The sequence below is a fragment of the Aestuariivivens sediminis genome (assembly GCF_022662105.1).
Lineage (GTDB): Bacteria > Bacteroidota > Bacteroidia > Flavobacteriales > Flavobacteriaceae > Aestuariivivens > Aestuariivivens sediminis.
Genome location: NZ_JAKMCP010000004.1, coordinates 1 through 57,671, shown reverse-complemented (window position 1 = coordinate 57,671; position 57,671 = coordinate 1). Strand labels below are relative to the sequence as shown.

General features: G+C 37.5%; 36 protein-coding genes (1 of these 36 running past the window's edge). 9 read left to right on the top strand and 27 right to left on the bottom strand.

Annotation, left to right across the window (positions count from 1 at the left end):
* From MR054_RS11835 to MR054_RS11790, 10 genes are all read right to left on the bottom strand, one after another.
* Positions 1-1,857, bottom strand: partial view of a hypothetical protein gene (locus tag MR054_RS11835; protein ID WP_242158034.1) — the 5' portion only. Its footprint begins 93 nt before the window's first position; only the first 1,857 of its 1,950 coding nucleotides appear in the window; its start codon is at positions 1,855-1,857; the stop codon falls past the left edge of the window.
* 33 nt (positions 1,858-1,890) lie between these two features.
* Positions 1,891-3,423 (bottom strand): FG-GAP repeat domain-containing protein, encoded by a 1,533-nt coding sequence (locus MR054_RS11830; protein WP_242158032.1) that lies wholly within the window; start codon positions 3,421-3,423, stop codon positions 1,891-1,893.
* Positions 3,424-3,485: 62 nt separating this feature from the next.
* Entirely contained in the window at positions 3,486-4,907 is a 1,422-nt protein-coding gene (locus MR054_RS11825; protein ID WP_242158031.1) for an ADP-ribosylglycohydrolase family protein, read from the bottom strand.
* Positions 4,908-5,134: 227 nt separating this feature from the next.
* Positions 5,135-8,449 carry a DUF5107 domain-containing protein gene (locus tag MR054_RS11820; protein WP_242158030.1) on the bottom strand — a complete coding sequence of 1,105 codons (3,315 nt, stop codon included), beginning with the start codon at positions 8,447-8,449 and terminating at the stop codon, positions 5,135-5,137.
* Between the two features lie 160 nt (positions 8,450-8,609).
* Positions 8,610-11,903, bottom strand: a complete 3,294-nt coding sequence (locus MR054_RS11815; RefSeq protein WP_242158029.1) for a VCBS repeat-containing protein — start codon at positions 11,901-11,903, stop codon at positions 8,610-8,612.
* A 91-nt stretch (positions 11,904-11,994) separates the two neighbouring features.
* On the bottom strand, positions 11,995-13,419 hold the full coding sequence (locus tag MR054_RS11810; protein ID WP_242158028.1) for a RagB/SusD family nutrient uptake outer membrane protein: 1,425 nt from the start codon (positions 13,417-13,419) through the stop codon (positions 11,995-11,997).
* 10 nt (positions 13,420-13,429) lie between these two features.
* Positions 13,430-16,411 (bottom strand): SusC/RagA family TonB-linked outer membrane protein, encoded by a 2,982-nt coding sequence (locus MR054_RS11805; protein ID WP_242158027.1) that lies wholly within the window; start codon positions 16,409-16,411, stop codon positions 13,430-13,432.
* 271 nt (positions 16,412-16,682) lie between these two features.
* Positions 16,683-19,487, bottom strand: a complete 2,805-nt coding sequence (locus MR054_RS11800) for a triple tyrosine motif-containing protein (RefSeq protein WP_242158026.1) — start codon at positions 19,485-19,487, stop codon at positions 16,683-16,685.
* 132 nt (positions 19,488-19,619) lie between these two features.
* The gene (locus MR054_RS11795) at positions 19,620-20,294 is read right to left on the bottom strand and encodes a head GIN domain-containing protein (protein ID WP_242158024.1); all 675 of its coding nucleotides are present in this window, start codon (positions 20,292-20,294) and stop codon (positions 19,620-19,622) included.
* Between the two features lie 78 nt (positions 20,295-20,372).
* Positions 20,373-22,604, bottom strand: a complete 2,232-nt coding sequence (locus tag MR054_RS11790) for a ribonuclease R family protein (protein ID WP_242158022.1) — start codon at positions 22,602-22,604, stop codon at positions 20,373-20,375.
* A gap of 729 nt (positions 22,605-23,333) precedes the next feature.
* Between MR054_RS11790 and rpiB the strand changes: the two genes are divergently transcribed.
* Genes rpiB through MR054_RS11775 form a run of 3 tightly spaced genes read left to right on the top strand, consistent with a single transcriptional unit; the run spans position 23,334 to position 25,164 of the window.
* Positions 23,334-23,768, top strand: coding sequence for a ribose 5-phosphate isomerase B (rpiB, locus tag MR054_RS11785; RefSeq protein ID WP_242083582.1), 435 nt, complete (start codon positions 23,334-23,336; stop codon positions 23,766-23,768).
* Positions 23,769-24,686, top strand: coding sequence for a cation diffusion facilitator family transporter (locus MR054_RS11780; protein WP_242083580.1), 918 nt, complete (start codon positions 23,769-23,771; stop codon positions 24,684-24,686).
* A gap of 31 nt (positions 24,687-24,717) precedes the next feature.
* Positions 24,718-25,164, top strand: coding sequence for a GNAT family N-acetyltransferase (locus MR054_RS11775; protein WP_242083578.1), 447 nt, complete (start codon positions 24,718-24,720; stop codon positions 25,162-25,164).
* On the opposite strand, the gene MR054_RS11770 is transcribed toward MR054_RS11775, so the two are convergent.
* The 3 genes from MR054_RS11770 to rnpA form a co-directional block, all read right to left on the bottom strand.
* The gene (locus MR054_RS11770; RefSeq protein ID WP_242083577.1) at positions 25,151-26,002 is read right to left on the bottom strand and encodes an OmpA family protein; all 852 of its coding nucleotides are present in this window, start codon (positions 26,000-26,002) and stop codon (positions 25,151-25,153) included. The genes MR054_RS11775 and MR054_RS11770 overlap by 14 nt on opposite strands.
* A 66-nt stretch (positions 26,003-26,068) precedes the next feature.
* Positions 26,069-27,706 (bottom strand): S41 family peptidase, encoded by a 1,638-nt coding sequence (locus MR054_RS11765; protein WP_242158021.1) that lies wholly within the window; start codon positions 27,704-27,706, stop codon positions 26,069-26,071.
* On the bottom strand, positions 27,703-28,200 hold the full coding sequence (gene rnpA, locus MR054_RS11760) for a ribonuclease P protein component (protein ID WP_338081521.1): 498 nt from the start codon (positions 28,198-28,200) through the stop codon (positions 27,703-27,705). Before rnpA ends, MR054_RS11765 begins: the two co-directional genes overlap by 4 nt.
* Before the next feature lie 55 nt (positions 28,201-28,255).
* Between rnpA and MR054_RS11755 the strand changes: the two genes are divergently transcribed.
* Positions 28,256-30,106, top strand: a complete 1,851-nt coding sequence (locus MR054_RS11755) for a glutamate-cysteine ligase family protein (RefSeq protein WP_242158020.1) — start codon at positions 28,256-28,258, stop codon at positions 30,104-30,106.
* Between the two features lie 6 nt (positions 30,107-30,112).
* Positions 30,113-31,273: a succinylglutamate desuccinylase/aspartoacylase domain-containing protein gene (locus MR054_RS11750; RefSeq protein ID WP_242158019.1), complete on the top strand. Its 1,161-nt coding sequence runs from the start codon at positions 30,113-30,115 to the stop codon at positions 31,271-31,273.
* 30 nt (positions 31,274-31,303) lie between these two features.
* Here the strand turns inward: MR054_RS11750 and MR054_RS11745 are convergent, their stop codons facing one another.
* The 5 genes from MR054_RS11745 to MR054_RS11725 all read right to left on the bottom strand — a co-directional run bounded on the left by MR054_RS11745 (position 31,304) and on the right by MR054_RS11725 (position 38,768).
* The gene (locus tag MR054_RS11745) at positions 31,304-33,118 is read right to left on the bottom strand and encodes a M1 family metallopeptidase (protein WP_242158018.1); all 1,815 of its coding nucleotides are present in this window, start codon (positions 33,116-33,118) and stop codon (positions 31,304-31,306) included.
* Positions 33,115-34,731, bottom strand: a complete 1,617-nt coding sequence (locus MR054_RS11740; protein ID WP_242158016.1) for a S8 family peptidase — start codon at positions 34,729-34,731, stop codon at positions 33,115-33,117. The genes MR054_RS11745 and MR054_RS11740 overlap by 4 nt, the downstream gene beginning before the upstream one ends.
* A gap of 14 nt (positions 34,732-34,745) precedes the next feature.
* Positions 34,746-35,606, bottom strand: coding sequence for an MBL fold metallo-hydrolase (locus tag MR054_RS11735; protein WP_242158015.1), 861 nt, complete (start codon positions 35,604-35,606; stop codon positions 34,746-34,748).
* Between the two features lie 112 nt (positions 35,607-35,718).
* Positions 35,719-37,923 carry a SulP family inorganic anion transporter gene (locus MR054_RS11730; protein ID WP_242158013.1) on the bottom strand — a complete coding sequence of 735 codons (2,205 nt, stop codon included), beginning with the start codon at positions 37,921-37,923 and terminating at the stop codon, positions 35,719-35,721.
* Positions 37,920-38,768 carry a universal stress protein gene (locus MR054_RS11725; protein WP_242083565.1) on the bottom strand — a complete coding sequence of 283 codons (849 nt, stop codon included), beginning with the start codon at positions 38,766-38,768 and terminating at the stop codon, positions 37,920-37,922. The genes MR054_RS11730 and MR054_RS11725 overlap by 4 nt, the downstream gene beginning before the upstream one ends.
* 104 nt (positions 38,769-38,872) lie before the next feature.
* On the opposite strand from MR054_RS11725, the gene MR054_RS11720 reads away from it, so the two are divergent.
* A complete protein-coding gene (locus MR054_RS11720) occupies positions 38,873-40,720 on the top strand; it encodes a cation:proton antiporter (RefSeq protein WP_242158012.1) in 1,848 nt (615 codons plus the stop codon).
* Positions 40,721-41,093: 373 nt separating this feature from the next.
* On the opposite strand, the gene MR054_RS11715 is transcribed toward MR054_RS11720, so the two are convergent.
* From MR054_RS11715 to lepA, 7 genes are all read right to left on the bottom strand, one after another.
* Positions 41,094-43,496 carry a glycoside hydrolase family 31 protein gene (locus MR054_RS11715; RefSeq protein WP_242158011.1) on the bottom strand — a complete coding sequence of 801 codons (2,403 nt, stop codon included), beginning with the start codon at positions 43,494-43,496 and terminating at the stop codon, positions 41,094-41,096.
* A 133-nt stretch (positions 43,497-43,629) separates the two neighbouring features.
* Positions 43,630-45,540, bottom strand: coding sequence for a 1,4-alpha-glucan branching protein GlgB (glgB, locus tag MR054_RS11710; RefSeq protein WP_242158010.1), 1,911 nt, complete (start codon positions 45,538-45,540; stop codon positions 43,630-43,632).
* Positions 45,541-45,543: 3 nt separating this feature from the next.
* Positions 45,544-47,172: a trehalose synthase gene (locus tag MR054_RS11705; protein WP_242158009.1), complete on the bottom strand. Its 1,629-nt coding sequence runs from the start codon at positions 47,170-47,172 to the stop codon at positions 45,544-45,546.
* 1 nt (position 47,173) lies between these two features.
* On the bottom strand, positions 47,174-49,114 hold the full coding sequence (locus MR054_RS11700; RefSeq protein ID WP_242158008.1) for an alpha-1,4-glucan--maltose-1-phosphate maltosyltransferase: 1,941 nt from the start codon (positions 49,112-49,114) through the stop codon (positions 47,174-47,176).
* Positions 49,115-49,155: 41 nt separating this feature from the next.
* Positions 49,156-50,421, bottom strand: a complete 1,266-nt coding sequence (locus tag MR054_RS11695) for a glucose-1-phosphate adenylyltransferase (RefSeq protein ID WP_242083552.1) — start codon at positions 50,419-50,421, stop codon at positions 49,156-49,158.
* 35 nt (positions 50,422-50,456) lie between these two features.
* A complete protein-coding gene (glgA, locus tag MR054_RS11690; protein WP_242158007.1) occupies positions 50,457-51,659 on the bottom strand; it encodes a glycogen synthase in 1,203 nt (400 codons plus the stop codon).
* Positions 51,660-52,120: 461 nt separating this feature from the next.
* Positions 52,121-53,917: a translation elongation factor 4 gene (gene lepA, locus MR054_RS11685; protein WP_242083548.1), complete on the bottom strand. Its 1,797-nt coding sequence runs from the start codon at positions 53,915-53,917 to the stop codon at positions 52,121-52,123.
* Between the two features lie 123 nt (positions 53,918-54,040).
* Here lepA and dusB point away from each other — a divergent pair, with 123 nt between their 5' ends.
* On the top strand, positions 54,041-55,036 hold the full coding sequence (dusB, locus tag MR054_RS11680) for a tRNA dihydrouridine synthase DusB (RefSeq protein WP_242083547.1): 996 nt from the start codon (positions 54,041-54,043) through the stop codon (positions 55,034-55,036).
* A gap of 114 nt (positions 55,037-55,150) precedes the next feature.
* Here the strand turns inward: dusB and MR054_RS11675 are convergent, their stop codons facing one another.
* On the bottom strand, positions 55,151-56,368 hold the full coding sequence (locus MR054_RS11675; RefSeq protein ID WP_242158006.1) for an ABC transporter permease: 1,218 nt from the start codon (positions 56,366-56,368) through the stop codon (positions 55,151-55,153).
* Positions 56,369-56,764, bottom strand: coding sequence for a 30S ribosome-binding factor RbfA (gene rbfA, locus MR054_RS11670; protein WP_242083545.1), 396 nt, complete (start codon positions 56,762-56,764; stop codon positions 56,369-56,371).
* Positions 56,765-56,841: 77 nt separating this feature from the next.
* Here rbfA and mce point away from each other — a divergent pair, with 77 nt between their 5' ends.
* Together mce and MR054_RS11660 are read left to right on the top strand one after the other, a co-directional pair.
* A complete protein-coding gene (gene mce, locus MR054_RS11665; RefSeq protein WP_242083544.1) occupies positions 56,842-57,246 on the top strand; it encodes a methylmalonyl-CoA epimerase in 405 nt (134 codons plus the stop codon).
* Positions 57,247-57,386: 140 nt separating this feature from the next.
* Positions 57,387-57,662, top strand: coding sequence for a GIY-YIG nuclease family protein (locus MR054_RS11660; protein ID WP_242158005.1), 276 nt, complete (start codon positions 57,387-57,389; stop codon positions 57,660-57,662).
* The last annotated feature ends 9 nt before the right edge of the window (positions 57,663-57,671 follow it).

The window sequence follows — 57,671 nt, the reverse complement described above, 5'->3', positions numbered from 1 at the left end:
GAGTTTCTTGGCCGTCTTTTTTATTGCATTAACCATATGTTTATAGGGCCGGTCTGTGACATCTACTAATCCACAATTGTAATTTTCGCCATCATAGGACCTACCAGTTAAATCTTGATCTGCCCATTGGAAATATCCTACACCTATCAATCCAGGGTGACTAAATGCATGTTCGGTATAATAGCGATATGCGACACCTCGTTCCTTTTGGTTTTCAACTTGCACCAAAGCTTGAGCCATTCCTCTATTTACCGTTCCTGCGTGATATTCCCCTATAATCATGGGCACATCCATAATATTTGAAACTCTATCCATATCCCTTGTTGGAGGTTTTAAGTCATAGCAATTAAAGCTAAACACATCGAAAACTTTCTTACAAATTTCTAACATGTCATTGTCCGGTATTTTACCAAAACGAATTCCTAAAGTAAGATGATTAGGGTCGTATTTATTAATGGCCGTATCGACAGATTCCAGAAATATTTTAAACGTTTCATAAATAAAAGATTTACGTCTTTCGGCTGAGTCTTCAACAACAAGATACGCTTTTAGAGCCTTCTTTATAGGTAATTCTGCTTCCGAGGCCAAAATTAAATCACATAAGCGTGATTCTTGGCCTAACCACGAGGGTTCATTTCCAGTAAAATACCCAATTAACCAGGGATTGTCCCTATATTCGGATACGGTTTTCTCCACAATAGTCTCTATTCTGGATACAAAATCTGGAGCGTAAACATCAGCAAGCCCCATAATACCACCATCTATTCCCAGGCCATGAAGTTGCAACATAAAAGGTTTTTCATTCATAGCGATTACCTCCTTACTGCTCCAATTAGCAATAGTGTTTATTCCCCAGTTGGACATTCTATTAATAATCATTTTCTTTGATTTCTGGCCATAATCCTCACCAAATCGTCTAAATAAATTCCATTTCCCAAAAGAAACGCTATTAGGATTATTAGGGTTTAATCCAATGTCTTTAGGGGGCATTTCCTTTATAAAGTTTGAGCGTTTATCCAGTCTGTTGACATTTCCTCCTCGGCCAGAACCAATGCAATCGACCCCAAGGGATAAGAACTGATGGCCATCAGGATCTACAAACCACCATTTATTATCGATTTTTTCTGTGCGGAAAAATCCGGTTGCCTCGAATTGAGTGTTCACATAACCTCCAAATTTTGAATAGTTGTAGTCTTCTTCCATATTTAGATCATCATCTTCCGCTTTCCAGTCCGCTTTTAATTGATCTAAAGACTTTATCTTATTTTCAAAATCTATAAGATTAGACTGACCATACTCATCAACGATTGGCTTTTGACCCAAATATTCGTCTCCCGGGTCTTCGACATGTAAGCTTATAGATCGAATTTCAATTGAAGGGTTATCTATAGGAACATGCATTCTAAATCCAATGGAATCAACACCTGTAAGAGGCCCTCTTTTTCCTCCTAAATTAAACCAGCCCGTGTACCTCGGCTTATTCATTGTACCTGCAATATCGTTAGCCGCATCAGGTAATTGGGTGTAAAACCGCAATGGAATGGCAAGTTCATTCCATTCTCCCGGTGCATAACTCATTACCCTAATCTCATTGTAGCCCCAGTCTGTATTAAAGCCTACTTGAAACCTTTGAGGTGTAGTAATTCTTATTTCTAATTTAACGAAATTATAATCGCTCCAATCTGACTCAATTTCAGAATTGATATCTTTAATCGCAAATTTTTTCCCTGAAACTTTCTTATTGCTGTCAAACTGTACGCTAAAGTGTTTTGTGTTATCCGTATTACACGATAATAGTACACAACACATTGCTACTATATTAAAAATAACTATTGGATCTTTGATTTTGAATTTCATTTTATATTCATTGTTTTGGTTTGTTACATTTTCTCATTTTCTATCGTTGAAGAGGTTATTCTGAAGAAATAGAAGATCGTTCTCTTTCTTACTCTTGAACTTATTTGATGCAAGCATACTAAAATTGCCTAACATTAAATCGATATCGCCATCATTGTCGAAATCTCCCTTTTCCATTACCAGCCAATTTCCATTACTTGCAGCTATTGTGGTATGCGCTGTAAAGGAATACTGAGTTGCGTTATTATTTTCTAAGTATACAAAGCCTTCCTCCAATCCATTATCAAAATCTGGGAAAAATGACAATACAGCAAAATCCATGTCGCCATCCTGATCAAAATCATCATTCAATACGCGTGTTGCGCCATTAATAGGGTAAAACCATTCTTCTTTAAATGCATTCTTCTTGTTATTAATAAAAAGCCTAACGCCATGGTAAGGTTTAAGAAACCTAGAATAATCTGCATTATCTCCATTGGCAAGGAGGATGTCTAAGTGGCCATCATTGTTATAATCCAATAATGAAAACCAACTTGAACCATATTCCGGGCCCATAAGTATTACCGGATCTATCTCAAATTCGAAATTTTCCTTCTGATAAAAAATATAAATTCCCTCACGTCCCTGGGCGAACAAGGCTATGATATCTTTTTTTCCATCATTATTCATGTCAACGACTTCAACTTTTATGCTTCCAGGAAGCGCCAAAAGTGTTCGTTTCATGTAGACCCCCTCTTCTTTTTCAAGAAGTGAGAGCTCCCCGGTAATATGTCCGAACTCACATATTATAATTTCAGAATTACCATCATTATTAAGATCATTGCATTCGGTATAAACAGGCCTGTGAAGTTCCTTTTGAAGGGAAATTATTGTATCAGAATGTACTAGGTGTAGCTCACCTTTTGGGATCTCACTCGGGCTCATTATACCAATTTCTGTTGCTATAAGCGAATTACCTGTTGAAACACTAGAAATAATTGGCGATTCTAAATTTAGTATTGGATTTGCTCTACCATTCCAATTAAAAAGCTGGCCGAATACATCACCAATAAGTAAGCTGTTATTGCGACTATCAAATTTCAGATTTACTATACCGCCTTGTGGTTTTTTCGTGTTTATACTGATAAAAGACGTGTCAAATTGTTTCAGGGCGCTGTTCCTGTGTGTTCTATCAGGTAAATTTGACAAACTCTCTGGGGCCATACTCAATATATAATTGCACAACCTAAGCCATTCTAAACTATCGATCATTTGCTTTTTCGGATACGCATTATTTTTTTCGATGTAATACTGTTCTTCTGAAGAATAACTTCCACGGCCATCCATGTAATTCTTTAGCCCCATCCTTTTTGCCATTTCCGGCAACACCCTAGTTTCCCATAAAGGTTTAGGAATATTATTTATGGCTGGTACTAAATGACAACTACCGCAACGCAATTCATATAGATTTTCCGTGTATCGTCTTTTCTCTCTTTTAGATAAATATGAAACCACAAACAGAGCAACTACCACTATAATTAGAATTGAGGTGATTAAAATTATTTTCTTTGGTTTAGTTTCTATCATTGATTTTCAAAAAATATTGGTTAAGAGCGTGTCCCCTACCAAGAAGTAAATTAGTTGCTTTTTTAATTTTCACCCATATCCCCTTTGGCGGTTTCAATATTTGCATTGTGCCGAGGTATGCACCATATATTTCTTTTTAAATCGACCACACCGTCCATCTGCTCTTGAACTACCATATCAATAACTTTTATTCCCTTTTCTGCCATATTCTTAAAATCATCAATACCGTTATTAGGAAAACCTATTCTGGTTCTATGTATATTATATTTACTTGCAAACTTTCTGTCGAAAGCTTCTTCAACACCCTCCTTTCCCAAGAGAAACCCTAATAAGCCGCCCCAAGTGGCGGTAGGATTATCAGAATCCCAGCCTGCCAATGACCCTATCTTAATGGTTTCTTTTAAATCCCCTTCACCATATAGCAAGCTGATTATGCTGGAAGCAAAATTAATTCCAGAAGCAAAACATCCATTACAATATAGGTTTTTAGAAGTTATGTCATAGCCGTCCTCCTGGTTTAATTGATATTTTTCATAGACTTCATCTCTTACCTGTTCCCATGGAATGTCTTTAATATATCTGCTCATTACATAATCAAACATTTTAGCCGAATAAGATTCATGTGGAAGTCTTTTCCTAGCCTCCTGAGCCATATGAAAAATAGTCTCCTTTAAGGAGGTATCGGATTCCACATTAGAAGCTATAGAATGCATAACCACATAAAACTCTGAGGCCCATTCAGCGTTATACCTTGCTGTTGTTTGAATTGGCAAGTGAGCCATTTTTAATGCGATATCCGGGCGAGTAGGAGCAAACAGACCAAAAATTTCCGTAGTCAATTGCGCATCAATCATTTCATAATAAGGATTATTGGTCGGGTTACCCGTCTCCGGCGGTATGATGCCGTTTTGCATTAATTTAAACGCCCTCTCGTTAGAAACCCACAAATAGTTTTCCTCTTCCTTCTTTATATGCCTAAGCCAACCTGCCGCTATTTGATGGCCAGTGAGCATTACTGTCTTATTGGCCAGTACTATTTCCTGATAAATATACTCTATGTCCGTATCGTCGTCAGACCCCCAAACCGAACCCTCATCCCTGAAGACAAAATCAATTGTAGCGGATAAATCGCTTGGAACACCTTGATCCCAAATACTCGGCTCATCAGGTTTTCCCCAATCATCTCTTGTATAGAAAGGTCCTGTTTTAAATTCACCAATATTTCCTACTTTATCCATTTCAGTTACGAGCCCTGTCCAATTCGCTATACATTGTCCCAACCAAAACCCATATAGCTTGTTATAATATTCTTCTCTGGAAATAACAATATGCGTTTGGTTTGAATCATAATTTAAACATGGCGTTTCCAACTTACTTTCAACCTCTGTTTTCACTAACCTGTTACAAGAAGAACACAGCGTAAATGTTGTAGCCAAGATAATAAGATTGGTATTCTTTGTTTTCCAGTCAATAAACCAATTCATAAATAACCTTTTTTGAACCTTGATAATTATCTATTTTAAAAAAATAGGGACCTTTTCGGGTGCCTTTACCATATATATTGGGAGAGACAATATTTCCTCTGCCAAATTAACTTGACAAAAGATATTCGGTGATATTGGGATTAAAATCCATTCCACCTTAAGTTTATGAATTAAATGGTTTATAGTCAAGGTTATCGAAATTTTAAATTAATTTAAGTCTTTACTTTTTAATTTAATTGATTTAAATGAATTCTGCTCCAAATATGAGAGGGCAGATAGGATAGGGCCTTATTGAAGTTAGCTTTAGCTTCGGCTGTATTTTCAAGACCTTGATGAGCTAAACCTGTAATATAATGATTAGTAGCAACTCGAAAATCTTCCGATTGGCCTCCTTCAAACTGTGTAAAAAATGTGCTATTATCCTTCTCCTGAATATACTCGAGAAGTTTTTTAAATAATTCGTCCGCTGCTTTTTTCTTTCCCAACTTTTTTAATGATAGCCCACGATAATAAATATATTCTGAATCGGCACCTCTAAATGGAATATTCATCGCTTCAGCTTTCTTGAAGTAACTCATGGCCAAATCCTGTTTACCCATTTTTTCATAAGTTAGGCCTAATAAGTAATTAAATTGTGCCCATCTAGCCCTTCCAAACCTACCTACTGGATAATCAATAATTTTCTTAAAATCTGCCTCTGCCTTGTCTAGCGCATTAGTGTTGAGGTAATCCATTCCCCTAAGCGTATAAGCGCTCAGGTAAGTATCTTGCATCTCGCGTCCTCCTTCCAGTTGTGGGAATGTGTTGCTTTCAATAATTTCTATAGCCTCCTGGTACTTACCCGCTTCCAATGAACGAGTGGCAAAACGCAGTAAGGTTTCTGTACGCAGGCTAGCAGTCTCCTGGTTCTCTTTGAGAATCTGGTATTTTCTTTCTGGTGATATTCTATTTTTTTCATAAATTTCATCTAATTCAAAAAGTAATCTCGGATCTTTAGAATTTAAGGCTACTGCTTTCTCATAACGTTTCATAGCTTCGTGATTATCCTCTTTCGCCTCCTCATAGGCCAACCCAATATTGCGATGTGCAATATAGAAGGTATCGTCCCTTTCAATAGATTTTTCCCACATCTCTATGGCACGATTTGGTTGTGCTTCATAAAACAGATTCCCTAAGTAGTAAGGGGCTTTGGCATCGTTATGGTTTGTGAGCATGGCATGCTCAAGCACATATATGGATTCCGCTCTAAAAGGATAGCAATAATCATGTGGCATGTTAGCCGCTTTTTTGTAATAATTCAATGATTCATTATTTTCATCCAGAAGATGGCTATAATAGCCCAAATAGTAATACAGCATTGGGTAGCTATTGCCTGTTGCTTCCAGTCGTAATAAAATTTCCTTCGCTTCACTTATAAAACCACTATTGCTGTAATTATTAGCAAGTTCAAGGTACGACTCCACTTCATTTCTCATTAAGGACACCAACTTGTTCTTAGTATCAATATAGTCTTTGTCATCTTCCTCTCTTTGAATTAGCATTAGTTCATTATATGCCCAATGATTTAGTAAATCTTTAGAAATAATCTCTTTTACTATTTCCTTAGCCCTATTGAGGTCGCTGGACTTACGTAAAATCATTGCTTTTAATAACATGCCTTTTGTATTCGATGCATTTGTAGATAAAGCTCTCTCGATATGGTTTAAAGCTTTATTGAATTCATGTCGTTCACAGTCCATTTCAGCGAGTTGGTAATAAGCAGCAGCATGCCAGGCAGAACTCCAAGATGCTCTGTAGAGGTTATCGTAAGCTTCAGTAGATTTACCTAAGGCTCGCTGAGCCAGGGCAAGGTAGTATAACCCTTCACCATCTTTAGGTCGCGTATAATTCATTGTAATTCTGTCCACGGCTCTCTGTAAATATGCTTCTGCCTGCTTCCAATCTTTTCCTTTTAAAGCAAGAATTCCCAATTGAGTATTAACTCTATAGTCATTAGGATCTCTCTTTAATGCCTCATTATAATATGGCATGGGATTGTAAGAACTGTAAAACTGGTTCAGCCTTAAGCCCAGTAGGTATAATTCTTCAATGGTTGCGATTTCTTCAGGAGAATCAGGTGTTTTGAGTGGCTCTGGCATGGATTCTGCTGGGGGATGGTGATTCCTGGGAGCAAATCTTAAAAGGGGAGACCCGTGAGCGTCCACTACTGTAATTTCTAAATCATCTTCCAAAGTATTGTTTGGTATTTTGACGCTTTCTAAGAAAGGTTGATCCGGTCCAATATAAGTGATATTTTTATAGATTGAACTGTCTTTATTACTCAGCGTTACGATTGCATCTTCTTGAGGCATTGTTGTGTTAATACCAATTCTAGCTCTATCTCCTATAATTTCTATGTTTATTGCCCCATTTTTATTCGCATACTTTAAGCCTCCCAATTCCCGTATTGGGAACCATGTCATTACACCATATTTAGATTCATAGGGTTGAATCCAGCTATAATCTGGCTGGTTATCAGTATAGAATCCAGCCATCAATTCAATATATTGACTAGAATTATCCGTAAGGCCCTTATTTATTCTAACACCCGCAGGGTTATTTCCATCGGCCCAATACTTCATGCCGGGCATGATATGATGATTTCCTATCCAGGCCGTTCCGGCTTCCTTGCCGTGGTCATATCCGGCAAAATAATCTTCTTTTGGGTTCCAGGAAAAAAATGATGAGGGCACACCTACGTTTTTCCATTTGCTTATGTCTACATTGGTATAATCAAAGTGATTATAGTCTCCATCAGCAATAGGCCATGTAGTCATTTCCCTTTTGGCGTGTTGGGTAACATATTGAACAGAAGGAGGGAAAATAACCTGATAGGTAGTATCCACATGCACAGAGGGGTTCGCCCAAAACAGAAAAGAATTTGATATCGCTGTTCTGTTTTCAGGTTTAATTGACATCTCTACAATGGACGAATTAGGGTAAATGGTATAACCTACTAAAATTCTCATGCGATGCCTTTTATCCGTATTAGCAATCCATACCGTTTTACTAGCATCTTCATTATTTTCTATCTCGAAATCCATAGGTTTTACAGTGTTGGGGCCGTGATGGTGTGGAAAACCCCAAGCATTCGAACCTGATATCCAATTTCCAACCATGCCAATAAGAGAAGGTTTTACGACATCGTTTTTATAGAACCATATATAATCGTTGGTTTTATCAAGGGCATAATATATACGTCCTCCAAGTGAAGGAATAATACCAAGCTTTATAAACTTGTTTTCCATTGTTAGAATATCATATTCCTTATCTTCCTTGACTGTTGTTAACTGATCATCCATTGGATAGGGATAGACTCTACGTTGTACCCCTTGATGTGTTTTGCCTTCATAAAATCTAGGCATTACATTGGGCTTTCCAATCTTATAGGTAGGTATGTTAATAGTTTCTTTAGTAACTGTTACCTGAGAATTAGCGCTTATGTAAAATGAGAAAATAAATAAACAAATGGTGTGAAATAATGTCCCTTTAATTCTAGTCATAATTATAATATTTTTAGATTGTGGTTATCATTTTGAGGTATAATATTCCCCCAAATTAGTTACTCCAATAAATTTACAGAGGCATCCTATTTAAACTTATAATTATAGGTTTTAAACCTGATTCCTTAGGAATTAAACCCCTAATTTTAATTGGATGCTTTTATAAAATTCGATTCAGGGAAATAGCAGCATCGTTAATGGCTGCAATCACATAAAATGAATCGCCAATTTTAATTTTATTAATTTTCTTACAGTCACCTCTTACGAACAAGCCGGTCTCTGATGGCTTGAGTGCTCTCAAATTCTCTATGTTTTGGGTGAATTTTATAAGACTGCCATAACTTGCATCATTTCTTGTTGTCTCCACCTCAGAAGTATATAGATTTCCTGCAACGATTACGTCTTTTATTCCGTCATCATCAAAATCATCAATAAGGATATCATTAATTGAGGAAATTTGTGCATAATTGGGTAATCTCTTTTTTATGAATTTACCTCCATTGTTTTGCAGTATATACGATGAAAAATTATTCGCGTTTAATTCCAAAGCGTCCTGTAATCCCAAGTCCGCGTATATGACCTCAATATCTGCGTTAGCAAAACTATTGTAGTCCTTAAATTTCTCTTTTAATTCAGGTATTTGTTGTGAAGAGCATTGTTTACCCCGGACGGGATAATAATTACCCCCTTGTGGGTAACTTAATACTATATCGGTGCTTCCAGAATTATTGAAGTCCTTGGCATATAATTTAAATGGTTCGGTGGCTGTTGCTTGATATTTGTAATTATCTCCTAGATTCCCTAATACCAAGTCCATGTCGCCATCGTCATCTAAATCCCCTTTCTCTATGGAATACCACCATCCAGACATATTTTCCAAGCCTAAGTCCTCATTATTAGCTTTTGCAAATTGGCCGTCACTATTTTGAAGAAGTACCCGAGGCTCCATCCATTCTCCCACAATCACCAAATCTATTTTATTGTCTGAGTTCAAATCAACCCAAACGGCATCAGTAATCATTCCGGTACTCTGTAAATCTGGTGCCACTTTTTCTGTAACATCTATGAATTGATTATTGTCATTTTCATAAATATAACTAGACTGAGAAAAAGGGTAATTGTGGGGTAAATGCCTTGTTCCAATAAAAATATCCAGATCCCCATCACTGTCAAAATCATGACTTCTAATTACGCTGCCACTTGTCCTATTATCAGGCAACAAACTGGTACCATCTGAAAAAACACCCTTTCCGTTATTTATTAAAAGACGGTCCTTATAATTAATATTATTAGGTTCAAATTCATTTCCACCCGAGACAATATATATGTCGAGATCATTATCGTTGTCGAAGTCAAAGGCCAGGGCGTCGACATCTTCACTATCTATATATTTTAAAAACAGCTCATTCTCTTCTTTGATGAATTTACCTGCCTCCGTTTGAAAATATAGTGCACTTTCGCTTCCAGAACTTCCCCCTAAAAATAGGTCATCCAAATGATCATTATTTAAATCCGCAACGACCATCGCTGGTCCAAATTGGGACATTTTGTGTGGCAACAGAATTTGCACTTCAAAATCATCAAAATCATTCTCCTTATGTACAAAATCTATAAAATCATTTTCCTGAGCCGTTATACTTTTGAAAAATGCGCCATTAGAATTTGATAAATTCCCCTTTGATTTAACAGCTTCACTTTTGTCTAATATAAGTGTTTGGTTTGCCGCAAGGTTCGTTTTTACGGTTTCTGTTCCATCTGGCCATGTTATCTTTAAGGTGTCGATTTCATTTTCACTTCCCAAGCCAAAATGCAATACATTAGAAACTGTAGATTGATACCCCCTTACCGGCATTTGGTCTAATATTTGGAAACCCTTGTTTGTAATAATTTTTATTCTGCTTCCAATTCCATTTAAATTGCCTGAATCCCCTTTAAGTTTAACTTTTAAATAATTGCTGCCTCCTACTTGAGCAGTAGTGTTTTCATAGACAAAAGCTTCCTGGTCAATATTATTTATTACAATATCTAGGTCCCCATCATTATCCAAGTCTCCATAGGCCATGCCGTTTGAAAAACTAGGTTGGTCAATTCCAGCGTTGCTTGAAATGTCTTCAAAATTCAAATCGCCTTTGTTTCTAAATAGATAGTTGGAGATAGCTTCCGAAGGAATTTTTTTTGATTCTTCAAGAACTCTTTTTGGTGAAGCAAATGCCATTCCCTTATCCACATTATTAAAAAAATCACGATTATTTATATCCCTTCTTGTTCCATTAGTAATGAATAAATCCTTGCTGGTGTTGTTGTCTATATCCAAAGCGAGTACAGACCAACTCCAATCTGTAGATGAAATACCAGTTAGTTGAGAGACATCGCTAAACCTTGGGATACTGTCTATGATACCGGAATTAAGCTGTAGAACGTTATGCATATATTGGTAATGCAATCCATTAGCAACTTGTGCCCAGAATAAAGGAATATTCATACTGGCCATATTTACTTTATTGCGATAATTATCTGGCGGATTCATATCTAGTTGAATAAAATCCATTAACCCATCGTCATCAAAGTCCGCTACATCAGATCCCATGCTATACATGGCTGTGTGGTTGGTTGCTAATGTCGAGACTTCCCTAAACGTTTTATCTCCATTATTTAAGTAAAGAAAATCGGGTGAGCCAAAGTCATTGCATAAATAAATATCCTGTAATCCATCATTATTAAAATCGGAGATACTTGAACTTATTGTAAGGCCGAAATTAGAAATTCCTGCTTCCTCTGTTATATCTATAAATTTACCGTTAACATTTTCATATAAATGATCCGAATCCGAAGGATTCACATTATCTATTTTGTATTTATAGTATTCGGGTTGTGAATTAAAATTTGTTGGCGTGTAATTAATGACTAATAAGTCTAAATCACCATCGGCATCATAATCAAAAAAGGTGCCTTGATAGCTAAACCCCTTATCTGCTATGCCGTAGTCTTTGGCTTTTTCTGTAAAGGTTAAATCGCCATTGTTAATGTATAGTTCGTTATCATGGGGTTCTGAACGTCCTGCTACAGAAAGATAAATATCCATCCATCCGTCTGCATTAATATCGACTAAAGAGACACCGGTATACCATCTATCATCTCCTGAAACACCAGCTTTTTGGGTAATATCGTCAAACCGCCAATTGCCTTTGTTGATAAATAACCTATTCGCATTTTGGTTTGCAGTAAAAAAAATATCTTCCAATCCATCATTATTAAAATCACCAATAGCCGTACCGCCTCCCATATATAAATACGGATAGGTGAAATAATTTACTTTTTCTGTTTCCCTTATTTCATTTACAAAATTAATACCTGTAATTTCTGGAGATAGCAGATTTAAAAGTTGTTTGTTTTCCTTTGTTGGGGCACTGCAGGCTACAAACACTAGCGCTACCAACATAATATGTAGTTTCATTTGCAATATTTATTTAAACCATTAAAAAAACCTTCAGCCTATTCGAATAAATAAGATGAAGGTTTCTAAATAAATAAAAATTAGAACTTATTTATTTTGCCAAATTTGGATTAATATTTACATCATTTGCTGGAATTGGGCTCCATGGAAATGATTCTGTAAGTGTTGGACTTGAACTTAATTGAGCTGGCTCCTCTGATGAACGAATGGCATTAACCTCATCCAATGTCTCGGTTCTTATTATATCATACCATCTTGTCCATTCTCCGGCTAATTCCCAAGCCTTTTCCCAAACAACATCTTCCCAAGTAGCTGAAGTTAGAGGAAGCAAATCGGCTCTTTCTCTTACCGCATTCAGAGCGGTAAGGGCGCTTGAGTCAGAATTATTTCCAGTCGCTCTAATTTGAGCTTCAGCATAAATCAATAACAATTCAGGATAGCGGAGGTAATTAATATCTTTGTTTACACTTCCAAAATCTTGTTCACCAAACTTTTCTTTAGAATACTGAATAACGCCACCGACATTATCAAAAGTGAAATCTTTACGAACGCCTTCAGGGAACTCTGCATAAAACGTTTTTTCTACGACCTTATCACCAAATAAGATAGCCTCAGCCTGGTAGTTTCCAGCACTCCAGCCATCTAAAGGAACGAAAGCGGGAAAGGCTATAATAGCTTCTGTGTTGCCATTTTCGCTAAGATTGTTTTCTCGCTTGCCCATAATACCGCCGTATTCTTCTTCTAAATCATATGGACCGTTGTCAATAACCTGTTTAGCCTCAGCTGCTGCTAATGCATAATTTTCTGTCTTCTTTAATGGAAAACCTGCACTTGTTAAATATACGTTAGCTAATAATGACTGCGCCCACCATTTATTGGCTCTGTAGGTACCGTTAACGGATGTTGGCCCTAAATTATTTTTGGCATACTTTAAATCGTCAATAATTAAAGCGTAAATCGCGTCAAAAGTAGCCAGTGGCTCTTGCCCAGTAATATCCGCTTGAGATGTTATTAACGGCACTGTACCCCAAGTTCTTACCAACTCAAAGTATATCAATCCACGTAAATAATGAACCTCTCCTAAAGATCGTTCCAAAAGTTCTAAATCCTCTCCTTCAACGAAAGAACGCATTTGCTCTTCATTATCTAAAAATGTGTTCGCCGCGCCTATTATTTCCCACAATTGATTCCAACCATTAGTTTGCCATGCATTCGTTGCTAAAGGTACCATTTGGTCAAACTCTAAATAAAAAGTTTTATTTGATCCTGTAACCGCAGTTCTATCATCTGCAGCCCAAAAGTGACAGTAATTTTCACTGTTGGCAAATAATTTGTCCAAAAGAACGGAATACACTCCCAAAGTTCCAGATTCAATATCGGCAACACTACTGTAAAATTGTTCTGCCGCCAGTTCTCCTTTTGTGTCTACTGGGAGATCATCACAAGAAATAAAGCTTACTATAAGAACAGATAGATACACTATTTTTCTTATAGATTTTGTTAATTGTTTTTTCATTTTCATTTTTTTAAAATTTTAAGTTTAAACCTAAAGTAAATGTTTTTGGAGTAGGTAATGCCCCTATATCCACGCCAGCAAGTCTGTCGTCTTGCCCTCCGTTATTAACTTCTGGGTCCAAACCAGAATAATCGGTAATCGTAAATAAGTTTTGTGCACTTACATATAGTCTCAGAGATTCCGCTCCAATAGTGTTAAGAGCGTTAACGTCTCTTAATGTATATCCTAAAGATATGTTTTTAAGTCTTAAAAATGACCCATCTTCAATAAATTCGGAAGATTCATTCTGGACATTAGTTGCTAGCAAAGAAGGAAGTGTTCCAGATGTATTTGATGCAGACCAAGTATTTCTTAACTCTGCTGATGTACCAAAAGGAATTCGACCATCACGACCCAGTATGAGTGCTCTTCCTCTATTATATACATCATTACCGGAAACGCCTTGGATAAATATATTCAAATCAAAGCCTTTATAGGACATGTTACTATTGATACCATAAGTAAAATCCGGGTTTGCATCTCCAATAATAGCTTGATTATTAGGTTCATCAGTGTCTGCATAGATAGCCTCTCCGGTATTTTGATCAACACCATCATAAACAAAACCATAGAATGTCCCAATTGGTTCACCTACTCGTACTATAGTAGGTACTGGAATATTTGGCCCAGCCACTAAGCCAGGGAAAATTTCTGTTTCACCCCCAATTAAACTTTTAACTTCATTCTTATTACTCGAAATATTCGCGCTCATTTCCCAGTTAAAATTGTCGTTTTGTATGATTCTTCCAAACAATGTCAAATCAAAACCTTTATTTTCAACTTCACCCGCATTTACTACCTGATCGACCCTACCTGTAAATCGAGGAACTAACCTTGTTAATAATAAATCTTCTGTATTCTTTACATAATATTCAAAGGACAAGCTAAATCTATCATTTAAAATCCCTAAGTCTAATCCGATATTTGTCTGAGTAGTGGTTTCCCAGGTTAAGTCAGGGTTAGCAAGTCTGGTGCCTGGCAATATTGCAGTATATCCGCCACCATTTCCACCAAAAGGAAGCCAAGGATTATTTCTCAATAAGTTGAGTGCATCACTAGTTCCTATAAGTTCATTTCCGGTTTGTCCCCATCCGCCACGGAGTCTTAAATTACTAATGGTTTCGGATTCGAAGAAATCTTCATTATTTATATTCCATCCTAATGCAAATGATGGAAAAACACCTCCTTGATCTTTAAGAAATACACTAGACTCATCATAACGAATAGAAGCAGTAACTAAATATCTAGAGTCAAAATTATAAGTGGCCCTACCTATTAAAGATCTTAAGTTACGTTCAGAAGTTCCACTTCCAATAGTTTGGGTGTCTGCCAAGCCTAAATTATCAAACCCTGTGCTTCCGGTAAAAAAACCAGATCCATTTGCATTAAAATTAGTACTTGTACTCTGTCTTTCCTCATAAATAGCTGATGCCTCTATATTGTGCTTCTCGTTGAATGTGTTATTATAATTAAGCCTAAAGGCATACTGCGTATTATTGTTATTAATCGCCTCCTGATTGGCTACAATATTTAATGCATCTGTTGCTGGTGGTGTGAATGTAGCAACAGCAATATTGGCGTAATTTATACCTCCGCTAATATTAAAATCTAAATTTTTCAATAAATTATAATTTAACGATACGTTGGCCTGAACTCTATTTACGGTACTTGTGCCATTACTTTCATTCGCTCTAAAAACAGGGTTAGTCAATACCGATGTTTGCACTCCTGATGTAACGGTCGTTTGTCGATTATAGTTGCCGTTTTCATCAAAAATCGGGGTTGTTTTATCGAACCCAATTGCTCCTAATGCCAAATCCGCTCCAAAACCAGGATCATTATTTAATCCTACTTGTCGCGTCAAATTAATAGACGTGTTCAAGGTCAATTTTTCCGTTAAATCGGAGTTAACATTTGCTCTTAAAGCATATCTTTTAAAATTTGTGTTGATTGCAACACCTTCTTGATCAAAATAATTTCCAGAAATAAAATAGTTCATATTTTCTGAACCACCTCTAAAGGAAAGCTGATAATTCTGGGCCACAGCAGCTGATCTAAAAACAGCATCCTGATAATCCACAGAATTTGCAATTCTGTCGCTTATTTTTTGCTGGGTATTAAACTCAGCTAATTCAACGCCTGACTGGCCTACATTCAAGAAGTTTGCAAAATCTATAAACTCAGAGACGCTAAGTAAGTCAACGCGGTCGGAGGGTCCTGAAAAACTCATGTATGTTCCAAATTCAATAATCGGCTTTCCAATTGTACCTTTTTTTGTAGTAATAATTATTACACCGTTTGCGGCTCTATTTCCATAAATAGCTGAGGAACTGGCGTCTTTCAAAACACTTATAGATGCAATGTCACTAGGATTAACAGAATTGATGTCCACATCAATAAGACCATCCACAACGACAAGAGGTGAGTTGTTACCCGTAATGGAGTTGCTACCTCTTACCCTAATCTTAAATCCTGCCCCCGGAGCTCCAGAACTCTGAGTTATTTGAACACCAGATGCTCTACCCTGTAAGGCTTGATCTACGTTAGTTAATGGTGATTTTTCTATGTCCTTGACTCCAACTACGGAAACCGCGCCGGTTAAATCTTCTTTTTTCACTGTTTTACCATAACCCACTACAACAACCTCATCAAGTAAGGCCGCATCTTGCTGTAAGGTAATGTTAATTGTTTCTTGTCCCGTGTAGGGAAGCTCTTGAGTGAGATAACCAACATAGGATACCACGATTATATCTCCTTGATTTGCGGAAATTTCAAAATTTCCATCAAAATCAGTAACCGTTCCGGTAGTAGTACCCTTAATTAAAACATTGGCTCCAGGTACCGGTCCTAAAGCGTCAGAGACGGTACCCTTTACTGTTTGAGCAAAGATAATACTACTTCCAAAACACAGAAACAGTAAGAGCGTTAATTCTTTTAGTAATTTGTTTTTCATAATGTTTAGTTTGAGTTAATTAAAAAAGTGGTTTTTAAAAATTAAAGTTTTAACAATATTTAAGTGGGTGAAAATAACTTTTAAAATTATAGTAATAAAGATTTTAACCTCAATAAAACATATACATTTTAAGAAAATTAAAATTCAATATACAATTTTTTGATAAATTAAGTAAAATTAATGTATTCCGTAGCACTCAAAAAACTGAATTCGATGTTAAAATCATTTAATGTTGTGGTAATGTATAGGTAAATAACGGTATTTTATAGGCCTAAATTTCCAGTATGTAGTCAGAAAGAGATGCCTCATGTTCCAATTGGAGCTTTTTTCTGAGCCGATATCGTTTCACTTCAACACTTCTATGGGAGATATTTAATAGGGGCGCTATTTCCTTGGAGGATAGGTTTAGACGCAAATAAGCGCATAACCTTAAATCATTGGATGTTAATGACGGATGTTGTTCTTTCATTTTCTTTAGGAAATCCTTGTCTGCATTATTAAAGGCCTCCTCAAAAAGATTCCAATCGTCTGTATTGTTTAAGTTATTATCAATAATTTTAATAACACGTTTGAGTTTTTTGGGATCATCCACATGTTGCAATTCCTTTTTAACCGTATTTAGGAATTCATTTTTCTTGATAAGGCTCATGGTAGAGATACCCAACTCCCTGTTTTTGCTCTCAATATCCTGTCTGAGTTTATCGTTATTAAACCGCATAAGTTGCTGTTTATTCTCCAATTCCTTAAGTTCCAGTTCCCTTTTGGTCCTTAATAACAGGCGTTCCCGTTGTTTTCTGTAATAGCCTTTATAGATATGATGCATTATTATAGAAAATAAGATTACGAACAGGACATATGCCCCAATCATGGTGTTGGAGAGTAACCATGGCCTATTAATTGAAAAACTATAAGAGGCCTCATTCTCTGTGATTACATTGCCAATACGCGCCCTTACTTTAAAAGTATAGGATCCATAAGGCAGGTTTTCGAATGTCGTCATAGGATTGCTCGTCCATTCACTCCATTCATTTTGCAACCCAATTAATTGATATTGGTATTCGGTATCTAAATACTTATCGAATTCAACAACATTAAAATTAAAACTAAAGTTGTTCAGTTCATTGTCAAATTCTCCAATAAGGTCTTTCTCTACAATCTCATGTATTTCTCCTTTTAAGGTACTCACACTAACTCCATTTATTTCGATCGTATAGGTTTTATCCTTAATCTTGTCTAAATCCAATAAGGTAAAACCTGATGAGGTCCCAATCAAATATTTGTTATCATTAAGAAAAGACACGTTCTCATACCCCGTAAGTCCCCTGGGAAGGGCCTTAGACCAGGGTATTCTATGTATTCTTTGTGAACCACTTAAACTGCTTAAGGATAGATAGTTTAAATTTCTTTTTGAAAAAGCCCAAAGGGTATTTGATTCCTTGACAGGAATAAGTTTTCCGGAAGCATATTCATCGGCTTCGAAGAGTTCACTAAACACAGAATCTTTAATAAATGCCTTTTGACTCGTGTCATATTTAAAAACTCCCGCTTTAAATCCAAGTAGTAAATCATTATTGAAACCCACTAAACTTGAATGTAGTTCTCTGTCTATAATGGAATCTTTGGTGACCTCAATTACACTTCTGAAATCCTTGTCTGTTTTAATTCTAAAAATGCCCTTATATTCATGACTCACAAAAATTTCATTATCGAAATACTCAAAGAATCTACTGGACAGATCAAAGCCCTCTATTTTATTTCGCAATACCCAATTACCCGCTACTTCGTGTAAAATATACAGTCCGTTATAATTACCTTGTAATATTAAGTTCTTATCCGTTCGCAATGCTTTCAAATTCCAAGCGCCCTGGTTTATGCCTTGCACCTTTTTTGTTGTCCCGTCAATGACTATAGAAGTTCCTGTATCGTGTCCACAAAATAGAACGCCATCGATCTCCGTTAGGCTCCAAACCGCCTCTTGAATGGTTTCAATAGTATTAAAATCGGAGTCCGAGTTATAGTCTTTAAAAAACAAACCCTGGTTCGTGCCCACATAAATATTGCCGTTATGAAGAATAGATGTGTATATGGTCCCTATTTTTCCCTTTTCATCTTTATAAATATGAAATGGTGAAGACATGTTGATACAATTAATACCATTTTCGAGTGCTAACCAAATGTTCTGTTCAGCATCCTCGAATATCCAATGCACGGTATTATTACTAAGCCCGTTAACCACATCGATTTGAAAGTTAATCTCTCCATCTTGCGTCAGGTGAACAATTCCATTAGACCGTGTCCCCAACATATAACTTCCATCTTTTAACTTAATACTCCTAAAAACACTTAATTTCTCCAGAGCATTATTTGCCGGTATGGCCCATTTGTCGAGCTTCTGTCCATCCCAAATAAAAAATCCATCATTTTCTGTTTCGAGTAATAGATTATTGTTTTGAGGGAATACATTTACCAATCTATTTTCCAATAATATCGGATGATTGGACACTAATTTAATTTCCCCTTTATCGATTATGAACAAACCTTCCTTGGTGTTTTGATAATAGATTTTTCCGTTAACATCAAAAATTTTATAAATAATAGCATTCGAATCAATTATTTTGAACGACTCATTTAAGGTGTTAAAAATATAAATGCGCTTTAAGGATTGAAACAATATATAGCCCTCCACATTAATAATATTCCAAAATTCTTCATCTTCCAATAAAGGCAGATCCAAGGATTTAACAAGTGAGGTATAATCCAGTTTCCCTTGTTCATCCTTTTTCCAATATCCAAAATCACCGTTACATCCCGTATAAATTAAACCATCTATAACGTGCACAGATCGCAATATGGATTCATTGGGAGACGGGTACAAGTGCCAATCCGCACCATTAAATTCCAGTAATCCCTCATTATTAGCCACATAGATATAATTACGATCATCTTGAAAAATAGACCAGTTTTGAGTTTCGGCTTTATAATCTTTAGACGTATAAACCTGAATGGGCGGGTGCTCCTGTGCGCTTAATACTACATTAATGCAAAAGAATAATGGGCAAATAAAAAAAAATCTCAAATTCTGAGTAATTATAAGTTGTTGTGGTACTAAAGTAATAAAAATAAGGTTTAACGCTACACTTGTATAGTTACTAAATGTAAAAAACCAATGCCTTAGCATTGGTTTTTTATCTTTTTACAAGTTGTTGGTTTAATCCATGCGTTTCACACGGCCACCCAGGACCTTGCTCTCGTTTATAGTTTCGGGATCACCATAAACATATACATCACCACCGGCTCGAATTTTTATATCCACTAATTTTGAAGCATTTACGTATGCTTCACCAGCCGCATTAATAGACACATCGGTTTTCTCTGTTTTCAATTCACTTCCCTTGTAAACACCTCCAGTGAACAAGGCTATCTTCTGGTTAACAGCGCTACCATTAGTTTTTATTATACCACCTGTAACCGCCTTAATATTGGCATATTTTACATCTATAGGTATCTGTATTGACCCGCCCTCCTGAGCCTTCAAATCCACTTCAAATTGGTTTATAATGTCCTTAGAATGGACGGTCGCCCCTTCATTGACATCAATAACATCGACATCTGAATAATAGAGCACTACTTTGGTTTTAGCACCATCAAAAATTTCCTCAAGACTCATTTTAATTTTAAGCTTTCCGTTTTTGTTATTCACTACAACATCATCTGTATTTTCTCCGGTAATAATAACCTTATTTTTATTAGACTTCATCATCTCTACTTCTATAAGGTCATACACTTTTAACTCTGTGAACTCGCCTATTTCTTTTTCTATTTCATTTTGGGTAAATACCGCGGTGGTTATCACCATGGTTAATAACGTGATTATGGTTTTCATTTTAATATCGTTTTTTGAATTGATAATTTAACGAAATCAAGCAATAATTATTCCATTTTAGATTATTTTATTTTAATCTTACTTTTTTCCAACTAAATTAAAATCAAGATGTTTTTTTACCAAATCGGTGTTCTTGACTTTCACCAATACTTCATCACCTAATTGGTACATATTTTTAGTGTTTCTCCCCACTAAAGCATATTGACTTTCATCAAAAGCATAATGGTCGTCTGTAATATCTCTTACACTAACCATACCTTCGCATTTATTTTCGATAATTTCAACGTAAATACCCCAATCGGTCACCCCGGAGATCACCCCTAAAAACTCTTGATCCTTATGGTCTTCCATAAAACGTATCTGCATATATTTTATCGAGTCCCTTTCAGCTTTTGTAGCTAAATTTTCCATATTACTGGAGTGCTGGCATTTTTCATCATATTTTTCATCGTCAACCGATTTACCCCCATCCAAATAATGTTGTAATAATCTATGGGCTATAACGTCCGGATATCGGCGAATAGGGGAGGTGAAATGCGTATAATAATCGAAAGCCAAACCATAATGGCCAATGTTATGTGTCGTGTATTCTGCTTTACTCATACTGCGGATGGTTAAAGTATCCACTAAGTTCTGTTCTTTTTTACCAACCACATCCTGTAATAAATGATTCAATGAGGTTGTTATAGACTTTCTGTCTTTAAAATTAAGTTTATATCCAAAACGCCCTACCACATTTTGTAAAGTTGCTAACTTACTGTCATCCGGCTCATCATGAACCCGATACACAAAGGTTTTTTTTGGGGATTGCTTTCCAATGAACTCCGCAACTTTTTTGTTGGCTAATAGCATAAATTCCTCAATAAGCTTATTAGCGTCTTTACTGGTTTTAAAATAAACCCCTTCCGGGTTATTATTTTCATCCAAATTAAACTTTACCTCCACTTTATCAAATGAAATAGCCCCATGTTTCATGCGTTTTTTACGCATAATTTTAGCCAATCTATCGAGAACCAATATCGCCTGAGCCGTTTTAACCTGGGTGTTATAGGTATTTCCCGTAAGCGCTACCTCTTTTGGTATGACAGTATTTATTGTATTTGAATTAGAGATTTCAACGGTATTTAGTTGACTGTTATTTTCAATAATAGCCTGTGCTTCTTCATAAGAAAAACGGGCATCACTATAGGTTACTGTTCTGCCAAACCATTGCTCTTTAATTTCAGCATTCTTATTTATTTTAAAGACTGCCGAAAACGTATATTTTTCTTCCTGAGGTCTTAACGAACATGCATTATTCGATAATATTTCCGGTAACATAGGAACAACACGATCTACTAAGTATACCGAGGTCGCTCTTTGGTAAGCCTCATCATCCAATACGGTACCTTCTTTCATATAATGTGATACATCGGCTATATGAATACCTATTTCGTATAAACCATTTTCGAGTACTTTAAACGATAGAGCATCATCAAAATCCTTAGCGTCCTTTGGATCTATGGTAAAGGTTAAATCCTTACGCATGTCCCTTCTGTTGGATATTTCTTCTTTTGTGATGGCGGTATTTAAAGTATTTGCATACTGCTCGACTTCATATGGAAATTCATTAGGTAACCCATATTCCGCTAAAATGGCATGAATTTCAGTCTGGTGTTCACCCGGTTTACCTAATACTTTTAAAACCTTGCCATAAGGGGAATCTGCATGATCGGGCCAATCTTCAAGTTTCACCAATACTTTATCCCCATCCTCGGCTTTAAAGGTTTTATTTATAGGGACAAAAATATCCTTGTACATGGTATTGCTATCCGGTACAACAAAAGCATAATTGCTGTTCTTTTGTATTTGAATCACTCCAACATACTCTGACTTTGCGCGTTTAAGAACATTGGTAATTTCACCTTCCATTTTACCACGCTTACGACGTTTATAAATATAAAATTCTACTTCGTCGCCATCTAGAGCTTTATTAATATTATTTGAAGCTACAAACACATCTTCATCGAAATCCTCACAAATAATATAACCGGTTCCCCTGGCGGAAAGATCCAGTGTCCCTATATGATACTTGGTATTAATTACCGCTTTAAATTTACCACGGTCTACTTGTACTATTTCCTCCTTTGCGGCTAACTTAGCTAAGGTCTTTATAATCTGATTTCTGCTACTGGCATCATTAACTCCTAATTTGGAAGCTAATTGTTTATAGTTGAATGTTTTGTTTTTATCTTTTTTTATAATACTTAGAAGGGTATTGGTAAGATTCGGGATTCCTTTTTTGGAATTCCTTTTTTTGTTTTTACTCATGTAATTATGTCATCGTTATTAATCCCATAAGATACGGGAAATTAAATTATAAAATAGCGTATTTAAAGGTGAGGTTATTGCTATTTATTTTTTGCAAAGCTACTATTTTAAAATGAACATACATCAAATGAACATTATATTAAATTTAAAAAAGAGTTATTCACACCTATATCATATTCATTTATTTTTATAACTATTTTAAAATAGAAATGATGCTTATTATAGCTTGTTAATATCCGGTATAACTTTTTTTATTTTTATTTTGATACTATTAAATTTACATCCCATTAATAGGTAATCAACACGGTTTTCTGAATTAACATCTTCATTTTTAATGGTTTTAATATTTATATTCACAATTGTTAATAATAGTAATACCGGGTAATTACTCATAACTTTTTTAAAAGGAGGTGTTTATTTCCGGTATACTTGTATCTCATAATTTACTTAAAAAAAGGGGTTTAATTGTTTGGATAATTTCGAACTATTTTTGCTTATATTTTTTTTTTGATTTACCTAATTTTAATTTCATAAAACAGTTACCAGTTATCAACACGTATTTAAAAGGGTAATACACAAATTATTTTACGATTTGGATTTTAATATTTAAATATTAAGATTCAAATCAATACCTATGTTAATAGATAGATCTGTTTCATTTATTATTTTAAAATCATCTAATGAAAAAATTGATGTATTTTTGTACTACTTTCATAAACACCTAATACAATGACTATTTCCATAGGAAACGATCACGCAGGAACGGATTATAAATTCGCTATTAAGGACTTTTTAGAGGATAAAGGTTATGAGGTTATCAACCATGGTACCGACGACAGTAATAGTGTAGATTATGCCGATTTTGTTCATCCTGTAGCCCTTGATGTCGAACACAATACGGCTACATATGGTATTCTTATATGCGGTAGTGCCAATGGTGTGGCCATGACCGCTAATAAACATCAAAAAATACGTGCCGGTTTGTGCTGGAATAAAGAGATTGTACATCTTGTGCGCAGTCATAATAATGCGAATATCTTATGTATTCCGGCTCGTTTTACTGCTGTTCAACAAGCTGTCGAAATGGTTGATGCATTTTTAAATACCGAATTTGAAGGCGGTCGTCATCAGGCACGTATTGATAAAATCCCATTTTCCTGTTAAATGGGGCATCGCCATTCTCATAATCATTCCCATTCCCCCTCTGATTTTAAAGGTCGGAATCTTTTTATTTCTATTTTATTAAATGTTCTTATTACGGTTTCTCAAATAATAGGGGGTATAATATCGGGTAGTTTAGCGCTGCTAAGTGATGCCTTACATAATTTTAGTGATGTTTTATCTTTAATTGTAAGTTATGCTGCCAATTTATTGGCGAAACAAAAAGCATCAATTCACAGAACTTTTGGTTATAAGCGTGCTGAAATATTAGCAGCTTTTATCAATGCCTCCACCTTAATCATTGTAGCGGTTTTACTCATTATTGAAGCTATTAAACGCTTTCAAAATCCTGAAACCATAGAATCTAATTTAGTTATTTGGTTATCCTTTATTGCTATTATAGCTAATGGGTTAAGTGTGCTTTTACTAAAAAAAGGCTCTAAATCCAATATGAATATTAAAAGTGCTTATTTACATTTACTCACCGATATGATGGCCAGTGTGGCTGTTTTAATCGGTGGTCTGTTGATGAAGTACTATGCCGTTTACTGGGTCGATAGTGTTTTGACTTTCGTGATTGCGGTCTATTTGATCTGGATGGGCTTCGATTTGTTAAAAGATTCTACAAAAGTATTGATGTTATTTACACCTGCCACGATTCCAATTCGGCAAATTGTCCAGGAAATTAACACTTTTAAATCCATTAAAAACGTACACCATGTTCATGTATGGCAATTAAACGAGGAGGAAGTACATCTTGAAGCCCATATTGATTTTAATGAGGACATCACCTTATCTCAGTTTGATGTCGTATTACGCCAAATAGAAGATTATGTTTTTGAAAAATACGATATCAACCATGTTAATATTCAACCAGAATTTGGTAAAAATGACTCCAAAGATATGATTGTACAGGATTAAGAACATAGGATTAGCAATAATATTTTTTTAGATGTTGCACATACAGGTAAAACCCTTTTCAGAACTAAATACACAAGAATTATATGACCTACTCCAATTACGGAGCGAAGTATTTGTCGTTGAGCAGAATTGTGTATATCAAGATCTGGATGGTAAAGATCAAAAGGCATTACATGTCTTAGGGTATAAGAACGACGCGTTAGTCGCGTATACACGTGTATTTAAACCCGGAGCTTATTTTGAGCATGCAAGTATTGGCAGGGTAGTAGTAGCCAGAACCGAACGTCAACACCAATATGGATATGATATCATGAAGGCTTCCATAGATGCTGTTAAGTTTCATTACCATAAAAAGGTAATTAAAATTTCAGCCCAATGTTATTTAAAAAAATTCTACAGTAATTTAGGCTTTAAGCCTATAGGAGAGGAGTATATGGAGGATGGTATTCCACATATAGCCATGATTATATCTTACTAATATGGGTGATTAATATTTCAACACGTCTGTCGTATTTAGGATCACCACCTAATGGAAATTTTCTTCTCATACCCATATAGCGCATGCGTTTTTTATCAACTCCCTTTTTAGCCAGATAATCGTAGACATATTTAGCACGCGCTTCTGATAGATTTCTTTTTTTTGTCTTTCTATCAACAGCATCTCTACTGTATTGTGTACAGCACACATGGCCCTGAATGGTAAAGTATATGTTCTTTCGCTCCACCAATGATTCAGCTATATCTTGCAGTATTTTTTTAGATTCAGGGGTAACCGTGCTATAGCCGGTTTTAAATAAAATATTTTCAAAACGGATTTTATCTCCTACTTTAACCTCACCTTTAATAACCTCGGCAGTTGCTTCTGTTTCTTTTGCGGGCTCTTCAATAACCTCCTCTTTTTCGATAATAGGAGGTTTTGGATTGATAATAATTTCCACTTTTCTATTTAACCCTCGTATTTTAGAGATGTCTTTCTCATTTACAATTTTTAGTAAGATCTCCCCTTTACCATCTACATTGGTTATTAGAGACTCACTTATTTCATGATTTGAAAACACAGCCTTAATGGCTTCAGCACGTTGTTTGGAAAGAATTAAATTATAACTTGGGGCGCCAACATCATCGCAAAATCCAAAAATGGCAATGGATTCTATATCGACATCCGAGAGACTTGAAATAAAGAGCAATAAGCGGTTTTCCTCTGTAGGGATAAGCGTGAATTTGTCTGTCTCAAAATAAACGTCATGCGTTATATTGTGTTGAGCAGAACTTAAACCGCAAGTTGCTATTAATATAAAGGTAAAAAGCCTATTCATGTTTAAAACAAAGGAATAAGTCTGTAAATATACTATTTTTAATCAGTTGTATGAATTTACAAAATATTACCTTAAATAATTAGAATACGTAGAAGGATTTTTTAAAATTTCAGTTGCTTTTTTAATGGGTTCATCGTGAATTTTATAATAGTCATATAACCCTTCTCTGTAAACATATCGTTTCACGATTTCATTAGTCAATAGCTTAAGTAAATAATCCTTGTTTTCATCAAGGACAACCGTTCTTACGGTATTCAATTGCCGGATCAATTGTTGAAATTCTTTTTCGATGTCATCATCCAACTCTTCTTTTTGAGCCGTTTCCAATACCTTGTATAATTTTTTTTCGGTTTCTGTTTCAAATGAAAAGTCATTGGTAATCAAATAGTTCTTGAAATCAGAAAAAACGGAGTCGCCAAGTTCAAAAGTATTTATACTGTCGATGGTATGGTTATAATAATAGTTGGTAGCATAATCAAAAATTAAATTGTCGTTGGTAAGTGAAGTAATGATGGGAGTATTTTTGGAATTCCCTAAATTAACATCTGGAAAAACACCACCACCATCAAAAACTTTACGGCCATTTTTTGTTTTAAATTCGTTATAATTTTCCTGTTTTACCCGTACTGCTTCACCTTTTTCGTTTCTATTCCAATAATCCAAAGATTGTATACAGCGCCCTGAAGGCGTATAGTATCTGGAAATGGTTATTTTTACCTGGGTACCGTAGGTTAATTGTTTAGGGCGTTGTACCAATCCTTTACCAAAACTGCGTGAACCAACGATAACGGCACGATCTAAATCCTGTAAAGAACCAGATACGATTTCACTTGCTGAGGCGCTTCCACCGTCTATTAAAACCACCAAAGGAATACTGGTGTCGACAGGTTGATTTTTAGTGTAATAGGTTCTGTTGTATTTTTTCACTTTAGACTTCGTGGTAACGACCAATTGGCCTTTAGGAACAAAGAGGTTAACAATGTTTACTGCTTCATGCAACAGACCTCCGGGATTACCTCTTAAATCGAGAATAATTTGCTCAGCACCTTGTGCTTTCAGATCCCTTAAGGCATAGCTGGTTTCAACAGAAGCCTTGCTGTTAAATTGACTTAAAACAATATATCCGGTTTTGGTATCCACTAATGAAAAATGGGGTACTGCTTTTAATTCTACCTCAGCTCTATCTATGGAAGTTGTTTGTATTTGCCCCTGTCTTTTATACGTAACAGATATGGAAGTTCCCGGACTACCCTTTAGCAAGTTCCCGGCATCTTCTTCATAGTCGGACACAAGGATATCATCTACCTTGATGATTTCATCACCTGCTTTTAAACCGGCTTTATCCGCAGGATAATCTTTATAAGGCTCTACAATAACCAATTTATGATGATGGGTTCTCACTTTAGCACCAATACCCGTATAATCCCCCGTATTGTTAATTCTAGCTGCCTCAACATCTTGTTCGTTCATGAACCTGGTGTAGGGATCCAAATCCTCTAACATACTCCGTATGGCTGTATCCATTAAATCCCCCGGATTGGTCTCATCGACATAGTTCATGTTAAGTTCCTTGAAAAGGGTTGTAAAAATTTCTAATTGCTTAGCGATTTCAAAAAAATCATTCTTAAAAGCGGTTGTCGTGAAAAAAACAATACATGCCAAAGCAGCTATGATTATTCTTTTTCTTAAAAAAAATGGTTTCATGGTACTCGTTTATGTTCAGAATAGTTCTTCAAAAAATTAGCCATTAATTGCTTCATTTTGGTTTCAATTAAGGAATAGGTAGGTTTATCTTTACCAATGTACAAAATCATTAACGCACATTGTGTTGTGATGTTGTTAAAATAATCGGTTTTATGGAGTCGGTATACCTCCCGTATTAGGCGTTTAATACGGTTTCTATCCACAGCTTTTTTAAAATGACGCTTGCTTACGGAGACCCCAATTTGCATCTGAACATCCATTTTTAATGGTGTTTCTAAATAAACCAATCGGAGCGGAAATGCAGATACGGATTTCCCTTCTAAAAACAATTGTTCTATTAGCGTTTTGCTTTTAAGCTTTTCTTTTTTTGGAAAAGTGTATGCCATAAGTTGTGTTAAGACTACAAAAATACTAATAAGTATTTGATGATATCCCCTGGAATACAATAAACCATCTGCATCATGTGTCATAGGATATCTAATGATAAATGTCATTGTTTAAAGGCTTGATCCACAATAATTTTAATAACTTTAAATAAATTTGGTGATTATGGGATATTTAGATGTTAGTAACCTCTCTAAAAAAAAGGACAGGGCAAATTATATACATCATCTGTTAAACGATATCAGGGCACTCGAGATGATGATAGAACGGAACCTGATTGAAGAAAGTCCTATTAGAATTGGAGCAGAGCAGGAATTTTGCCTGGTAGACGAGCAATACGAACCTACAAGCAGCTCATTGGACGTATTAAAGGATCTCAACGATCCCCATTTTACAACCGAAATAGGCAATTTTATTCTTGAGGTAAATCTTGATCCCATTATCCTTAACGACAGGTGTTTTTCGTCACTTCATAAGCAACTAAAATCGGCCATGCAAAAGGCGAAAACCGTTGCTAAAGCCCATCAATCAAAGATTGTATTGGCCGGTATAATGCCTTCAATTATACTTGAAAACATTAGTTTGGACAAAATGACGCCAATGAAGCGTTATGAAGTGCTTAATGAAGCCATTACCAAAACAAGACGTGAAGACTTTAACATTCATATTAAGGGAGTTGATGAATTAAATTTATTACATGATTCGGTAATGCTTGAAGGTTGTAATACCAGTTTTCAGATGCACCTACAAGTTAATCCCCATAATTTTGTGGATACCTATAATTGGGCACAGGCTATTGCCGGACCTGTGTTAAGCGCCTGTACGAATTCACCAATATTATTTGGAAAAGAACTTTGGAGTGAAACCAGAATTGCATTATTTACACAAAGTATAGATACCAGAACCAATTCTTATGTTCTTAACGAAAATCAATCTCGTGTTAGTTTTGGGATGGATTGGCAAAGGGGTACGATAACGGACATTTTTAAAAACAACATATCCAGGTTTAGAAGTTTTTTAACCACCGCATACATTATGGACAGTGTGGATATGATACATAATGGCGAAATCCCTAAACTTAAGGCCTTGAATTTACATAACGGCACCATTTATCCTTGGAACAGAGTGTGTTATGGGGTTTATAATGATAAACCCCATTTACGGATAGAAAACCGATACATACCTTCAGGACCAACATTGGTAGATGAAATAGCCAATTTGGCATTTTGGGTAGGTGTTATGACGGGTAAACCAAAGAAGTACAATGATATTCATAAAATATGGGATTTTAAGGATGTAAAAAACAATTTTTTTAACGCAGCGCGTTATGGTATGGCCACCCAATTTTATTGGAATGGGAAATACATATCCAGTCATGATTTAATATTAGATGAATTATTGCCTATGGCCTATAAGGGACTTTATAGTGTTGGAATTTCTCCGGAGGATGCCGAATTTTATTTAAAGGTCATTAAGGACAGAGTAAAATCGCATAACGGTTCGGAATGGGGCATCAGGAGCTATAGAAACTTATTAAAAACCTACAAACGGTATGAAGCCATGCAGCTATTAACCTATCACATTTACCAAAAACAACAGAAAGGATATCCTGTTTCAACCTGGGAGGTGTTGAAACCGAATACCTCAAAATTGCCAAAATCAAAACAAACGGTTAAACACATCATGAATACCGATATTTTTTCTGTGGATAAAAAAGATAGCATAGAGTTGGTTTTAAACATTATGAAATGGAAAAATATCCATCATATGCCCGTTACGGATAACACCAAAAAACTTCAAGGCATATTGTCATGGAAGGATGTTGAGGGGTATCTGAATAAAAAGGAAAAGGAAACCATTTATGTGAGCAAGTTAATGCGGAAACATGTTATCGTTACCGACGAGCATTGTTTGATTGAGGATGCAGCAAAAGTTATGACCGACAATAATATTAGTTTATTACCGGTTTTAAGACGAGGCAAGTTAATAGGATTGATAACAACCAACGATTTATAGTTTTTTATGCCTCGTTATAGCAGAATTATTAGACAAATTACAAGCTCTAAAATTGGTCCCACTGTAGTCTTTTTTGGTGGTATTCACGGTAACGAAAAATCTGGTGTCCAGGCTTTGGAAGATACCTTAAAAGGGCTTTCAGACGACATAATAACCGGGAATATTTATGCTTTGGCAGGTAATTTAAAAGCGCTTGAAAAAAATCAACGCTATCTCAATTTGGATTTGAACCGGATGTGGTCATCTGAAGACATTAATGCTATCAAGACCAAAAGCTCCCTCATCCATGAAGAACGGGAATTATTGGAGCTTTATGATCTTATAGACGCTATACTAAAGAAACATGAAGGGCCATTTTATTTTTTTGATTTGCACACCACCTCGAGTAAATCCTTGCCATTTATAACCATAAACGACGCCATTATAAACCGTTCCTTTTCCAAACAATTTCCCGTACCCATAGTATTAGGCATAGAAGAGTATTTGGATGGAGCACTATTAAGCTACATCAATCAATTAGGTTATGTTTCCCTGGGATTTGAATCGGGTCAGCACGATGATATTCAATCCGTAAAAAACCACATAGCCTTTATTAATATAGCTCTGGTATTTACAGGGCTTGTGGACTCATTATATATTAAGGGATTTGACACCTTTTATAATCAATTAAAAAACGAAGGCAAGTACAATACACGGTTTTTTGAAATTATTGACCTGCAACGTATTACCAAAGACGACGAGTTCAAAATGTGTAATGGATTCGATAGCTTTCAAACCATACATAAGGGCGAGAAGATCGCCACCAATAAGAATGGTATTATATCCTCCCGATATAATGCCAAAATCTTTATGCCTCTATACCAACAAAAAGGTTCTGAAGGATTTTTTATCATCAGAAGTATAAATACCTTATTTTTAAAACTGTCTGTTTGGTTACGATTATTGAGAGCAGATAGCTTACTGAGTATGTTACCGGGTATAATTTGGTATAATAAGCAAAAAGGCATTTTAAAGGTTAATTTAAAAGTGGCCAAATATATGGCTAAGCCGATTTTTCACCTACTAGGCTATCGAAACAAACAGGTAGGAAGCACCAATCTTTTACTTTATAATAGAGAGCGCGTGGCTAAGACAAAAATGTACAAGGGCGAAAAATGGTATAGATGAACGTATCATACCTCCTCAGCCATAAGACCATTACTTTTTATTGTTGGTCATATTAACATCTGCCATTAAACCACTAGGGTCTATTTCGACAGACTTTATGGGTTTTGTTGTTTGAAAGGTATAGGTGGGGTAGGCCCATGCCCAATCGGCTAGAACTGTCGCATTGGTGGGTTTTTCGCCACGCATCATTTGTAAAGGAATATAAAAGTCTTCGAAAGTACCATCCGTATAATCTACTGTAATATCAATAGGCATAGGCATTAATCCTAAGCGCTCCAAGGTAACGGTTTGGCCTGCAATATCTTTAATACCATAGTCAATAGTATTTGTGGTTTGTGTAAAATCCATCAGGTACCAGTCAAGCTCCAAACCAGAGACCTTCTCTGCGGTACGAATAATGTCGTTAGGCACGGGATGGGTAAAGGCAAAATCCTTAAAGTACTTTTTAATGGTTTTTTCCTGATGTTCCTGACCTATAATATAAGCCAACTGAGCTAAAAACACATATCCCTTGTAATACGCAGAAATAGAATAGGCCTGTCTGTAATTAAACCTGTCTGCATGAGTGGTCTGGGGTTGTTCCCTACCCGTTTTAACCACATAACGGTAAATATCATAAACGCTTTTTGTTTTATCCCTGAAGCTGTAATTTAAAATATGACTTCCTGCCAACTCACCAAAATATTCCGTAAACCCCTCATCCATCCAATAATGTTTTAACTCATTGGTTGCCAATAAAAACTGAAACCAGGTATGTGCCATTTCGTGGGCGGTAACCCCAAATAATCCGTCAAATGTCCCTTCTCCTAATATTAAGGTACACATGGCATATTCCATACCGCCATCACCGCCCTGAATAACGGAATACTGATCGTAAGGATACTTACCAATATGATTGCTGTAGAACTGCATGAGTTCAACCGCTTTAGGCTGGAGCCTTTTCCAGTTCTCCAAATTTTCTTTGGGCATGGAACTTTTATAAAAAAAGTGTATTAATGGACCATCGGGAACCTGAGCTGTTTCATGAATAAAATTAGGATCTGCCGCCCATGTAAAATCATGAACGTTGGGCGCAACGAAACGCCAGGTTAATGTTTTGCCTTTAGGCCGGTTAACCTTGGCGGTTTCATAGCCATAGCCTATTTCGTTAGGGTTTTGCAGATAACCGGTTCCCCCCACTATATAGTTTTTATCTAAAGTTAAACTCACATCGAAATCACCCCATACCCCATGAAATTCACGTTCTATATAGGGATCGGCATGCCAGCCCTCAAAATCGTATTCCGCTAATTTTGGATACCATTGTGCCATGGATAGCGCCACCCCTTCTTTATTGTTTCTCCCCGAACGCCGAATTTGAACAGGCACTTGGGCTTCAAAACGCATATCAAAAGTGACGCTTTCACCTGGTTGAATGGGTGTATCTAAGTCCACTTCCAATATGGTACCCACCGTTTGATAGTTTAAATCCACACCATTCTGCTTGAGGGAGTTCACCTTTATATACCCAATCTCATTTGGTTTTAGCTTATTAATTCTAGCACCAATTCTCGAGTCCGGATCGGGAGCGTTCAAGGACCGCACATCCATTTCACTTCCCGGTTGAAAGGCGTTAAAATACAGGTGATAATATACGTTATTCAAGACATCGGGAGAATTGTTGGTGTATATGAGTCGTTGTTTGCCGTGATATTGATAGTTTTTGACATCCATATCAATTTCCATTTTGTAGTCGACATGCTGTTGCCAATATGCCGGTTTTATGGCTGTGATGTTTGGGTTTTGACTGTTGGCGCAAAATGCAAATATCAACAGATACATGGAGGAAAGCAAAGGCGTTCTCATAGGGATGCATTAACAATTCTGGAAGCCATAATTAATGCGTTATAGGCATTGACTATTCGTCCTGATTTACTTAATTCTGAAAATGGTTTTATATTACTGGAATCTCCTCCAACTATAACTTTGGTTTTGAGTGGCAACCCGGAATCCATTAAGATTTTCTTTACCTGGGGAGCTGTTAAGGTTGGAAAATAGGAACGGATTAGAGCTGCTATACCCGTAACACCGGGAGCAGCCATTGAGGTTCCATCCTTGGTGTGATATTCGTTTTCGGGTGTAGTGGAATACACACTTGCTCCGGGAGCAAAAACATCAACATTGTTCTTGCCGTAATTTGAAAAGCTGCCCACCATATTAGAACCGTACTTGGGAGTTAAAGCCCCGACTCTGATGTAATTATCCGACACCTCCACACCATTGACATTATCGTCAGGAAAATTAGGCTCTACGTCAACGTTCTTGCTATCGTTACCTGCCGCATGTACAAATAAGACATCGTTTTTACCGGCATAAGCAATAGCCTCTCTTACCCAATCACTATGTGGTGAGTAACTTTTACCAAAGCTTCCATTAATAATTTTAGCCCCATTGTCTACCGCATATCTAATCGCCAAAGCGACATCTTTATCATATTCGTCTCCATTGGGTACTGTTCGTATACACATTAATTTAACATTATTGGCCACACCATTATCTCCTAAACCATTATTGCGTTCGGCGGCAATAATGCCGGCCACATGTGTGCCATGACTTTCACTTTTCTTAACAGGCTTTACATTGCCATTCCCATAATATTTGGTGCTCATATCATCCGGGTCGTCCCCGTTAACGCGGCCTTCAAAATCTTTATTGAGGTTATAGTTGATCCTATCATTTATACTCACCAGACTGTCGGATATTTCTTTAAGAGCATCGGCCATGGTATCCAGACCATTACTAAACATATAGTTGGCTATTTGAGCAGCCATATTTAATGCTTCGTCCTCCGTTTTTATGGCTGCAACTTCCTTTTTGGTATAGTCCTTTTTACCAAAATGTTTGGTTAGGATTTCGTCTGCTGATTTTATTTGCTGGTAAAGTTGGTCATATTGTACTTTTCTTTCCGACCATATTTGATATTCTTTTTCATATTCTGCCTGAGCGGCCGCATAATCGGGATTATCGGTGTCACCGCTAACCAAAATACGGACCATTTCCAGTTGCTCGTTATAGCCATCTCCTAAAAAGTTCCAACCATGAACATCGTCAATATACCCGTTGTTGTCATCGTCTTTACCATTATTTGGGATTTCATCTTCATTGGTCCATATCACATCGTTTAAATCCTCATGATTGATGTCTATTCCCGAATCTATAACCCCCACAATAACCGATTGTCCTTTTTTGTTCTTAATAATTTCGGCATAAGCCTTATCAACGCTCATTCCTGGAACGGTGTCTTTTGCTAAATCCAAATGTCCCCAATGGTGTTTCTCATCTTCCGTTAGTTCAGAAACTTTTAAAGGAGAAGAGTCAATATTTTCTATAGGAGTGGATATCACCAGGGGCGTGCTACCACAAGCAAACAGCAATATTGATACTCCAACAATAGCTGTTAATGATTTTAATTTTTGCATCTGATATAATTATTTTAAATAAATATTTCTGTTGTTTTAAATGTATGCTTTAGGCGCACTCCTTTTTCGGTATGCTCTACGGTAATAATTTCGTTATGGGCATCATGTTCCAAAAACATGTAATACCCCCTCGTAGCCGCCAGGTCAAGGAATTTTTCTTTTTCATTCAATGTTAACAGTGGTCTTGTATCGTAACCCATAATATAGGGCAGGGGCAAATGTCCTACCGTAGGCAGGAGGTCGGCCATAAAGGCAATCGTTTTATCTTTATAGTGTATGAGCGGAATCATTTGTTTTTCGGTATGGCCATCAGCTAAAAAAATATCAAAACCCAATTCGGAATCCGCAATACTATCATTGTGCGGCAAGGGGATAAAATGAAGTTGGCCACATTCTTTCATGGGCCATAAATTTTCTTTTAAGAAAGAGGCCTTTTCCCTTCTATTGGGTTGGGTTGCCCATTGCCAATGGTTTGTATTGGTCCAAAAGCGGGCATTTTTAAATGCCGGCTCATAACCGGTTCTGTCTTTGTTCCACTGGATACTACCCCCGCAATGATCGAAATGAAGGTGCGTCATAAATACATCGGTAATATCGTTTTTATGAAACCCATATTTAGCCAGTGATTTATCTAAACTGTCCTCACCCCATAAATAGTAATATCCAAAAAACTTATCGGATTGCTTGTCGCCCATACCGGTGTCAATAAGTATTAATCGATTGCCGTCTTCAATCAACAGACAACGGGTTGATAAATCGATCATATTATTGGCATCGGCAGGATTGGTTTTTTGCCATAGCGATTTCGGGACAACACCAAACATGGCACCACCGTCGAGTTTAAAATTACCGGCTTGAATGGGGTATAAATTCATAAGTAGCGCAAATTAACAAATATCTATAAAACCGTTAACAGTGTTAAGAATATATTAAGAGTTGATTTGACAAAGTTCATGCCATGAAATTTGTTTACGAGACCAGTTCGGATCAGTACGCTATGGATAACAGGACTTCATTAAGGCGTTTTCCAAAGTCTAATAATGCCTTTATTTCCTTAATGCTTGCCAGGCGTTCCTTTGCAAAAACCAATATACTATTTCCATTGGATTCTATGTGGTAATAGGGGTTGCTTTCAAAAAAACGGATGAGATCATCCTGGAAAAATCGACGAATAGCATCTTCGTTGTCTCCTAACACATAAAAGCGTTTGGAAAAATCGGCATGCGTTTCAAAAGGGATATCCTTAAATCCAGCAAAGGCATACATTTTCTCTAAGAAACCCTCTCTGTCCAATGTAAATTCAGGAATACTCTTTTTTAGGTTAATATGAAGCATGGTAGCGTGTATGACTTCTTTTGCTATAAATTCTCCTTCAGAGAATTCAATATCAAATAAGCTTATAGTCCTGTCTTTATAGGATAATTCATTATAAATGTGACTGATGCTTTTGGTGTTAAAAAATAAAAAATCATTTAAAAAATGTACGTGCTTTTGTTTTTTAAAATTGTAAACCAGGTTGTAATTCTTTGCAAGATCCTCCATATTGGTTTGCCTGCGTGTTAAGCTGTTTTTTATAAGATTTGGAACCGGTAATAAACGCCTAAGTGCAAAGGGGTGTTTCGAATCGGTATCGTGCATATCCAATCCAATGACATCAAAATGACCACCTCTTTTGTGAAACAGTTCCTGAAAGCTATGCATATTTTCCATGACGGTATGGTCCACAAACTCACAAAGTGAAAAATCAACAATGATGTCCTGGTTTTCCGGAACAATATCAAGGTGTTTTTTAAGGCGGTAGTAATTTAAAAAGCTGCAAAAGTGTTTTACACTAACATAATAGGTATTGGTGTTTTCTTCTTTGTACATGAGTACATTGGGTTTTAGTACATTTCTGAAAAACAGGCCTACGCTTTTGCTAATAATTACATGGATGATAAAGGTGGTTAAAACCCCCGCCAATATGCCTGTAATTAGTCCGACCTTTAGGGTTATAATAAGGGTTAAAAAGAAAATAACCAGTTGTTCCTTGCCAATGGAAAAAATTTTTGTAATGACCTTTGGGGAGGCCAGTTTGTAACCAGTGTATACCAAAATAGCCATTAAAGCCGGTAAAGGAATTCGCGTTAATTGTGTACTAAACAGGACAATGAATAAAATTAAAAATACCGAATGAAAAAAATTTGAAGATCTATTTGTAGCGCCATTATTTACGTTAACAGAGCTACGTGCAATGACCGTTACCACATTAAGCCCTCCCATAAACCCACTACCAATAGTGGCCAGACCAAGGGCTTTAAGGTCCCTATTTACATTTGAACGCCGTTTTTCAGGGTCCAATTTATCTACAGCTTTAATGCTCAACAGTGATTCTATACTTGCAATTAAAGTCAAGGCCAGAACACTTCCTAAAAACGACAGGGTGCCTATATTGCCAAAGTTAAGATCGGGAATATCAGAAATGATGTGTTGGAGTGTGGGTATACCTGTAATCATATACTCTCCGGATACAGGATTGTGTTCATGCAGCACGATTTCGAAATAGTAACTAAAACAAATGGATAAAATAACAATCCACATCGGGGCTGGAATGAGCTGTAAATATTTATTTCGGAGCCTTGAATAAAATAACATGATTGCCAAACTAATGGTACCGGCTAAAGCGGCAAAGATGAGCCCTTTATTTTCATAGTGAAGGGCGTCATTAATGGAAAAGGGTATTTCAATGAGGTAATCCAGGGTATCTTCCCTTTTAATACGATGGGCCAACATGATATGAAACTGCTTTCCTAAAATAATGAGCCCTATGGCTGCTAACATACCCTGAATAGCTGACGAGGGAAAAAAATCAGCTAAAGTACCCATCCTAAAAAACCCCAATAAAATCAATAGGAAGCCCGAACAAATAATGGCCACATAGGCCGATTCAAGTCCTAAAGTAGTAATCGCAATTAAAATAACACCTACCAAACCATTTCCGGGACCTGCAATGGTAATATGGCTACCTCCCAAAACAGCCACGACCACACCGCCAATAATGGCTGAAATGATACCTGCTATGGGGGGCGCTTCGCTAGCCATGGCAAGCCCAAGTCCTAATGGTAAAGCTATTAAACTGACCACAAAACCAGAAAATATGTTTTTTGGTAAAGCTTTAAAAAACGATTTAATAGTGCTCTTTTTCGGACTCATTGAAGAATTAGGACATCGGTTGGCAATTCGGTTAAAATATGTTCAATATCGTGCGGAAACAAACGGTCCCAAAAGGTCATTTTGCTCGGTGCATTCATGACCAGCAAATCTGCACGTGAGACTTGCGCATAATGCCCGATGGTATACCCCTGTTTCCCAAATATAGGCTGTGATTTTATGAGTAGGTTTTCGGTATATTGTTTTGGGATGCTTTCAACAATCTCTTTCACCCTGGAGTTTTCTCGGAGCTTAATACGCTCCTTAATAATATTCGCCCGTCTTAAGGATTTGTCATCATCAACTTTAACGGCAATGGCCTTTTGATTGATTTCCTCAACAATGGTCACTTTTTCCGCGTCCAGCATTTTTGCAACATAAAAAGCACAGGTTATGGTGTTTTTGGTTTTTGGATCTTTTAAACCGTTTACTACAATGTGCTTACAAGGCACTCTTTTAATGGAGGGTTTTATGAGCAATAACACAGAGCAATTGGCTCGTCTGGTAATTTTTCTTGCAATAGATCCCACATAATATGTTAAGAACCGTTCCCGTTGAACGGCTCCGAGAATGAGTAAATCTATTTTTTTTGATTCACAGGTCGACAAGATAACCTCTACCGGATCTCCTTGTTTAAAAACAACTTCATAGTTTAAATGGTCTTTTCTAAACGTATTCAAAATGATTTTCAAGGCCTTTATCTTATCCTCTGAAACCTCTCCAACATGTATTAAATATAATTTAGAGCTAAAAAAAATGGACAATCTGGCAGCTTCAAACAAGTTAGCTTTTAAATTAGGTGAGAATGCAACACCAATACCAATGCTTTTAAAGGGCTTCAAAGTCAAAATAAGAGGGTCTTTAATTCCAAAAATTGAAAGATACTATTTTTTAAAAACATAAAATCAACCGATTTGTTTAAATTAGTGTTTTTAAAATTTCAATCTACTCTATGTTAGAACTCGCAGGAATAATTATTTTAGGCATATTGGCTCAATGGTTTGCTTGGAAATTTAAAATTCCTGCTATACTTCCGTTAATTATTATCGGGTTATTGGTAGGTCCTGTTGCTGCAGAATATATTTCAGAAGACGGATCGAAATGGATAGAGCCCATATGGAATGGAGAAAAGGGCCTTTTTCCCGGAGAAGGGTTGTACTATTTTGTTTCTCTGGCGATAAGTATTATTCTTTTTGAAGGCGGATTGACCTTAAAGCGAGCAGAAATCAAAACATTAGGTCCCGTAATCACCAAATTAATCACTTTAGGGTCTGCCGTTACCTTCTTTGGTGGAGGGATTTTAGCACATTTTATTTTCGGACTCAGCTGGCAGATTTCCTTTTTGTTCTCGGCCTTAATAATCGTTACCGGTCCAACGGTAATCACGCCAATTCTTAGAAACATACCGCTTAAAAAGGACATATCGGCCGTGTTAAAGTGGGAGGGCATATTAATTGATCCAATTGGAGCCTTGGTAGCCGTTTTGGTATTTGAGTTTATTAGTGTTGAAGGCGATAGTGGTTTTACAAAAACAGCCTTGATAGAGTTTGGTAAAATTATATTATTCGGAACGACTTTCGGATTTACCTTTGCCCACGCCCTGGCCTTCGCCATTAACAAGAAACTCATACCCCATTATCTGTTAAATGTCGTTTCCCTGTCTACAGTGCTCCTGGTATTTGTTGAATCTGAAATATTTGCTCACGAATCAGGCCTTTTGGCGGTTGTGGTTATGGGTATGGTTTTGGGCAACAGTAAGCTTATAAATATTAAACAATTGCTTTACTTTAAGGAATCATTGAGTATTTTATTAATATCCATACTGTTTATTCTGTTGGCGGCTAATATTAATATAGAAGATTTAATGTTAATATATACAGGCAAAACAGTGACGATTTTCCTGGCGGTAATTTTTATAGTAAGACCCATAGCGGTGTTTTTGAGTACATGGGGGTCACATCTTAAATTTAATGAAAAGCTGTTTATTAGTTGGGTTGGGCCACGAGGTATAGTAGCTGCGGGTATCGCTTCCCTTTTTGGGAGCAAGCTCATTATGCAGGGCGTCGAAGATGCCGAATACATTACCCCCTTGGTTTTTATGATTGTTTTGGGAACGGTGTTACTTAATGCGACAACAGCTCGGTTTTTTGCTAAGCTTATAGGAGTGTTTTTAGTAAAATCGGAAGGCATCCTTATTGTTGGCGCTTCAAAAATTTCGAGATTAATAGGACATTATCTGGAAACCAATGGACGACACGTCGTTTTAATTGACAGTAATGAAAGTAATGTGGAAAAAGCCAATGAAATGGACCTTGAGGCCATTACTGCAGATATTTATTCTGATACTTTATTGGATAATATAGAATTAAATGACATGGGATATTTAATGGCGCTAACAGGTAATTCGGACATTAACAAATATGCCATTAGTAAATTTGGAGACCAGTTTGGTGAAAATGGATCTTTTCGACTGGTGACTCCCCAGGAGATCCTAGATGATAACAATAACCCAAAGGAGGGATTGTTTTCTCATAAGGATGATTATAATTCGCTAATGGAATTAACCAGTAAGTATCCGTCTATTCAGGAAATGGAACTCGAAGATAAGGAACATTACCTTAAACTTATTGAGATTACCAACAAGGATAAAGATATTATACCCCTGTTTATAAAGGATTTGGATGGGGAATTGCATATTATCTCGTCCTATAACCTGGATGTGGAAACTATTGAAAAGGGGTTCCAATTGGTTTATTTAGGGAAACCATTTGATGTGGAGATCGTCCAAAATATGAGTTAAGTGCAACAAAAAACCAATGAGGCCGATTGCTGCTTTTGCAATATGGTTTTATGGTAATCCCGCGCCAATGAGCCCACTTTAGAATAACACAGATGCTTGGGTTTTACAAATACTTCCATGAAAGACCGTCTTGCAAAGACAGGGTCCTTTATGAAGCCAGATGCTTCTTATGACAGGGATGGCTTTTATCTACCACTGAAGCAGACCTGTGTGGGTATGGCAGTCTAGCCGCCGCATTTAGCATGTTTTATTTAGATGGGCGTTAGAAGCACGTAAGCCATTTGTCATGGGAGACATTTACCTGAACTGATTTCCGAATTCCTGGCAAATTACCAATGAAAATGCCCTTTTAAAACCTTGTTTATTGGATTTCTTAGGCCATAATATGAAGTTCCGTAAATTCTTTGGTCAGTACGAGCGTATTATCACCATTAAGTTTTATATCCTTAAACTTAATTTCTACATTGTCAACCTGTACTTTCGAGATTTTAAACGGCAACCCATGAAGGTCCAATTTAAATGTTTTATAAGTGGTAATAAACTTACCGGATTTGTGTTGTTGGATAATCAATTCTTCCTTTTTTCCCAAGAGTTTAAAGGTTCTTAAACTATACCTTCCTTTTATGTAATCGTAACCGTCTGTAGCGTCTTCGTAGACCTCCGAGGTTTCGCTGCCGAGTTTATAATACACATCGAGTAACAGTTCATCAATATCTTTTTCGCCAACATATTGTTGAATCGGATATTTAGGGATAATAGCCCCTTCTTTAACAAAAATGGGCATGCTATCCAAATCGGCATCGACCCATAACTCCTGTCCTCCAATAACCACATCGTCTGACCAGAAATTGTACCAAAGCCCCCTTGGAATATACATACGACGCCCCTTTTGGTTAGGCCCATTTATAGGACAAACAAGCATTTTTTCACCAAACATAAATTCATCATTTCTATAATGCGTTTGGGGATCATCCTGGTCGTACAATACCAGTGACTTCAAAATAGGAATTCCTTCTTCGGCATATCGCCAAAAAGCGGTATATAAATACGGTAGCAGCTGGTATCTTAGTTCAATAAATTTTTTAACCACATGGGTAATAGTTGGTCCAAAGGCCCATGGTTCCTGATTGCCATGGTCACCAGAGGAATGTGTTCTACAGAAGGGATGGAATATCCCCAGTTGAATCCAACGGGCATATAACTCGCCATTAGGTTGTTCTGCAAACCCACCGATATCGGATCCCACAAAAGAGAAACCGGACATGGCCATACGCTGTGCCTGTAAATTAGCAATATTGAGATGATCCCATGTGGCCACATTATCACCTGTCCAACTCGAGGTGTACCGTTGAGTACCTGAATAGGCGGCTCGGGTTATTACAAACGGACGCTTTGGATAGCTGAATTTTTTTAATCCCTGATAAGTAGCCCGGGCCATTTGCATGCCATAAATATTGTGCGCCTTTCTATGACTACATGGATTGCCCTCATAGTCATGGCGGACATCATTCGGGAAGGTTTTACCCGGAACGTCCATTACAGCGGGTTCATTCATATCATTCCACACGCCTTTGACCCCAATATCTTCGATGAGTTCTTTAAACAGGTCAGACCACCATTCCCTGACCTCCGGATTTGTAAAATCCGGGAAGTAGCATTCACCCGGCCAAACTTTACCTTTCATATAAGGACCATCGGCGCGTTTACAAAAATAATCATTCTCAAGCCCTTCTTTGAACACGTCATAATCCATGTCAATTTTAATACCGGGATCTATAATAACAATGGTTTTAAACCCGTCTTCCGCCAATTCTTTCACCATGCGTTTTGGATCCGGAAAATACTCTTTGCTCCAGGTAAAGCATCTAAACCCTTCCATATAATCAATGTCTAAATAGATGGCATCACATGGAATTTCCAATTCTCTGAATTTGGCTGTGACTTCCTTTACGTTGGATTCGGGATAATAGCTCCATTTACATTGATGGTATCCCAATGCCCAAAGCGGTGGCAGGGCATGCGGTTTTCCGGTTAAATCGGTATAATTGGCAACCACTTCGGTCATTTCCGGACCATAAATAAAGTAGTAGTTCATTTCACCGCCATGCGCCCAAAAACTGGTTATATTTCGACGCTCATGACAAAAATCAAAAAATGTCTTAAAGGTATTATCGAAAAATATGCCGTAAGCTTTCTTATTATGAAGTCCCGTATAAAAGGGAATGGCCTTATAAATGGGATCGGTGTCTCTCCCGTAGGCATAGGAATCGGTTACCCAATTTTCAAAACGCTTCCCTTTTAAGTTATTGTCTACAGGTTTATCACCAAGCCCGTAGTAACTTTCGCCAGGCTGGGCCGTTTTAGACATCTTAACCACATTACCACCATATTCATAACTTTCTTCCCAATGGAAACCAAGTTCATCCTCACAGATAAGTGTATTGTCTTTAGCATCAAATAGGGTCACCCTAAGGTCTGCCTTTGAAATATGGCAGATCAGTTTAGTGGTTGTAACGATGTATTTATTCTTACTTTCGGTAACCTCGAGAAAATTATATCCTCTACTGGCATATTTCGTAATGGCATAAGAGAAGTCATTTTCAAATATACCGGTGGTGGTATATCTGAAACGAAGGATACTATCGCGACGAACAGTAACCTGGAGAATCACTCCATTTTCTGTTTTAAAAGAGAGGACGTTAAGGTTTTTTTCGTATGAAATTATTTTGGCAGGAAATATATTCCCTTTATGTTCTAATTCAGTGTTTAATATCATATATAATGATTTAATGAATTAGCGAAAATAATAAATATTATAGGTATAATATCCTTTTATTTTGCAAAAATATCACCGATTATTTGTTTATAAATGAAATAATCGGTGATATAATTATAAAAGCATCAATGAGTTAAGGCTGAAACTGGAAAATGGTAACAGCCAGTGGCGGTAGCGTTAATTTGGCGGAATAGTCTTTCCCGTTCCACGGCTCTTTTTTAATGGCAATGGCACGTTTATTATGTACTGCACTTCCACCATATTTGTTATCGTCACTATTAAAAATCTCCTTTAGTTTTCCTTTTCTTGGGAGTCCAATCCCATAGTTTTCCCTAATTGAAGGCGTTAGATTACACACAACAACAACATCATTTTCAGGGTCTTTTCCTTTTCTAATATAGGATATGACACAGTTTTCGTGGTCTCCGTAATTAATCCATTCAAATCCGTCATGACTAAATTGTTTTTCGAATAAGGCAGGAGTCTCTTTATAAAAGGTGTTCAGGGCCTTAAAATAGGTTTGAAGGTTTTTATGCGGTTCAAATTCCAACAAATTCCAATCCAGACTTCCTTGAAAATCCCATTCGTTATATTGTCCAAATTCACCACCCATAAACAATAATTTTGCACCGGGATGTGTGAACATATAACCATATAGGAGACGAAGATTTGCAAAGCGCTGCCAGTCATCTCCCGGCATTCTTCCTAATATGGAGTTTTTGCCATACACCACTTCGTCATGCGACAGTGGTAGCATAAAGTTTTCCGTAAAAGCATAAGCTAAACTAAAGGTAATATCGTTTTGATGATATTGTCTATAGATAGGATCTTTTTTAAAGTACTCCAAGGTATCGTGCATCCAACCCATCATCCATTTCATACCGAAACCAAGACCGCCTAAAAAAACAGGTCGTGAAACTCCTGAAAAGGCTGTAGACTCTTCGGCAATGGTTTGTACATCCGGAAAAGACCGGTAAACTTCTTCATTGAGTTCCCTTAAAAAGGCTATGGCTTCCAGATTTTCCCTGCCACCAAACATGTTTGGTTCCCACTGACCATCTTCTCTTGAATAATCTAAGAACAGCATGGACGCCACGGCATCAACACGTAAGCCATCCGCATGGTATTGATCCATCCAGTAAACCGCATTACTAATTAAAAAGGATTTTACTTCATTTCGACCATAATTGAAAATTAAACTTTTCCAATCCTGGTGATAGCCTTTTCGGGGATCGGGATGTTCATACAAACATGATCCATCGAAAAAACCTAAACCATGGGCGTCTTCCGGAAAGTGAGATGGCACCCAGTCCAAAATAATTCCAATATCGTTCTGGTGTAGTTTATCAACCAGATATTTAAATTCTTCCGGATAGCCAAAGCGTGAGGACGGCGCAAAATAGCCCGTTACCTGATAGCCCCAAGACGGGTCATAGGGGAATTCCATTATAGGCATGAGTTCTACATGTGTAAAATTCATGTCCTTAATGTAATTTACCAGGTCGTCAGCCAGTTCGTGATAAGACATAAAACGGTTTTCCTCCACATGTTTTTTCCAGGAGCCCAGGTGCACTTCATAGACCGAATAAGGCGCATCTAAGGCATTGTGCTCCATACGCTTTTTCATCCATTTGGCATCCTTCCATTTATAGCTGTCATCCCAAACAATGGAGGCCGTTTTCGGGGGATGCTCGGAGCGTCTGGCATATGGGTCTGCTTTTTCCGTTTTAATATTATTGTGGTGGCTGTGTATTTTATATTTATAGATAGCGCCTTTGCCAACTTCAGGGATAAAACCCTCCCAGATACCACTACTGTCCCATCGTACATTTAATTGGTGCTCCCCTTCCAGCCAATAGTTGAAATCTCCAATGACTGAAATCGATTTTGCACTTGGGGCCCATACTGCAAAATAAGTGCCTTTAACACCATCTACAGTGACGAGGTGCGATCCAAACTTTTCATATAATCGATAGTGTTTTCCTGCTTTAAACAGATTAATATCGAATTCAGAAAACAAACTATAAGGTGTAACGTGTGCCATAAATTAATGATTTATAATATTAGAGATTCCCTTGAGTGGAATGACTGCCCATTCAGGCCGTGAATTAAGCTCATAGCCCAGTTCATAAACCGCTTTTTCCAACAGACAATATTTTAAAATAAAAATGCGTTCCTGGTTGTATCCTATGTTCAGGTTAGCATTTTGAGTCTCGGTAACGTAAGTGCCCAAAAACAACCCCGTAATGTACCTGTACAACACTTCTCCAGCCTTAAACAACTGATCCCGATTAAAGGGGTAATGTTCAGGGTTATTGAATATGGTGGCATAAATGGCATAGTGAAACGATCTAAAAATACCTGCCACATCCTTAAGTGGGGATTGTTTTACTTTTCTGTCCCTTATGGTACTTTCGGGCTCACCTTCAAAATCAAGAATGTAAAAATCGTTTTCTTTTACCAGTACCTGACCCAGATGGTAATCGCCATGAATTCTAATGCGCTCGCCTTTAAGCCTGGTCCAATCAAAATCCACAAAACGTTTTCTAATCTCATTTTTTTTATCCAGAAACTCATGGGCTAGTTCCAGAGCCAGACCTTCCAACTTATGGATGTTGTTTTCGACCGCATTCAACCTGTTTTGAAACTGATACAATACCTTATTTTTTAGCCATACGGTATAATCGCCGTTATAATGTGCTGGTGTAAAAGCGGTTTCTTCAAACTCCGAACCTAATGCAATATGCATTTCGGCCGTGCGTTTTGCTAAAGTTTGTACTTGCAAAAACAAATGTAATCCCGCCCAGTCTATTATTTGCGGGGGGATATCCCTAATATCTAGATCCAGATATAAATTAACGATGGGTAAATTCTCGATCGAAATATTTTTATATTCCAAATTTGAAAACACTTTGTGTAATTCCTTTAACGTATATTCCCAGGCGTCTCCCTCATTTGGAATCATTTCCTGCATCAGGCCAATGGTGATATTGACGTCATCCGAATCCACCAAGTTGATACTACCCAGATACGAAGGCGTGTTTTTAAACCCCTTTTTTTCAGACAAAAATCGACTCATTTCATAATCCGGATTCTTATCTGCAAAAATTCTTCTAAAAAATTTAAGAACATATTTCTCGTTGTAAATTAATGAGGTATTACTCTGCTCTAAACCCATAAATCTTGAGGACTCATAGGAGTTATCCACAAACAAGTGACTTTTATGGTACTGTACTTTTGTTGTATCTATGGGTTCGGCTGTTACAATGCGCTCGAAAACTAATTTTCTAAATGATTCCAAATTTGTCGCATCAATAATATGCCCTTTTTGTCCATTAATTTCAATGGGCAAAATCCTGTCCTGCTGCGCAAAGTTTTCGTCGGTTACAAAAGCGATGGGTAAAAAGTAATGCTGATAAAATGCTTCAACAAAATTAACCTCTAAAATAAGGCCGTAATACATTTCTCCTTTTTGCTGGATTTTAAAAAATTCGGCAAGTTCGATGTACTTTAGCTTACTGGACTTCCCACCATACCAACGTTGTTGGACGATGTAGTTTTCTAAAACATCAGATAAAAAGATATTAACAAAATCAGCACTATCCAGTAACTCTTCCCAGTTCTTTTGAAACTGAAACGTAGATTCCGATCCGGATACGGCTTTTTGGTCTGTCATTCTATTTATTTATTTTAAAGATATGGAATGGCAAGCTCGGATGGAGCTCAACAAAACTCCACTCGTTAAACCAATCGTAATGGCTGTCTGTAATTAAGTCGTGCATGTCCAAACGATGTCCTGCATGCACACCCAGGGCCTCGAGCGGTACTTGAACAGTTCCTTGTTGTGAACTGTGCTCATCTAAACTTATAATCACAAGAAAGTGGTTTGTTTTGGCGTCATTCCATTTATGAAAGGCTATTAGGTTGTCATTATCAATATGACAGAACGTTATATTGTTGGTTTGCTGTAAGGCCTCGTTATGATTTCTAATATAATTTATTTTGGCAATTATCGTGGTAAGTTTATTTTCGACCGTCCAATCGTAATGCGCGATCTGAAATTTCTCTGAATTTAAATACTCTTCTTTTCCGAGCAGGGAACTGGATAACATAAATTCGAAAACCGGGCCATAGATTCCAATACAGGAACTTAAGGTGGCGGCAAGCGCATAACGCTGCATGTGTTTGGACTCTCCTGCACCCTGTAAATGAAAAGGATTGATATCCGGAGTATTGGGCCAAAAATTGGGTTGCATGTATTCACTTAATTCGCTTTTGGTCAATTCTTCGACATATTCGACAAGTTCATGTTTCGTATTGCGCCAGGTAAAATAAGTATAGGACTGGGTATAACCCTGTTTGGCTAATTGTTGCATTACCTTGGGGGCAGTAAAGGCTTCTGCAAGGAAGATGACATTAGGATGCTTGGCCTTTACCTTTTCAATAATCCAATTCCAAAAATAAAAAGGCTTGGTATGTGGGTTGTCGACTCTAAATATTTCAATGCCACAATCGATCCAATAGAGCAAGATATCCAGGCATTCATTCCACAGATTTTTGTAGTCCTGACTCTCCCAATAAATGGGTAATATGTCCTGATACTTTTTTGGCGGGTTTTCGGCATACTGTACCGTTCCGTCTGGTCGCCATTTAAACCATTGCGGATGTTCTTTTACCCAGGGATGATCGGGAGCAGCCTGCAGGGCATAGTCCATGGCAATTTCCAGGTTATTGTCCTTTGCTCGCTGGATCAATGATTTAAAATCATTAAGAGTTCCTAAATCGGGATGAATCGCTTTATGACCTCCAAACCTTGATCCCACGCCCCATGTGGAGCCTACATCTCCCGGTTTGGCTTCCGTAGTATTGTTTTTTCCTTTTCGGTTCACTTCTCCAATAGGATGAATTGGAGGTAAATACACCACATCGAACCCCATGTTTTTAATGCGCGGTAAGAGCCGTTCGCAATCCTTAAAGGTACCGTGGACACCTTCTTTTTTTGAAGCTGAGCGTGGAAAGAATTCATACCAGGTACTGAAACGCGCTTTCTTTCTATCCACATAAACCCGATATTCATCAGAGTGGTTTTCCAGTAATTTAATGGGGTGCTGGTAAAGCAAGTCCTTAAGTCTTTCGGAAGTTGCTTCAGTTATGGCCTCACCATAGGCGCTTTCATCTCTAAAGATATCATAGAGATGCTCGAGATAAACTTTATCGCTTGTTGAGCTGATCTCGTCCAGAATGACCTTGATATATTCTGCGCCTTCAAGCAATTCTGAGGACACATGTTGGTTGTCGTCAATTTTTCTAACGATGCCATATCTCCAATTCAGGGCGTAATCGACCCAAGCCTGAACTTTATAGCTGTAAAACCCCTGTTTTTGAACGGTAAAAGCGCCATGCCATTCGTCGTTAACAACCAATCGCATTCGGGTTTCCGTCCAGTCCTTATCGTCTTCGTATTTATATAAAATGGAAGCCCCCAATACATCATGGCCATCGGCCAGTACATGGGCATTTATTTTCACGGTTTCGTTTACGACCCTTTTTATATAGTATTGCCCACAATTAACACTGGGCGACACATAATCAATGACAACTCTTCTTTGGTCTTGCATACGTTTGGTTGGATAGAAATATTTTAGAAATGAAAGGCAATCTAAATGACAAATCCTTTTGGTATCACTGCTTCTTTTTTAACCACAACAATACCATCTTTAACAAAATAGGTATCCGTTTCGGTGTCTTCGAGATGCTTACCGCCATTTATTCTCACGTCATCCCCGATACGACAGTTTTTATCAATAATGGCGTTTTTTATAAAACAACGCTCCCCGATACCCAATAGGATATCAATCTTTTTCGAATCAATTTCGGCAAGGGTTTCATAATAATCCGATCCCATCATATAGGTGTTTATAATAGTAGATTCGTTTCCGATTCTAGAACGAATTCCAATAACCGATTGCTCTATTTTGGCGGCACTAATAATGCAGCCTTCCGAGATGACGGCTTTTTCCAGCATGGTCCCGGCAATTTTTGTAGTTGGCAACATCCTGGCCCTAGTGTAAATCCGTTTACTTTTATCGTATAAATCAAATTTCGGGATATCATCGGTTAGTCCTAAATTGGCCTCAAAGAAGGAATCGATGTTTCCAATATCGGTCCAATAGCCTTCGTATTGATAACTTAAGGTTTTATGCTTATCAATATTTTGTGGAATGATTTCTTTACCAAAGTCGTTAGTATTGGCATCGGACATTAGTTCAACCAATAAATCCCGGTTAAAGACGTAAATCCCCATGGAGGCCAAATAATGCCGGTTTTGCTTCTTCATCTCGTCACTCACTTCGGATGTCCAATCGGGTAACAAACTGGAATCCGGTTTTTCTATGAAGGAGGTTACCACATTTTGATCGTCGGACTTCATAATCCCAAACTCAGTGGCATCTTTCGCATTCACGGGAATGGTGGCAATAGTGATTTCAGCATTATTTTTTTCATGGGCTTCAATCATTAGATCGTAATCCATTTGATAGAGTTGGTCTCCCGATAAGATCAGGGCATAATCAAAATCATGTCTCATAAAGTGATGCATGCTTTGCCTTACCGCATCGGCGGTACCCTGGAACCAGGTTTTGTTTTGCGGGGTTTGTTCGGCGGCTAAGACATCCACAAAAGCACTGCTAAAAAAACTAAAGTGATAGGTGTTTTTTATATGACGATTCAGTGATGCCGAATTAAACTGGGTTAACACGTACATGCGCTTTATGTCTGAGTTGATACAATTTGAAATAGGGATATCCACCAATCTGTATTTTCCGGCAATAGGGACTGCCGGCTTTGATCTGTCTTTTGTTAAGGGGTATAATCTTGATCCTTGTCCACCACCTAAAATAATGGCTAAAACCTTATTATTAAGCATATATTCAGTTGTTTTTAGTTAGTATTTGGTATTATTTATATTAACGACTTATAGAGAGACTCAACCTGTTTGGCAATTGCAGCCCAATCAAAATAGTCCTCGACTCGTTTTCGACCATTTTCGGCCATTTTATGCCTGAGGGCTTCATCATGAATAAGGGTATTTATACCGGTGGCCAAATCTCTTGAAAATGCATCGGGGTCCACCGGTTCAAACGGGGCTTCTTTCTGCTGTTCTAAAGGGATAAGAATTCCGGTTTCATTTGGCACAACCACTTCTTTAATCCCTCCAACCGCACTGGCCACAACGGCCGTGTTACAGGCCATGGCTTCAATATTAATGATGCCAAAAGGTTCATAAATTGACGGACAACAAAACACATCGGCATGGGAATACAATTGAATGATCTCTTTTTTGGTCACCATTTTATCAATCCAGATCACATTATGACGGGTTTTCTTCACCTCATTGACACTGTCTTCCATCTCTTTGGCAATTTCAGGGGTGTCCGGGGCACCGGCACAAAGTACAATTTGCGTATCGGGGTCGATATATTTTATGGCATTTACTAAATGGATGATTCCTTTTTGGCGTGTTATTCTGCCAACGAACAGGACATAAGGTTTGGTTTTGTCGACACCATAGGCATCCAGAGTTTCGGACGCTGAAGTAAGAACGTACTCTTGCAAGTTTATGCCATTATAAATGACTTTAACTTTTTTTTCGTCTACATTAAAATGTTTTAAAACATCAACTTTGGTTTCTTCGGATACCGCTATGATGGCATCAGCCATCTCAATGGCTGTTTTTTCAACCCAGGATGATGCATCATAACCCCGTCCCAATTGCTCACGTTTCCAGGGGCGAAGCGGTTCTAAAGAGTGTGTGGTAATAACCAAGGGAGTTCCATAACACAACTTTGTAAGAATACCTGCAAATTGGGCATACCAGGTATGGCAGTGAACCACTTGTGCATTTACCGGATCTACATTCATCCGGATACAGGTACTTAAGGTTTGAAACACGGCTTTTAATTTTCCATCAGCCGATTCGAAAACGGGATGGTCGTAAGGAAACCCTTTAATGCTCAGATTATGGCGTGATTCGTCCTGATCTCCAAAGCAGCGCACATCAACCTCCATGAGCTTTGAAAGCTCTTCAGCCAAATATTCAACATGAACTCCCGCGCCTCCATAAACGTATGGCGGGAATTCCCGAGTGTAAAAAAGTGCTTTCATATAAAAAATTTATATTTTAGGTTTCCAATACAGCATTACAGGAAAATCCATGCATAACCATATCACCTGGCTTCATTTATTATAAGAATTACAGAACCGTTTTTGCTTAACAATCCATTTTTGGGATCATCAAACACGTATCAAAAATCACAAAATTGTTAATAACAAAAAAGGGTTATAACTTAAAATTAATGCTTTATTGATATTAAATAAACATAATGATAATAAGCGTTTGTTGTAGTTTAGGACACTAAACATAACTACGATGTTATAAACATACAAAATAATTATTAACAATTTTGGCGCAATAAAATTTTTACGAAAAAAAAAGCTTTTTTAAGCTAACCAAGAATTATTGGTAATAAAAATGAGCTTATCACCTAAAACATTAAACATATTTTTACGCAGTCGCTCATATAATAGGTATTTGGCATTAAATAATCAAATGAAATTACCTAAAATTAATCATTTAGTTTCAATACTGCCATGAATGCTTGTTGAGGAATTTCCACATTACCCACCTGGCGCATCCGCTTTTTCCCTTTTTTCTGCTTTTCCAACAGTTTACGCTTTCGTGAGATATCACCACCATAGCATTTGGCTGTAACATCTTTACGAAGGGCCTTTATGGTTTCCCTGGATATAATTTTAGCACCAATGGCCGCTTGTATGGGTATATCGAATTGCTGGCGCGGGATGAGCTCTTTTAGTTTTTCACACATTTTTTTACCGATATGCTGGGCGTTATCGGCATGTATTAAAGCCGATAGCGCATCGACAGGCTGAGCGTTCAATAAAATATCAACGCGAACCAGTTTGGATGGCCGCATGCCAATGGGGTGGTAATCGAAGGAGGCATATCCTTTTGATACGGTTTTTAGGCGATCGTAAAAATCAAAAACGATTTCTGCCAGGGGCAAATCGAAATTAAGTTCCACCCGGTCCTGTGTGAGATAAGTCTGGTTCGTAATCATCCCCCTTTTTTCAATGCATAAACTCATTACATTACCCACAAAGTCTGCTTTTGTAATGATGGAGGCCTTAATATAGGGCTCTTCCACCCTGTCTAAAGTGGAAGGATCCGGTAGATCCGACGGGTTATTAACAATGACAACCTCATCGGGTTGCTTTTTAACAAACGCGTGGTACGATACATTAGGGACTGTTGTTATCACGGTCATATCGAATTCGCGCTCCAGGCGTTCCTGGATAATTTCCATGTGGAGCATTCCCAAAAACCCACAGCGAAAACCAAAGCCCAGAGCCGCTGAACTTTCGGGTTGAAACACCAACGAGGCATCGTTAAGTTGTAATTTTTCCATCGACGCCCGAAGTTCTTCATAATCTTCTGTATCAACGGGATAGATTCCTGCAAATACCATTGGTTTAACATCTTCGAAACCGGAAATGGCGTTTTTAGTTGGGTTTTTGGCATCGGTTATCGTATCTCCAACCTTAACTTCTTTTGCTTCTTTAATACCGGTAATGACATACCCCACATCCCCTGCTTTAATTTCGTTTTTAGGAAGTTGTTTGAGTTTGAGGGTGCCTACCTCATCGGCAAAATAGTTTTTACCTGTTGCAATAAATTTTATGTGTTGCCCCTTTTTTATGGCTCCATTTATGACTCTAAAATAAGTTTCAACACCACGGAATGGATTGTATACCGAATCAAAAATTAAAGCCTGCAAAGGCTCATCCGGATTGCCTTTTGGGGGTGGAATACGTTCAATAACGGCTGCTAAAACCTGATCCACCCCAAAGCCTGTTTTGCCGCTGGCATGAATAACTTCGTCCGGACTACACCCTAATAAATTGACGATATCATCGGTGACTTCCTCAGGGTTGGCACTTGGCAGATCTACTTTATTTAAAATCGGAATAATTTCCAAATCGTTTTCCAGAGCCAAATAGAGATTAGAGATCGTTTGTGCCTGTATGCTCTGGGCGGCATCTACAATGAGCAGGGCGCCTTCACAAGCTGCAATAGACCGTGATACTTCATAGCTAAAATCGACATGACCCGGGGTATCGATAAGGTTTAAAACGTACTTTTCCCCCTGGTACACATAATCCATTTGAATGGCATGTGATTTAATGGTGATGCCTCGTTCACGCTCCAAATCCATATTATCAAGCAACTGATCCTGTTTCTCACGTTCGGTTACAGAACCCGTAAAATCCAATAAACGGTCTGCGAGCGTACTCTTACCATGATCTATATGTGCGATAATGCAAAAGTTTCTAATGTGCTTCATACAAAAATCTATGCCGAGATTGAATTTGCAAATATAGCTGATTTTTTGTTCAGACTTGTCTGGTTTTCAAATCCTGTGAGTTCTTTTGCAGAAAAACCTTAATTTTGCTCCAAAATTGTTGATTTGGTTAAAATAGATCACATAGAACTTTCAGATTTCCCCTTGCTTTTAGCTCCCATGGAAGATGTAAGCGACCCCCCTTTTCGAGCCCTCTGTAAGGAACAGGGTGCCGATGTCGTCTACACGGAGTTTGTGTCGAGTGAGGGTTTAATACGCAATGCGGCCAAAAGTGTTATGAAATTGGACATTTATGAAAAGGAACGGCCGGTGGGGATACAAATATTCGGAGCCAACCTGGACAGCATGCTGCAAACGATTGATATTGTGGAGCAGTCCAATCCGGATATTATTGACATTAATTTTGGTTGTCCGGTAAAAAAAGTAGTGAGCAAGGGAGCCGGTGCAGGCATTCTAAAAGATATTTGTCTTATGGAAAAGCTCACTGCCGAAATGGTTAAGCGCACCAACCTGCCCATTACGGTTAAAACACGTTTGGGATGGGACCATAATTCCATAAAAATCGTGGAGGTGGCGGAACGCCTTCAAGATGTGGGGTGTAAAGCCATAGCCATTCATGGGCGTACCCGTGCCCAGATGTACAAAGGGGATGCCGATTGGAGGCCCATTGCGGAGGTTAAAAATAATCCACGCATGCATATTCCGGTATTTGGAAATGGTGATGTGGACACTCCCGAAAGTGCTGCGAAAATGCGGGACAGTTATGGTTTGGATGGTGCTATGATTGGCAGAGCGAGTATAGGGAACCCCTGGTTTTTTAAACAGGTGAAACATTTTTTTAAAACCGGACAACACCTAGACCCCGTGTCTTTAGAAGCGCGTGTTGAGGCTGCCCGAAGACACTTGAAAATGGCTATTGATTGGAAAGGTGAAACCTTAGGTGTTTTTGAAACCCGCAGGCATTACACCAATTATTTTAAAGGGATTCCACACTTTAAGGAATATCGCACCAGAATGGTTACCAGCGACAGACCGGAAGACGTGTTTGCTACCTTCGATGAGGTCCTGGCCCAATTTTCCGACCATCAGTTTATGCATTAGACAGAACTTTTGCAAGAGCGATAGCAGTGGCTAGCTTTTGCAAAACCCGGGCCGGGATTTGCAAAACTAATAACGGATAGCGCGCTGTGCCACAGGCACACTTGCCCTAAAAAATCAATAATTCTGAACCAGGCTTTTTGTAATCCTGGAGGACGCTATTTTTGAAGCCAATATGCCTAATATGGCAATGGTAAAAAACACAATAAAAACGTTGATGATTTTAATCCTTACGGGATAAGGCAGGGTTGGTGTTATAAATACTTTTAAGGCTAAAGGCCCGTACAATTGATTTAGAGTTAAGGTCAATCCGATTACAATACCAAACAGGCCACCAATAATACTCATTAAGCTTCCTTGTAAAAAGAATATTTTTCGAATATCGTTCACATTTACCCCTATGTTAAACAGGGTATTGAGCGATTTCCTTTTGTCCAATATCATCATGATAATGGAACCGATAATATTAAAAAGTGCAATTATTAAGACCAGGGTAAATATGAGATAAACCGCAAGATTTTCGGTATTCAACATTTTGTACAAGGCATCGTTGAGCTGCACCCTGTTTTTTAGAACGACTTTATTCCCTAAAACCTGTTTTATGCGAGCTCTAACGAGCTCTTGATCGGCACCGGAACGCAATTTAAATTCAATGGCCGAAATTTGATTGGGCTTGTAATTCAAAAGACGTTGTGCGAGACTCAATGGCGAAAATACATAAGTATCGTTTAGTTTTTCATTAATAGAAAAAACCCCCACATTCACTGCGTTGACTGTGTTGAATGCTTTTTCGGCAGAAGTTATCTGTCCTTTTCCGGGCTTAGGCACATAGATGCTTATGGCCTTGTTGTAATCTAAAACACCAAAGGACAGATTAAATGATATGCCGGAACCCACTACAATCTGATTCGTTTTATCTTGAAACCAACTCCCCTGGTCCAAAATGGAATCGACGGTGTTGACCTTTTTAAAATTATTGTCCACCCCCTTGATGTAGGCACTCGGATAGGATTTGTCATCGGACATGATGAACACCCGTTCTTCCAAAACTTTGGAATAAACGGTAACATCCTCAATAAGGTCCAGTTGCCTAGTTTCTTCTTCGGATAAAAAGAAAGATTTTCCTTTGGCTGTTTCAGCTTTAAGGTCCGGGTCTATGATCGTCGAAAATTGAAGCGTGAAATCCTTTAAACCTGCGAAACCCGATAGAACGACAAACAAAGATGCGGCACCCAGAATCACACCGACCAGTGCTATAATAGTTATGATATTTATAGCATTGTTACTGCTTTTGGCACGTAAATAGCGTTTGGCTATGTAAAGGGGGAAATTCAATTAGGTTTTTTTTCTTTTATCGAGTAAGTCGGGCTGGTTTATAGGGTTGTCCTGTCTCTTAAGGGACTGTTCTATTTTGTCGATGTATTCCAGGGAATCATCTAGAAAAAATTCCAATTGCGGCATACGGCGTAATTGATGTTTGGTTCGCTGTGCCAATTCATGTCGTATGAGCGGGGCATTGGATGTTATGCCTTTGAGTATCTCATCTCCCTTGTTGTTGGGAAAGACGCTTACGTATATTTTTGCAAGGGATAAATCTACAGTGACCTTAACTTTAGAGACAGAAATTAAAATTCCCCGCATACCGCCCTGAGTAGCTGCATACTGAAGCACTTCGGCTAGATCACGTTGTAAAACCGATGCTATTTTTTTTTGTCTTTGACTTTCTTCCATACTGCAAAAGTAAATGATATTTAAAGATTAATTACCTTTGATATTTAAAATTTACAACATTAAAACTTGGTTACTAAATGATTAAAGTAGAACATATAGGCATAGCCGTTAAAAGTTTAGAGACTTCAAACGACGTATTTTCAAAATTATTTGGCGCATCTAATTATAAAATGGAAAATGTGGAAAGCGAAGGGGTCAATACCTCTTTTTTTCAAGTCGGCCCGAATAAAATTGAACTTTTGGAGGCTACCAGCTCCAGCAGCCCTATAGCTAAATTTATAGCTAAAAAAGGGGAGGGCATTCACCATATTGCTTTTGAAGTTGAGGATATTGTTTCGGAAATAAAACGCTTAAAGGAAGAAGGGTTTACCGTTTTGAATGATGTACCAAAGCGGGGAGCAGACCATAAATGGGTTGCTTTTTTACACCCTAAGTCCGTAAATGGCGTTTTAATAGAATTGTGCCAGGAGATAAACGATTAAAAAATCTTGTAGAGTTATAAAATATGTAGTAATATTGCACACTCTTTAAACGAGAGTACAGTGGTAAAATGCCGAAAAAGGGCTTATACCCGGCTACCTGCCGGTGAGGCAGGCAGGGAGTATCTGACGAAGTAGATACTATGTTTGTTTACGTTCTTATTAGTGAAAAAGACAGAAGGTTTTATGTAGGCATGACCTCTAATGTTGAAAAGAGGTTAAAGGAGCATAATGCTGGAAGGACGAAAAGTACAAAGGGTTATTGCCCTTGGAAATTGTTTTTCTTTGAAGATTTTAATACAAGGGAAGAAGCTAGGAAGCGAGAAAAGTATCTAAAATCTGGATATGGGAAACAATGGATAAAAGAAAAATATAAACGGTCCTATAACTCAGTTGGTTACCTGCCTACCTGCCGGTGAGGCAGGCAG

Excerpts from the sequence above, each read along its gene's own strand:
- MR054_RS11830 (WP_242158032.1), bottom strand. The coding sequence starts at position 3,423 with ATGATAGAAACTAAACCAAAGAAAATAATTTTAATCACCTCAATTCTA.
- MR054_RS11825 (WP_242158031.1), bottom strand. The coding sequence starts at position 4,907 with ATGAATTGGTTTATTGACTGGAAAACAAAGAATACCAATCTTATTATC.
- MR054_RS11820 (WP_242158030.1), bottom strand. The coding sequence starts at position 8,449 with ATGACTAGAATTAAAGGGACATTATTTCACACCATTTGTTTATTTATT.
- MR054_RS11815 (WP_242158029.1), bottom strand. The coding sequence starts at position 11,903 with ATGAAACTACATATTATGTTGGTAGCGCTAGTGTTTGTAGCCTGCAGT.
- MR054_RS11810 (WP_242158028.1), bottom strand. The coding sequence starts at position 13,419 with ATGAAAAAACAATTAACAAAATCTATAAGAAAAATAGTGTATCTATCT.
- MR054_RS11805 (WP_242158027.1), bottom strand. The coding sequence starts at position 16,411 with ATGAAAAACAAATTACTAAAAGAATTAACGCTCTTACTGTTTCTGTGT.
- MR054_RS11795 (WP_242158024.1), bottom strand. The coding sequence starts at position 20,294 with ATGAAAACCATAATCACGTTATTAACCATGGTGATAACCACCGCGGTA.
- MR054_RS11790 (WP_242158022.1), bottom strand. The coding sequence starts at position 22,604 with ATGAGTAAAAACAAAAAAAGGAATTCCAAAAAAGGAATCCCGAATCTT.
- rpiB (WP_242083582.1), top strand. The coding sequence starts at position 23,334 with ATGACTATTTCCATAGGAAACGATCACGCAGGAACGGATTATAAATTC.
- MR054_RS11780 (WP_242083580.1), top strand. The coding sequence starts at position 23,769 with ATGGGGCATCGCCATTCTCATAATCATTCCCATTCCCCCTCTGATTTT.
- MR054_RS11775 (WP_242083578.1), top strand. The coding sequence starts at position 24,718 with ATGTTGCACATACAGGTAAAACCCTTTTCAGAACTAAATACACAAGAA.
- MR054_RS11770 (WP_242083577.1), bottom strand. The coding sequence starts at position 26,002 with ATGAATAGGCTTTTTACCTTTATATTAATAGCAACTTGCGGTTTAAGT.
- MR054_RS11765 (WP_242158021.1), bottom strand. The coding sequence starts at position 27,706 with ATGAAACCATTTTTTTTAAGAAAAAGAATAATCATAGCTGCTTTGGCA.
- rnpA (WP_338081521.1), bottom strand. The coding sequence starts at position 28,200 with ATGACATTTATCATTAGATATCCTATGACACATGATGCAGATGGTTTA.
- MR054_RS11755 (WP_242158020.1), top strand. The coding sequence starts at position 28,256 with ATGGGATATTTAGATGTTAGTAACCTCTCTAAAAAAAAGGACAGGGCA.
- MR054_RS11750 (WP_242158019.1), top strand. The coding sequence starts at position 30,113 with ATGCCTCGTTATAGCAGAATTATTAGACAAATTACAAGCTCTAAAATT.
- MR054_RS11745 (WP_242158018.1), bottom strand. The coding sequence starts at position 33,118 with ATGAGAACGCCTTTGCTTTCCTCCATGTATCTGTTGATATTTGCATTT.
- MR054_RS11740 (WP_242158016.1), bottom strand. The coding sequence starts at position 34,731 with ATGCAAAAATTAAAATCATTAACAGCTATTGTTGGAGTATCAATATTG.
- MR054_RS11735 (WP_242158015.1), bottom strand. The coding sequence starts at position 35,606 with ATGAATTTATACCCCATTCAAGCCGGTAATTTTAAACTCGACGGTGGT.
- MR054_RS11730 (WP_242158013.1), bottom strand. The coding sequence starts at position 37,923 with ATGAGTCCGAAAAAGAGCACTATTAAATCGTTTTTTAAAGCTTTACCA.
- MR054_RS11720 (WP_242158012.1), top strand. The coding sequence starts at position 38,873 with ATGTTAGAACTCGCAGGAATAATTATTTTAGGCATATTGGCTCAATGG.
- MR054_RS11715 (WP_242158011.1), bottom strand. The coding sequence starts at position 43,496 with ATGATATTAAACACTGAATTAGAACATAAAGGGAATATATTTCCTGCC.
- glgB (WP_242158010.1), bottom strand. The coding sequence starts at position 45,540 with ATGGCACACGTTACACCTTATAGTTTGTTTTCTGAATTCGATATTAAT.
- MR054_RS11705 (WP_242158009.1), bottom strand. The coding sequence starts at position 47,172 with ATGACAGACCAAAAAGCCGTATCCGGATCGGAATCTACGTTTCAGTTT.
- MR054_RS11700 (WP_242158008.1), bottom strand. The coding sequence starts at position 49,114 with ATGCAAGACCAAAGAAGAGTTGTCATTGATTATGTGTCGCCCAGTGTT.
- MR054_RS11695 (WP_242083552.1), bottom strand. The coding sequence starts at position 50,421 with ATGCTTAATAATAAGGTTTTAGCCATTATTTTAGGTGGTGGACAAGGA.
- glgA (WP_242158007.1), bottom strand. The coding sequence starts at position 51,659 with ATGAAAGCACTTTTTTACACTCGGGAATTCCCGCCATACGTTTATGGA.
- lepA (WP_242083548.1), bottom strand. The coding sequence starts at position 53,917 with ATGAAGCACATTAGAAACTTTTGCATTATCGCACATATAGATCATGGT.
- rbfA (WP_242083545.1), bottom strand. The coding sequence starts at position 56,764 with ATGGAAGAAAGTCAAAGACAAAAAAAAATAGCATCGGTTTTACAACGT.
- mce (WP_242083544.1), top strand. The coding sequence starts at position 56,842 with ATGATTAAAGTAGAACATATAGGCATAGCCGTTAAAAGTTTAGAGACT.
- MR054_RS11660 (WP_242158005.1), top strand. The coding sequence starts at position 57,387 with ATGTTTGTTTACGTTCTTATTAGTGAAAAAGACAGAAGGTTTTATGTA.